Source organism: Clostridium muellerianum (assembly GCF_012926525.1).
Taxonomy (GTDB): domain Bacteria; phylum Bacillota; class Clostridia; order Clostridiales; family Clostridiaceae; genus Clostridium_AM; species Clostridium_AM muellerianum.
Map to the genome: position 1 here is coordinate 1 of NZ_JABBNI010000026.1, position 46,537 is coordinate 46,537.

At 30.2% G+C, this 46,537-nt stretch carries 46 protein-coding genes; 40 read left to right on the top strand and 6 right to left on the bottom strand.

All coding sequences use genetic code 11. The annotated features are described in order from the left end of the window. Window positions 1–307 precede the first annotated feature (307 nt). Window positions 308–952 carry a hypothetical protein gene (locus HBE96_RS14600; RefSeq protein ID WP_169298483.1) on the bottom strand — a complete coding sequence of 215 codons (645 nt, stop codon included), beginning with the start codon at window positions 950–952 and terminating at the stop codon, window positions 308–310. Between the two features lie 263 nt (window positions 953–1,215). Here HBE96_RS14600 and HBE96_RS14605 point away from each other — a divergent pair, with 263 nt between their 5' ends. The 4 genes from HBE96_RS14605 to HBE96_RS14620 all read left to right on the top strand — a co-directional run bounded on the left by HBE96_RS14605 (window position 1,216) and on the right by HBE96_RS14620 (window position 5,721). Continuing rightward, on the top strand, window positions 1,216–1,887 hold the full coding sequence (locus HBE96_RS14605; RefSeq protein ID WP_169298484.1) for a response regulator transcription factor: 672 nt from the start codon (window positions 1,216–1,218) through the stop codon (window positions 1,885–1,887). A gap of 1 nt (window position 1,888) precedes the next feature. Beyond that, complete coding sequence (locus HBE96_RS14610) at window positions 1,889–2,902, top strand: sensor histidine kinase (RefSeq protein ID WP_169298485.1); 1,014 nt, start codon at window positions 1,889–1,891, stop codon at window positions 2,900–2,902. A gap of 115 nt (window positions 2,903–3,017) precedes the next feature. Further along, complete coding sequence (locus tag HBE96_RS14615) at window positions 3,018–3,785, top strand: ABC transporter ATP-binding protein (RefSeq protein WP_169298486.1); 768 nt, start codon at window positions 3,018–3,020, stop codon at window positions 3,783–3,785. Continuing rightward, window positions 3,778–5,721 (top strand): ABC transporter permease, encoded by a 1,944-nt coding sequence (locus HBE96_RS14620; RefSeq protein ID WP_169298487.1) that lies wholly within the window; start codon window positions 3,778–3,780, stop codon window positions 5,719–5,721. Before HBE96_RS14615 ends, HBE96_RS14620 begins: the two co-directional genes overlap by 8 nt. A gap of 933 nt (window positions 5,722–6,654) precedes the next feature. Here HBE96_RS14620 and HBE96_RS14625 read toward each other — a convergent pair. Next, window positions 6,655–6,840, bottom strand: coding sequence for a hypothetical protein (locus HBE96_RS14625; protein ID WP_169298488.1), 186 nt, complete (start codon window positions 6,838–6,840; stop codon window positions 6,655–6,657). Window positions 6,841–7,108: 268 nt separating this feature from the next. On the opposite strand from HBE96_RS14625, the gene HBE96_RS14630 reads away from it, so the two are divergent. Continuing rightward, window positions 7,109–7,867 (top strand): LytR/AlgR family response regulator transcription factor, encoded by a 759-nt coding sequence (locus HBE96_RS14630; protein ID WP_169298489.1) that lies wholly within the window; start codon window positions 7,109–7,111, stop codon window positions 7,865–7,867. Further along, a complete protein-coding gene (locus HBE96_RS14635) occupies window positions 7,860–9,125 on the top strand; it encodes a sensor histidine kinase (RefSeq protein ID WP_169298490.1) in 1,266 nt (421 codons plus the stop codon). Before HBE96_RS14630 ends, HBE96_RS14635 begins: the two co-directional genes overlap by 8 nt. A 9-nt stretch (window positions 9,126–9,134) precedes the next feature. Here the strand turns inward: HBE96_RS14635 and HBE96_RS14640 are convergent, their stop codons facing one another. Continuing rightward, the gene (locus HBE96_RS14640) at window positions 9,135–9,281 is read right to left on the bottom strand and encodes an AgrD family cyclic lactone autoinducer peptide (protein ID WP_169298491.1); all 147 of its coding nucleotides are present in this window, start codon (window positions 9,279–9,281) and stop codon (window positions 9,135–9,137) included. 25 nt (window positions 9,282–9,306) lie between these two features. Next, the gene (locus HBE96_RS14645; protein ID WP_169298492.1) at window positions 9,307–9,870 is read right to left on the bottom strand and encodes an accessory gene regulator B family protein; all 564 of its coding nucleotides are present in this window, start codon (window positions 9,868–9,870) and stop codon (window positions 9,307–9,309) included. 871 nt (window positions 9,871–10,741) lie between these two features. Between HBE96_RS14645 and HBE96_RS14650 the strand changes: the two genes are divergently transcribed. Continuing rightward, a complete protein-coding gene (locus HBE96_RS14650) occupies window positions 10,742–11,719 on the top strand; it encodes a hypothetical protein (RefSeq protein WP_342590188.1) in 978 nt (325 codons plus the stop codon). Window positions 11,720–12,002: 283 nt separating this feature from the next. Then, entirely contained in the window at window positions 12,003–13,793 is a 1,791-nt protein-coding gene (locus HBE96_RS14655) for an aminopeptidase P family N-terminal domain-containing protein (protein ID WP_169298493.1), read from the top strand. Between the two features lie 242 nt (window positions 13,794–14,035). On the opposite strand, the gene HBE96_RS14660 is transcribed toward HBE96_RS14655, so the two are convergent. Then, a complete protein-coding gene (locus HBE96_RS14660; protein WP_169298494.1) occupies window positions 14,036–14,917 on the bottom strand; it encodes a LysR family transcriptional regulator in 882 nt (293 codons plus the stop codon). A 275-nt stretch (window positions 14,918–15,192) separates the two neighbouring features. Here HBE96_RS14660 and HBE96_RS14665 point away from each other — a divergent pair, with 275 nt between their 5' ends. The 32 genes from HBE96_RS14665 (at window position 15,193) to HBE96_RS14805 (ending at window position 45,611) form a co-directional block, all read left to right on the top strand. Further along, window positions 15,193–16,014 carry a nitroreductase family protein gene (locus tag HBE96_RS14665; RefSeq protein WP_169298495.1) on the top strand — a complete coding sequence of 274 codons (822 nt, stop codon included), beginning with the start codon at window positions 15,193–15,195 and terminating at the stop codon, window positions 16,012–16,014. A 352-nt stretch (window positions 16,015–16,366) separates the two neighbouring features. Further along, a complete protein-coding gene (locus tag HBE96_RS14670; RefSeq protein WP_243186954.1) occupies window positions 16,367–16,828 on the top strand; it encodes a peptidylprolyl isomerase in 462 nt (153 codons plus the stop codon). A gap of 104 nt (window positions 16,829–16,932) precedes the next feature. Beyond that, window positions 16,933–18,096 carry a class I SAM-dependent methyltransferase gene (locus HBE96_RS14675; protein ID WP_169298496.1) on the top strand — a complete coding sequence of 388 codons (1,164 nt, stop codon included), beginning with the start codon at window positions 16,933–16,935 and terminating at the stop codon, window positions 18,094–18,096. A gap of 114 nt (window positions 18,097–18,210) precedes the next feature. Next, window positions 18,211–18,771: a Uma2 family endonuclease gene (locus tag HBE96_RS14680; protein WP_342590189.1), complete on the top strand. Its 561-nt coding sequence runs from the start codon at window positions 18,211–18,213 to the stop codon at window positions 18,769–18,771. Window positions 18,772–18,830: 59 nt separating this feature from the next. Then, on the top strand, window positions 18,831–19,379 hold the full coding sequence (locus HBE96_RS26700) for an ABC transporter permease (protein ID WP_342590190.1): 549 nt from the start codon (window positions 18,831–18,833) through the stop codon (window positions 19,377–19,379). Between the two features lie 146 nt (window positions 19,380–19,525). Further along, window positions 19,526–19,735 carry a hypothetical protein gene (locus HBE96_RS26705; protein WP_483416372.1) on the top strand — a complete coding sequence of 70 codons (210 nt, stop codon included), beginning with the start codon at window positions 19,526–19,528 and terminating at the stop codon, window positions 19,733–19,735. A 6-nt stretch (window positions 19,736–19,741) separates the two neighbouring features. Then, entirely contained in the window at window positions 19,742–19,933 is a 192-nt protein-coding gene (locus HBE96_RS26365) for a hypothetical protein (RefSeq protein WP_243186951.1), read from the top strand. A gap of 281 nt (window positions 19,934–20,214) precedes the next feature. Then, window positions 20,215–20,661, top strand: a complete 447-nt coding sequence (locus HBE96_RS14690) for a MarR family winged helix-turn-helix transcriptional regulator (protein WP_169298497.1) — start codon at window positions 20,215–20,217, stop codon at window positions 20,659–20,661. Window positions 20,662–20,796: 135 nt separating this feature from the next. Then, a complete protein-coding gene (locus tag HBE96_RS14695) occupies window positions 20,797–21,972 on the top strand; it encodes an SAM-dependent methyltransferase (RefSeq protein WP_169298498.1) in 1,176 nt (391 codons plus the stop codon). Window positions 21,973–22,063: 91 nt separating this feature from the next. After that, window positions 22,064–22,594 carry a PadR family transcriptional regulator gene (locus tag HBE96_RS14700; RefSeq protein WP_169298499.1) on the top strand — a complete coding sequence of 177 codons (531 nt, stop codon included), beginning with the start codon at window positions 22,064–22,066 and terminating at the stop codon, window positions 22,592–22,594. Window positions 22,595–22,651: 57 nt separating this feature from the next. Beyond that, a complete protein-coding gene (locus HBE96_RS14705) occupies window positions 22,652–23,107 on the top strand; it encodes a DUF2889 domain-containing protein (protein WP_169298500.1) in 456 nt (151 codons plus the stop codon). An 82-nt stretch (window positions 23,108–23,189) separates the two neighbouring features. After that, window positions 23,190–23,681: an AraC family transcriptional regulator gene (locus HBE96_RS14710; protein WP_169298501.1), complete on the top strand. Its 492-nt coding sequence runs from the start codon at window positions 23,190–23,192 to the stop codon at window positions 23,679–23,681. Window positions 23,682–23,743: 62 nt separating this feature from the next. Beyond that, window positions 23,744–25,783, top strand: a complete 2,040-nt coding sequence (locus HBE96_RS14715) for a leucine-rich repeat domain-containing protein (protein WP_169298502.1) — start codon at window positions 23,744–23,746, stop codon at window positions 25,781–25,783. 313 nt (window positions 25,784–26,096) lie between these two features. Beyond that, entirely contained in the window at window positions 26,097–26,228 is a 132-nt protein-coding gene (locus HBE96_RS26710; RefSeq protein ID WP_281064350.1) for a hypothetical protein, read from the top strand. An 8-nt stretch (window positions 26,229–26,236) separates the two neighbouring features. After that, complete coding sequence (locus HBE96_RS14720) at window positions 26,237–26,746, top strand: SMI1/KNR4 family protein (protein ID WP_169298520.1); 510 nt, start codon at window positions 26,237–26,239, stop codon at window positions 26,744–26,746. Between the two features lie 551 nt (window positions 26,747–27,297). Continuing rightward, on the top strand, window positions 27,298–28,059 hold the full coding sequence (locus HBE96_RS14725; protein WP_169298503.1) for a nucleotide-binding protein: 762 nt from the start codon (window positions 27,298–27,300) through the stop codon (window positions 28,057–28,059). Further along, a complete protein-coding gene (locus HBE96_RS14730) occupies window positions 28,056–29,360 on the top strand; it encodes a nitrogenase component 1 (protein ID WP_169298504.1) in 1,305 nt (434 codons plus the stop codon). The genes HBE96_RS14725 and HBE96_RS14730 overlap by 4 nt, the downstream gene beginning before the upstream one ends. Window positions 29,361–29,363: 3 nt before the next feature. Then, entirely contained in the window at window positions 29,364–30,416 is a 1,053-nt protein-coding gene (locus HBE96_RS14735; RefSeq protein WP_169298505.1) for a nitrogenase component 1, read from the top strand. Between the two features lie 6 nt (window positions 30,417–30,422). Beyond that, entirely contained in the window at window positions 30,423–32,777 is a 2,355-nt protein-coding gene (gene hypF, locus HBE96_RS14740; RefSeq protein ID WP_169298506.1) for a carbamoyltransferase HypF, read from the top strand. A gap of 436 nt (window positions 32,778–33,213) precedes the next feature. Then, window positions 33,214–33,420 (top strand): HypC/HybG/HupF family hydrogenase formation chaperone, encoded by a 207-nt coding sequence (locus tag HBE96_RS14745; protein ID WP_032079709.1) that lies wholly within the window; start codon window positions 33,214–33,216, stop codon window positions 33,418–33,420. Next, window positions 33,420–34,478, top strand: a complete 1,059-nt coding sequence (gene hypD / locus HBE96_RS14750; RefSeq protein ID WP_169298507.1) for a hydrogenase formation protein HypD — start codon at window positions 33,420–33,422, stop codon at window positions 34,476–34,478. The genes HBE96_RS14745 and hypD overlap by 1 nt, the downstream gene beginning before the upstream one ends. Then, window positions 34,471–35,475 (top strand): hydrogenase expression/formation protein HypE, encoded by a 1,005-nt coding sequence (gene hypE / locus HBE96_RS14755; protein WP_169298508.1) that lies wholly within the window; start codon window positions 34,471–34,473, stop codon window positions 35,473–35,475. Before hypD ends, hypE begins: the two co-directional genes overlap by 8 nt. A 245-nt stretch (window positions 35,476–35,720) precedes the next feature. Beyond that, window positions 35,721–36,089: a four helix bundle protein gene (locus HBE96_RS14760; protein WP_169298509.1), complete on the top strand. Its 369-nt coding sequence runs from the start codon at window positions 35,721–35,723 to the stop codon at window positions 36,087–36,089. 197 nt (window positions 36,090–36,286) lie between these two features. Further along, window positions 36,287–37,057 (top strand): nucleotide-binding protein, encoded by a 771-nt coding sequence (locus HBE96_RS14765; protein WP_169298510.1) that lies wholly within the window; start codon window positions 36,287–36,289, stop codon window positions 37,055–37,057. Next, window positions 37,048–38,376 (top strand): nitrogenase component 1, encoded by a 1,329-nt coding sequence (locus HBE96_RS14770; protein ID WP_169298511.1) that lies wholly within the window; start codon window positions 37,048–37,050, stop codon window positions 38,374–38,376. The genes HBE96_RS14765 and HBE96_RS14770 overlap by 10 nt, the downstream gene beginning before the upstream one ends. Continuing rightward, window positions 38,373–39,524 (top strand): nitrogenase component 1, encoded by a 1,152-nt coding sequence (locus HBE96_RS14775; RefSeq protein ID WP_169298512.1) that lies wholly within the window; start codon window positions 38,373–38,375, stop codon window positions 39,522–39,524. Before HBE96_RS14770 ends, HBE96_RS14775 begins: the two co-directional genes overlap by 4 nt. A gap of 495 nt (window positions 39,525–40,019) precedes the next feature. Continuing rightward, the gene (locus HBE96_RS26370; protein WP_243186952.1) at window positions 40,020–40,640 is read left to right on the top strand and encodes a sunset domain-containing protein; all 621 of its coding nucleotides are present in this window, start codon (window positions 40,020–40,022) and stop codon (window positions 40,638–40,640) included. 47 nt (window positions 40,641–40,687) lie between these two features. Next, window positions 40,688–40,855 (top strand): transposase family protein, encoded by a 168-nt coding sequence (locus HBE96_RS14785; protein WP_169298513.1) that lies wholly within the window; start codon window positions 40,688–40,690, stop codon window positions 40,853–40,855. A 178-nt stretch (window positions 40,856–41,033) separates the two neighbouring features. After that, window positions 41,034–42,740 carry an AAA family ATPase gene (locus HBE96_RS14790; protein ID WP_169298514.1) on the top strand — a complete coding sequence of 569 codons (1,707 nt, stop codon included), beginning with the start codon at window positions 41,034–41,036 and terminating at the stop codon, window positions 42,738–42,740. A 233-nt stretch (window positions 42,741–42,973) separates the two neighbouring features. After that, on the top strand, window positions 42,974–43,657 hold the full coding sequence (locus HBE96_RS14795) for a hypothetical protein (protein ID WP_243186953.1): 684 nt from the start codon (window positions 42,974–42,976) through the stop codon (window positions 43,655–43,657). A 33-nt stretch (window positions 43,658–43,690) separates the two neighbouring features. Continuing rightward, entirely contained in the window at window positions 43,691–44,227 is a 537-nt protein-coding gene (locus HBE96_RS14800) for a CPBP family glutamic-type intramembrane protease (protein WP_169298515.1), read from the top strand. A 148-nt stretch (window positions 44,228–44,375) separates the two neighbouring features. Continuing rightward, window positions 44,376–45,611 (top strand): mechanosensitive ion channel family protein, encoded by a 1,236-nt coding sequence (locus HBE96_RS14805; RefSeq protein ID WP_169298516.1) that lies wholly within the window; start codon window positions 44,376–44,378, stop codon window positions 45,609–45,611. Between the two features lie 178 nt (window positions 45,612–45,789). Here the strand turns inward: HBE96_RS14805 and HBE96_RS14810 are convergent, their stop codons facing one another. Continuing rightward, entirely contained in the window at window positions 45,790–46,407 is a 618-nt protein-coding gene (locus HBE96_RS14810; RefSeq protein WP_169298517.1) for a HutD family protein, read from the bottom strand. Window positions 46,408–46,537 lie beyond the last annotated feature (130 nt).

Genomic DNA, 46,537 nt, shown 5'->3' on the forward strand with positions numbered 1-46,537 from the left:
AAGTTTTTTGAAAATCCATTTTATAAAACTGTATAAGTGTTTCTATTAATTTTGGATGAAATAACCTATAAATCATGTTTTATCCTCAATATGAAATTTAGATTTTAAAATTGCATAACTGAAGTTAATAATATAAATTCTAAGTAGAAAGGGGGCAAAATTTACGATAGGGGAATATTTATGGTTACGAAAAACTTTCAATGAAAGAATTTTTATAGGTTCGATGACTGGATTATAAAATGCCAACTTTCTAAAGTTGTTATGAAAAATATAATTAGAAAGTTGGCTAGTAGTTATTGTTTACTTTTTAGTCACCCCAAATAGATAACTGTTTTAAGTTTAGAAGATTTTCAAAACCATTGTTGTCTTTAAGCTGAACTTCGCTTAATTCTAAAATTCTAAGGTTAGGCATATTGGTTAAAAAGCCTAAAGAGTATATATCTGAGCATACCGATAAACGTAGTTCCTCTAAATTTCTAAAGTATTTTAGATCTTCACTAAATATTATATTATCTTCTGATTCGTCATCATCATCATCTTCAGAAATATAGTCTTCATCTTCCACTTCAATTAATTCTCCTAAATTAGTTATAGATTTTTCAAATTCAGCAGTTTCTTGTTCTATTTTTTCAGCAGTTTCATATTCAATATCTGCTTCTTCATTGATTAACTCAATATTATAAATATAATCATACTTGTCTATTTTTACTAAGTCATCTAGTTTTTTTGAATTTTCTACATTCCAGTCACAGCAATCACACCATTGATCACCACTATTAGGATGTATAACTCTTTCTGGTGGAGCGTCTAAACTAATCATGCATTCTTCATATGTAGAACTAAGATGTAAATATTTAATTTTATCTAAATCCTCCTGTGAAATCACTTCTTTGCTAAAGTATTTCATTAGGCATTTATTAAGCCAACTTGATTTTAATTTTATAGGTTTCATGTTGTATTCCTCCAATTTTGAATTTTATTACTGGTAATCTTTATCATTATTAGCTTATTATCTTTATTGATTTGTGTCAAGTTAAAAAAGACAAGTATTTAAATTATTTGTAGTTATAGTACAATGTGGATATAATTATAATTGATTATAAATTTTTTAGATATATAGTATTGAAATATTTAAATCGAATAAAACAATGTGAAAATAATAGAAATTTATTGTATAATGAAAAAAGAAATTTATAAAAAAAATGGGAGAAGGGTATGTATAAAATTTTAATTGTTGAAGATGATATGACCATTGCAAAATCAATGAAAAATTGTCTTAGTGGCTGGAATTATGAAACTGAATTTTTAACTAATTTTAAGGATGTTACTGTAGAATTTATTAAGTTTCAGCCACACCTTGTACTTTTGGATATATCACTACCATTTTTCAATGGCTATCATTGGTGCAGCGAAATTCGTAAATTATCAAAGGTTCCTATTATTTTTATTTCTTCTATGTCTGATAGTATGAATATCATTATGGCTGTAAATATGGGCGGTGATGATTTTATTTCTAAACCCTTTGATTTAAATATTCTTGTGGCAAAGGTACAGGCACTCATAAGAAGGACATATTCTTTTGGTGGAACCATGGATATAATTGAGCATAATGGTGTAGTGTTAAACTTAAACAATGCTACTATTGAATATGAAAATAATAAGATTGAGCTTACAAAGAACGAATTTAAGATACTTCAAATTTTACTTGAGAATGTTGGCAAGGCAATTCCAAGGGATGTTATTATGACAAGGCTTTGGGAAAGTGACAGCTACATAGATGATAATACTTTAACTGTTAATGTAACCCGTCTTAGAAAAAAGCTTTCAGATGCTGGTATCTGCGATTTTGTTAAGACAAAAAAAGGCATTGGGTATGTGGTGGAATAATATGGAGGAAAAATCTTTTTTACAGATTCTATTATGGTATATTAGAGGTCATAAAAAAACAATAATAATGGCTAGCATTTTTATTGCAATTTTTGCTGGAGTATTTTCATTATATTCTTTAGAGCTTGAGCCGGTTTTATATGCTTCTTTTTTATCAGCAATTACAGCTATTATCTTTGTTACTTATGATTTTATTAAATGTTATAAAAAGCATAATGAGCTGTGTATTCTTGAAAAAAAGATAAATATAGGGTTAGATGAATTGCCGACAGCTAATAATTTAATTGAAGCTGATTACCAAAATATTTTGCAGGCACTTTACAATCAAAGTACAGATCTGATTTCTAAAATGGATATTAAGCAGACGGAAATGATAGATTATTACACTCTTTGGGCACATCAAATTAAAACACCAATTGCTGCAATGAGATTGATACTGCAAAGTGAGTATACTGAACAAAGCAAGGAATTATTAGAGCAAGTCTTTAAAGTTGAACAATATGTTGAAATGGTGCTAGGTTACTTGAAAATTGATAATAACTCATCGGATTTGGTGCTTAAAGAATATAACTTGCTTAAAATTATAAAACAAGTTATTAGAAAGTATGCACATGTATTCATTAGAAAAAATATAGCACTTGATTTAAAAGAAATGGATTGTACTGTGCTCACAGATGAAAAGTGGCTGGTATTTGTAATTGAACAAATATTATGGAATGCATTAAAATATACAAGCAGCGGGAAAATATCAATATATATGGAGGATACTTCCCAAAAGGTGATTGTCATTGAGGATACAGGAGCAGGTATTGCAGAGGAGGATTTACCAAGAGTATTTGAAAGAGGTTTTACTGGATACAATGGTCGTATGGATAAAAAGGCAACAGGAATTGGTCTTTATCTTTGTAAAAAGATATTAGATAAGCTTTCACATACAATAACCATTACTTCTGAGATTAATGTAGGAACTAAAGTAAAAATCAATGTTTCTTCTGTAAAAACTATAATTGAATAATCAAATGTTACAAAGATGTAAGGTTAAAAGAAGAAATGTAAGCTAAAGTTATGGCTTAGCATTTCTCTTTTTTTTATAATTATAGTATAGTCAAAGTGAACAGAGGAGGAAGAAAATGAAGTTATTAGAAGTAAATAATTTAAAGAAAATATATTCATCAAGATTTGGAGGAAATCAGGTTCAAGCTTTAAGCAATGTAACCTTTTCGGTGGAAAAGGGTGAATATGTAGCAATTATGGGAGAGTCAGGCTCAGGAAAAACCACATTGCTTAATATACTAGCATCTTTAGATAAGCCAACTAGTGGAGAGGTTTTGCTGCAAGGTAAGAATATTGTTGCAATTAAAGAAAGTGAAATCACTGCATTTCGTAGAGAAAATTTAGGCTTTGTATTTCAGGATTTTAATTTGCTTGATACTTTCTCTTTAAAAGACAATATTTTTTTACCACTTGTTTTATCTAGAAAAAACTATAGGGAAATGGAAAAAAGATTGAAGCCTATTGCAGAGAAGTTGGGCATAGAGCAAATACTAGAAAAGTTTCCTTATGAGGTATCAGGAGGACAAAAGCAAAGAGCAGCTGTTGCTAGAGCTTTAATTACAGATCCACAGCTTATTTTAGCAGATGAGCCAACAGGAGCTCTTGATTCAAAATCCACAGATCATCTTTTAAAATTATTTTCAGATATTAATAATGAGGGACAGACAATTTTTATGGTTACCCACAGTACCAAGGCAGCAAGCCATGCAGGAAGGGTGCTTTTTATAAAAGATGGGGAAGTGTTTCATCAGCTTTATAGAGGTTCAATGTCAAAGGAAGAGATGTTTGAAAAAATTTCAAATACACTTACAGTGATTACTACTGGAGGTGCAGCAAATGAGTAAGTTATTTTATCCCAGATTAGCAGTAATAAATATCAAAAAAAATAGTAAGACTTATTTTCCGTTTATACTTACTTGTATATGTACAATTATGATGTTTTATATAATGTATGCAATTTCAATAAATAAAGGACTGGATGGAGTCAGTGGTGCTGCTAGTTTAAAGTCAATTCTCTTTTTAGGAACAATAGTAATAGGAATATTTTCAGCTATATTTCTTTTTTATACAAATAGTTTTCTCATTAAAAGACGTAAAAAAGAAATTGGACTTTATAATGTGCTGGGACTTGAAAAAAAGCATATTGCAAAAATACTATGTTATGAGTGTATTTTTACTTCTGTTATCAGTTTAATCGTTGGACTTATTGGTGGAATCATTTTAAATAAGCTTATGTTTCTTTTGCTTATAAAGATGCTTAATTTTAAAGTGTCCTTTGGATTTTCTGTTTCAATGCCATCTATTATAAAAACCTTAATCGTTTTTTGTAGTATCTTTTTTGCAACCTTATTATCAAATTTATTTCAAATAAAAATATTAAAACCTATTGAACTTTTAAAAGGGTCTGAGCAAGGGGAAAAAGAGCCAAAAACAAAATGGATTATGACTATTATAGGGGTGACAGCTCTTTGCAGCGGATATGGAATAGCTTTAAATGTTAAATCACCACTTGCGGCTTTGACTTTATTTTTTGGTGCAGTTATCTTAGTTATGATAGGAACCTATGCAATCTTTACAGCAGGAAGCATTGCAATATTAAAGTTTCTTAGAAAACAGAAGAACTTTTATTATAAGACAGGGAATTTTATATCTGTTTCTGGCATGATGTACAGAATGAAGCAAAATGCAGTGGGACTTGCAAATATTTGTATCTTAAGCACTGCTGTACTTGTTATGCTTTCAACTACAATTTCTTTATACGTTGGTATAGAAGATTTTTTAAAGCTTCGCTATCCAAGAGATATAGTTATAACGGCTAGAGAAAACAATAAAAATCAAATACAAAGGCTGGATGAGATTTTAAATGTTGAATTAAAGAGTAATAAAATAGATATGAAAGATAAGCTCTATTATTTCGATAATGGTTTAGAAGCTATGAAAAAAGATGGTAAATTTTTATCTGTAAGCAAAAACACTGGGAATTCAAAGGTTTCCATTATAGAGGCTATTCCTATTTCAGATTACAATAGATTAGAAGGAAAGAATATTACTCTTCATGATGATGAAGTAATTCTCTTCTCAAAAGTAAAGGGTTTTGTTGATAATACAATTAATATTGATAACAAAACCTTTAAAGTTAAACAGAGATTGGATAAACCTGTATCTGCTTTAAATAATGCTATGACAGATATGGTAGATACCTATGTAATATTTGTAAATAATATAGATACTGTAGGAAAGAATGGATTCAAGGAATATACAATTGGCTTTAATATTAATAGCACTAATAAGGATATACTATCAATTTCTGATAAATTAAATAAAAAATTTGTGCAAAATAAAATGAAGGCTAATGCTGAAAGTGCTGTATCTGGCAGGGAAGCATTTCTCTCACTATATGGTGGATTGTTTTTCTTAGGCATATTTTTAGGAACATTATTTTTAATGGCAACAGTGCTTATTATTTATTACAAGCAGATATCAGAAGGGTATGAAGATAAGGAACGTTTTCAGATTATGCAGAAAGTTGGAATGGATAAAAAAGAAATAAGGAAGACCATAAGAAGGCAAGTACTAATGGTATTCTTTCTGCCTCTTGTTTTTACAATAATTCATATTGCCTTCGCATTCCCAATAATTACAAAGTTGCTTGCTGTTTTTGGTTTGAGAAATATACACCTATTTATACTTTCAACTATAATGACAATACTTGTTTTTGCAGTAATTTATACAATTGTATTTTCTTTAACTGCCAGAGCATATTATAAAATTGTTGAGTAGATTGTAAATTAACTTTCGCGGTTTAAAAATAATGCGACGCAACTAAGATATTGAAGTGCGGTAGTAGTTTGTATTTTAACTTTTACTACGTGATATATAATAAGTGTTTCATCACTGCTAAATGTTTTTAATTATTCTAAGCTCAAAATTCATGAAAACCTAAGAACTTTGCCAAACTCGGTTCCCTCAAACAAGGCTAAAGTTCTAAGGCTTTCATGAAATTCTCGCTAAGAATAATAAAAAAACAATTTAGCTAATGTGATGAAACACTTATTATATATCCCTACGTAAAAGTTAAAATACAAACTAGTAACTTCAAGCGTGCACATATAATAAAATTGTCATAAGTTATTTTAGTAATTCAAAATTACATTTATCAATACCTTATAACACTTAAAAATTAAGGCGAAGCCTGCAGGTATATTAATATATTAAGTTTAAAATCAGTTATTTTCTATTTTATAAAAGCATCTTGAAAGAGATTTCTCAATTGAATTGTTGAAAACTCTAATACGGAAATACATTAATATTTCAAATGTAGTTAATAATCAACAAATGTACTTTTTTAAAGGCTACGTTCAAAGTATTACTTAAAAACAGATAAAAAATAATATAAATCAAATAGTAAGTATTATGAAAGCTACGCTTTTTTACACCATATATTCAATGCGGAATCCACCTAAAAAGTTATGTCGCACTATGCTCATATTAAATCAAAATTATATGTGCGAAAGTTGAGTTATAATATAGATAGCTTAAGTGCAGGCAGAGATGTCAATAAATTTATTTTAGATAATTTTTAATTATCTATTGATTTATTTCCAAAATTTGTGATATACTTGTTAAGTGAGCGGATTGCGGGATTGTGCAATTTGCTTATGGTTATGAAATTAGAAATAATTGTGTTTAAATGCAATAAGAAGCTTGGCAGAGCTACTTGTTGCGCTCTTTTTTATCAAGATTTAATGTGATTTCAGAGGAAAATCCATCATTTTTTAAGGTTGTTTTTGATTGGAACAAAGCTTTCATTATTTCCTGTTTGTAGCAAAAACCAAGCAGCATAGCAACAACTCCCAGCATTGTAATACATAGAATAGTAATAATAAAATTTAAATTCATAAGATCACACTCCTTTTTTAATATATGGATAGGTGCAATCCGTTCACTTCTTGAATAGATTTTAGAAAATAATATATGTTTATAGCTTAATTGTAGCATATATTCTTTTAGAATATATTGAACATTGCATAAAAGCTCCAATTCTTGTCATTAATTCCAGTAAACATTTAATCCGGTTAAATAATTGTTTGAGTTTAAGGAAGGTATTTCCAAAGAGATATAGAATATTCAATTAAGGACAAATCAATACAAAGGGGTATGATAATATATGTACAATATATTAATTTTAGAAGACGACTGTATTCAGTTGAAAACCCTGTCAGAGATTATAAAACAATCAGGCGACATGTATAAAGTATATGAAGCTACCAATACTACAGAGGCGCTTAAAATAGCCCAGCAAAAGATGATTGATCTTTTCTATGTAGATATTAATTTGAAAAATGAATCAGGTCTTAAGTTTGCTCTCAAAATAAGAAATATAGAAAGATATAGATTAAAATGGATAATATTTGTGACAATTTACAGGGAGTATATGCTTTCAGCTTTTAAGAAAATTCACTGTTATGATTATATAATAAAGCCTTATAATAAAGAAGACATCCAAAGAATAACAAAGCTTTTGCTATCAGATAGCACAGCACAGGTTGCTGTTACGGAAATTAAGGAGAAGTTTATAATTGTTCCTATAAAGAACATTGAAGTAAAAATATTTGTTAATGAAATAATTTTTGTGGAAGTCTTTATTAGAACATCCATAATTCATACTGTAAATGGTTCCTTCACCATAGATTATTTATCCCTTAAGAAATTAAATTCAATGATAAATGATAAGAATATTCTTCAAAGCCATAGGTCCTATTTGGTTAATATAAAATATATCAATAAAATTGAAAAAACTAATAATAAAACTTCTTACAAGATTTATTTTTATAATACTGAAAAAACTGCATTACTAGGAAATAATTATAAGAAATGTATAATGGACAAGTTTAATAATGTTGTAGGCGGAGAAGTAAATGAATGATTATAAAATGTTTATATTAACATTTCTAGAAGTAGGAAGTTTTATGCTGCTTTGGAATGTATTTAATAAAAAATGCGAGAAGAAATTGTATAAAAGTATTTTTATTATATTTTTTACTTCATTAGTGTTTATAATTACAAATTATATTAATATGCCTTTACAGTTTTTTTTAAACTATCTTTTTTTGCTTCTAGCTATTAAGGTGACATTCAAAAAAAGTATGAAACATCTTTTATTAGAGTTCGGCCTGATTATGGTTATTTGTGGTATACTGCAGCTTTTTATAATAATTATGTTTAGATTGTTTATTCCATTCTTTATGATGAAGGATGTGTTTATATATTTACTTGTTGCAAATCTTGTTTGCATACTTTTAAGTTTATGTATTTATAAACATGCATCTTATGAAAAAATAACTATTTTTTTTAGACAGAAGAGTCCTAAAATATACTTCTTTTCTATAAATCTTGTTATATATATGATTATTGCAAAGTGGGTATGTGATTTTAAAAGGTTTGAGTTTTTGGACGATATTATTTTGTATCTTGTGATTCCTGTAGTATTCATCCTGGCAAATTTGTTTTTGTTTGAGTATCAAATGAAAAATAATGAAATAAAGAGATCACTTGAAAATTATAAGAAATATGCCCCTGTAATATCTCAGCTATTGGAAGATGTAAGAAGGAGACAGCACGATTTTAAAAATCATTTGAACACTGTTTATAGTCTTGCTTTGGTATCTGATGAAAAGATTTTAAGGGAAACTATAGTACAATATATAGATTCTCTTGATACTTCCTTGGAGAATATGGAAAAGATACTACAAATAGATAATACAGTAGTAGCGGCTATTATATACAATAAAGTAAATGAGGCTTTAAAAAATAACATTGAATTTAAATACATTATTGAAGGAGATTGTAAGCTCCCTTTTAAAAACTATGAACTTTCAGAGGTTTTAAACAACCTTTTGGATAATGCTTTCGATGCTGTTTTAAATTCAAAAAATGATTTAAAAAAGGTGTTTTTAAATATAGGTTACCTGGAAGAAAATTGTATTATAAAAATTGGGAACACAGGTGAAAGAATAGAGTTTAATGATATTGGAAAGATCTTTAATGCAGGATATACTACTAAAAAAGGAAAAGATCGTGGATATGGATTGTATAATGTAAAAAGAATAGTTGAATCCTATGGAGCTAGAATTCAACTATCTTTTGAAAATAATTGTACTATTTTTAGTATTAAATTGTCATAGATTATACAATTAATTTTCTTTTAAACATTCTGGAACTTCAGGCTCTCCAATAAAAATAAAACAGTTGTATTGTGTTGGAATTACAACTGAAGCTAAAAATAGTGGAAGTGCACACAACATTGTTTTTACTTTGAAACTGTTAAAAAATTTTTTCATAATATCCTCCCTGTATTTTAAAAATTTATAATTTAGGCTTTTTAACCAGCACAAGTAGTACACTTTGTACTAATATAGTGCTGAAGCCGCAGTTAACATAGGTCGTATTTCCTAAAAATAATAAAATAATAGTCCATATAGCTATAAGTAGAGCTGCTGTAAATTTATGCTGCAGCTTTTTTGTGTTGTCTTTTATAGGTCTTACTACGCTACGTATTGGAGCCCTTATTAAAACTGTCACCAAACTGATTAGGCCAATAAGCAAATAACATGCTACTGGCAGTTTAGGTGCTAAAGGTGCTAGTACACTGGTTAATGTAAACAATAAAGTTGTTGCAATTAAACAATTCAAGGTACCTTTTAAGTGTAGTCCTCCAGCAAATAGTCTAGTGGACAGTATTATGAGTAAGGAAAAATAGAAATAATTCTGTTTATGTATTACATTAAAGAACAGTAATAGAAAAACAATTTTGAATCCTTCGCTTAAAAGTACAGTTAAGCCGTACTGTATTCTTGCTCTGTCTTTAGTATTGTTGTAGGCTTCAGTACAAATAAGAGAAGTAATCTGTAAAGCCAATTTATCTATCATTTTTAATACACCACCTAGAAAGTGAAAAACACTATAATTTTAAAACACATTCATTTAAGAAGCTTGTCTATATAATAATGCTATGACATAAATTATGAGTTTAGAACAAATAGAAAATTATATTTTATTAACTCAACTTTCGAAGTTTAAAAATATTGCGACGCAAAGGTGCAGTGGCAGTTTGGATTTTAACTTTTACTCCATGATATATGGTAAGTGTTTCATCACTGCTAAATGTTTTAATTATTCTAAAGCTCGAAATTTTTGAAAGCCTAAGAACTTTGTCAAACTCGGTTCCCTCAAACAAGACTAAAGTTCTAAGGCTTTCAAAAATTTTGAGCTAAGAATAATACTAAAACAATTTAGCTAATGTGATGAAACACTTACCATATATCATTACATAAAAGTTAAAATCCAAACCAGTAGCTTCAAGCGTACGCATATAATTAAATTGTCATAAGTTATTTTAGTAAATCAAAATTACATGTGCGAAAGTTGAGTTATTAACTAAAGTATTTCTTGCTGAAGAATGGGCGCTACTAATAAAATTATTGATAATAGATATGTGAAAAGCTGATTTATATCAGTTATGGTCAATAGCATTATAAGTAGTGTAAACTAACTTAGCTTGTATGTAGTTCAATGCAGCTTTAAATTTTGACTGTTTTGTTAATTATATTAGTTTATAATATTAGTATTTGAAAATTTATTATATAATAATATAGTAAATTATAGATTTGCAAATTTAAATGTTAATTTACTATATGTCCAAAGAGTGTTGAAGATTTATTATTTGAGAATATATATAGGTTAAATGCTAACTTTGGGAACTTATATTATAGTAAACGTAAGATAAAGTATAGGGGGAAAAATGGGAAAATATAAGCAAATTACAAAACGAGGATTAATTTTATCGATGGTAACCTGCTCAATATTTATGTTGGTATATTATATTTCATTTTATGAATTATATACTTTATGTAAGTTTGGAAGAATCAATAATAATATAACTGTATTATTGGGATGTATGGCATTCTTTTTAGTTTGGTTTACAATTCTCATAATTAGAATTGTGAAAAAGCCAGAATTTGTGCCTGAGCAGAGTGTAGATAGATATGAATCATATTCAAGGTATAAAACTATATGGAATTGTGTAGTTGCAATAATTATAATTCTTATAACAAGTTTTTATGGAGTAAAAATATATCATAGTGCAATAAATTATAATGGAAAGCTATCATGGGTTTTAAATGACTTAAAAAATAAAAAAACTGTAAAGTTTGAACTTAATAATATATATGAGAGTGGTGTAGAAGGGATATTTACAGATATTAATAAAAAAGTTGATATGCCTGAAAAATTATATGTTGCAAATGACTTTAGTCTTAACTTTGATTCTAAAGGAAAAATTACAGCATTTGATACATATCTTTATGGAAAAAATGATAAAGGTAAGCTAGAGAGTTATTTAATTAGCTATAATAGCAAAAAGTCAGGGAATATAACTGTATATTTAAAAGGTTATGTAAATGCAAATTATAATGATGATAAACTTTTAGAACCATTAATTAAGACAATGAAAGTAATTCCACTTAAGAAAACAGTGATGAACTGGCCCGAAGAGCAGTATGGTATCCTTTATTCTGGTAAACGAAGCTTTGGATATAATACAAATGGTATTGTTTATATTGATTCCAAGGGAAATACAAATTCAGATGTTAACGCTCATTCTGAAATAATAGGATATACTGTTTCTGTATTTGTGCCACGTAAAGAGAGTAAATATACTCCTGTTAGATATAACCTAACAGAAGATTTAGATAATGTTAAAACATCAGAAAAATCATAAAGTACTTATGGATCTATTTAAAAAATTTAAAAACAAGTCAGGGCTATCACAAAAAATGTGGTAGCCTTAGAGTTTTGGAATTATATTAAAAAGAGTTTATAAAGATAAAACATTAAATACAGAAAACTGCATGCAAATATAAAATAAAGTGACTATTTGAAATATTTAGTAAAAATGATATAATTATCATTAAGAGTATTTTGATTTCAGAATTGAACAAATTGTGCAGGAGGAATACTAACTATAGGAAATAAAAAGCCTATTTTGAAAGGGGATCAATATAATGAAAGTATCTGAAAGAATTACGAAATTAAGAGCTTTAATGGCAGAAAAGAACATTAATATGTATATTGTACCTACTGCTGATTTTCATCAGAGCGAGTATGTAGGTGAACATTTTAAAGCTAGAAAGTACATAACAGGTTTTACAGGTTCTGCAGGAACTGCTGTTATTACAATGGAAAGTGCAGAACTTTGGACAGATGGAAGATATTTTCTTCAAGCAGGAAAACAACTGGAAGGAACAACTGTTGAACTATTTAAAATGGGTGAACCAGATGTTCCAACTATAGAAGAGTATATAGAAAAAACTCTTTCTGAAGGAGAAACACTTGGATTTGATGGTCGTGTTGTTTCTATGATGGAGGGACAGGCCTATGAAAAAATTGTTCAAAAGAAAAATGGATCTATAAAATATGATTGTGATTTAATTGATGATATATGGGAAGATCGTCCTACGCTTTCTGAAAAACCAGCATTTGCTCTTGATATAAAATATACTGGCGAATCTACAGCTTCTAAATTAAAACGTGTTAGAGAATCAATGAAAGCTGCAGGTGCAAACGCACATGTAATTACATCTTTAGATGATATAGCATGGATTTTAAACATCCGTGGAGATGATATCGAGTTCTTTCCTCTAATTTTAAGTTATGTAATAGTTACAATGAATGAGGTACATCTTTTTATAAATGAAAAGAAGTTAAGTGATGAAATAAAAGCAAACCTTACCCAAAATGGTGTAACAGCTTTCCATCCATATAATGATGTATATGAAGAAGCTAAAAAATTCACTACTTCAGATGTATTACTAGTAGATCCATCTAGAATGAATTATGCATTATATAACGATATACCTGAAGCTGTTAAAAAGATAGAAAAAGAAAATCCGTGTGTATTATTTAAAGCTATGAAAAATCCAACAGAAATTAAAAATATTAAAAATGCTCATATTAAAGATGGAATAGCAAGTACAAAATTTATGTACTGGTTAAAACAAAATGTTGGCAGAGAAAAAATTACGGAAATCAGTGCATCTAATAAATTAGAAGAATTACGTGTACAGCAAGGAGGATTTATCCGTCCAAGCTTTGATCCAATATGTGCATTTGGTGAGCATGCTGCTATTGTACATTACACTTCTTCTCCTGAGACCGATGTAGAACTTAAAGAAGGAGCTTTATTTTTGACAGATACAGGAGCTGGCTACTATGAAGGTTCCACTGATATCACAAGAACTATTGCATTTGGAGAAGTACCACAAATAATGAAGGATCACTTTACTATGACACTGCAAAGTAATCTTCGTCTTGCTCATGCAAGATTTCTTTATGGATGTAATGGTATGAATTTAGATATACTTGCACGTGCTCCATTTTGGGACAAAAATTTAAACTTTAATCATGGTACAGGTCATGGTGTTGGATACTTAATGAATATTCACGAAGCGCCAACAGGCTTTAGATGGCAATATCGTCCATATGAAACTCACCGAATTGAAGAAGGCATGGTTATTACTGATGAACCAGGAATATATATTGCAGGTTCTCATGGAGTTAGAATTGAAAATGAACTTCTTACATGCAAAGGCGAGAAAAATGAATATGGTCAATTTATGTACTTTGAGCCAATTACTTATGTGCCTATAGATTTAGATGCAGTAAATCCTGACATTATGAGTATACAGGAAAAAGCATGGTTAAATGAATATCATAAGACAGTATATGATAAAATTGCACCACACTTAGATAAAGAAGAGAAAGAATGGTTAAAAGAATATACTAGAGAAATATAATACCTAAAGTTAAAGGAGAAGTGTCATATATTTTGAATTTTAACGTGATTGTTTGTAGTTTTGTACAATGAGATATAAGTTATAATAAATTGAGAGTTAATGAACTAAGAGTTTATTAACTCTTAATTTATTGCAGCTATATAAGCTTTTGTTATAGAAAATCTTTAGACGTCTGTTTTCAAACTTCAGAAGGATAAAAATTTTTAAGGTTAAAGATTTAAAGTGTGAATATAGAATAAATACTATTTATCAATCAATGATATTACGTAATCTTTAAATTTTGATGCTATAGGAGACATATAGGAATCCTTAAGCCAGCCCATGTAAATAGTTCTATAGCCAATATTTTCCCTTATCTTAATAATAGAAATAGTATTTGTATTAAGAAGCGGAGTGTTAGGAACTATAGTAATGCCAGCACCAGCAGCTACTAAGCCTCCAAGCATGCTAACTTCAGTAGGTTCAATAGAAACTTTAGGAGTATAACCCATAAATTCGGAATAAGAAAGCATAGTATCTTTGGTACCCTGATTAAATACAATGAAAGATTCTTCTTTCAAGTCTTCTAAAGAAACTTCTGTTTGGTTTGAAATGGGGTGATTCTTTGGAACAATCAAAACATATTCTTCTTTTTTTACAGCTACCGATTTGATTTCACTATGTGCATTAATATTATCAATTTTATCATAAAATCCTAAATCTATTTTACCATTTTTTAAATCATTTAAGATGTCAGGTGTAGATTCATGATTAAATTGAAATTTAGTATCAGGGCAGCACCTTAAAAAGTCACTAATGATAAAAGGCATAAAATGAGTTCCAATGCAGTGGGTAGATGAAATAGAAACAATTCCTTTATCAGGATTTGCCATATCTTTTAATTCACGAATTCCTTTTTCAATTTCAAGTAAAGCTATGTTAGTATGTTTTAAAAATGCTTTTCCAAAGGAAGTAAGCTTAATATTTCGGCCATTTCTTTCAAACAAGGGTACATTTAATTCTTCTTCTAATTTAGAGATTGCTTTGCTTAAAGCAGGTTGGGTTACTGACGCTAGGGAAGCAGCGGTGGTAAAGTTTTTAGTTTCGGCTATTTTATTTAAGTATTCTAATTGTTGTAAGTTCATTTGTATACTCCTTATTATATGATTTCAGCTAAAAATAATTAAATTATCAATCTGATGCCAAGAACTTTGTTTATATTTCAAAATAATACAACTATATTATATATAACTTTTGGTTATGTATGTGTGAATAATATTAATTAGACGTAATTAACAATTTGATGGTATAATCCTAATGTAACGTTAAATATATATGTAATGACACAATTTTATTATAAATTTTATTTATATATAAGTCAAAGTATTATATATAAAAGCTTTAAGGAGTGGAGTATTATATGATGAATGTAAATATGGAAAAGTGCATTGGTTGTGGACAATGTGTTAAGGATTGTTTTATAAAAGATATAGAACTAGTTGACGGTAAGGCTAAGATTAATAATGTAAGATGTATAAAATGTGGTCATTGTATTGCTGTATGTCCTAAAGACGCAGTATTTACAGATGAATACAACATGGAAGCTGTGAAAAACTACAATAAAGAGGAATTTTCAGTTAACGCAGATAACTTATTAAACTTTATTAAATTCAGAAGAAGTGTAAGACAATTTAAGAATAAAGAAGTAGAAGAAGATAAGCTTCGTAAAATTATAGAGGCAGGTAGATACACTCAAACTGCCAGCAATATGCAGGATGTGTCTTTTATAGTGGTAAGAGAAAAAATGCAAGAACTAAAAGAGATAACCTTAGAAAGCTTGAAAAAAATAGGAGAAGGGTTACTAGCTAATTTGAATCCACAAACTACGGTATTTAAGAGATATGCAGAAATGTGGATAAAAATGTACGAAGATTTTAAAACAAATCCTGAGGCAAATGATAGATTATTCTTTAATGCTCCAGCGGTAATAATAGTTACAGCTAATTCAGAAGTTAATGGTGCATTAGCCTCTTCAAATATGGAGCTTATGGCTGATGCTTTAGGGCTTGGAACCTTTTTTAGCGGATTTTTGGTAAGAGCAGCACAGGATAATGAAAAAATGATGAATTTCCTTGGGGTTAAAGAAGGTAAGAAAATTGTAACTTGTATGATAATAGGTTATCCAGATGTAAAATATTTTAGAACTGTACCAAGAAAAGAAGCGGATATAAGCTGGAAATAAAATTGATAACGAGATAGGGTAGGTTACCTTATCTCATTAATTTTTTTTTAGGTTACTTATTTTTATCTTGAAATAAGAGCAGCTTGAAACTGAATACATATTTTAGTAAAATGCTTATAGGCTCAATTAAAATAATTTATACTTTAAGGAGGAAAAAGGCATGAAAATCAGTAACATAAAGAAAAGTTTAATGTTTCTTGCTGTGGTTACACTAGCATTATCAGTATTTGGATGTTCAAAAACTCCTAGTACAGATTCAGCCAAACAAAAAGATAATACTAACTCAAATAGTACCATAAGCTCTAACTACAAGAGCAAATACACAGGCAAAAAGCCTGTTGTTACCATTGAAATGGAAGATGGAGCAGTAATTAAGGCAGAGTTATATCCCGATATTGCACCTAGAACTGTAGATAACTTTGTAGATTTAATACAAAAAAATTTTTATAATGGGTTAATATTTCACAGAGTTATTCCTGGATTTATGATACAGGGAGGAGACCCATTAGGAAATGGAACTGGCGGATCAAAAGTTAATATTCCTGGAGAATTTAAAAGTAATGGCTTTAACAATGATCTAAAACATACTAGAGGAGTTCTTTCTATGGCAAGGTCTCAGGACCCAAATTCAGCAAGTTCTCAGTTTTTTATTATGGTAAAAGATGCATCTCACCTTGATGGAGATTATGCAGCTTTTGGAAAAGTTACCCAGGGTATGGAGGAAGTTGATAAAATAGTTAATGTAAAAAGAGATGAAAGTGATAAGCCTTCAACACCTCAAAAAATGAAGAAGGTTACTGTAGAAATAAAGTGAAGATAGTAAGGAAATATGAAAGTGTTATGAGAAAAATAAGCTCAACATTAGAATATAAAAGTTTTGATACAAAAATAGATAACAAAGTGAGTGAAAGATAGGATATGGATGGATTAAAAAAAGCAATTAACGAAATGATAGAAGAAGAAATTGTAAAGATAGTTATTAGCAATAAAATTAATAAAGATGTTAAATATAATAAGATAACCTTTGTTTTAAAAGAAAATAAGGGAAAACAATATTATCAAATAGAAAAATTCACTGATAAGCAGGTTTTTCATGAAAACATTGAAATGGATATGTTAGAAGAAAAACTAATAGAGTATTTGCAGGATAACTATAGGCAGCTTTCTGCCTGGTCCAGTATGCATATCTTTGATTTGAAAATATCTAAGAAAGGTAAGGTATTCTTAGGTAAAAAGAAAAGTGAAAATACAAAAGTAGTAAATAAAAGTCATAACAATGAGAAAAATTATATTCTAAAAGAAGGGATGCTTATAGAACCTTTTATTGATTTAGGAATTTTCACAAAGGAAGGTAAAATTGTTAATTCAAAATATGATAAGTATAAGCAAATAAACAGATTTATAGAAATTATTGATGATGAAATTAAGAAAAGTGATTTTAAAGAGCTTACAATATTGGACTTTGGATGTGGAAAATCCTATTTAACTTTTATATTATACTACTATTTTGTTGAGATTAAGAAAATAAATGTGAATATCATAGGATTAGATCTTAAAGAGGATGTTATTAAAAAGTGTAATGAAATAGCTAAAAAATATAACTATGAAAATTTACACTTTGAAATTGGGGACATAAATGGATTTAAGTATAATAATAAGGTTGATATGGTAATTACACTACATGCCTGTGATACAGCAACGGATTATGCTTTGTACAATGCTATAAAATGGAACACTAAAATGATTTTCTCTGTTCCTTGCTGCCAGCATGAGCTTAACAGTCAGATGAAAGCAGAAAACCTATCCATACTTACAAGGTACGGCATAATACAGGAAAGAGTAGCGGCACTTATGACTGATGCACTTAGAGCTAATTTATTAGAATGCTTGGGTTACAAAACTCAGCTTTTGGAGTTCATAGACATAGCTCATTCACCTAAAAATATACTCATTAGGTCAGTGAAAGGGAATGTTTCTGAGGAGAAGAGAAACAAAGCTTTAGATGAGGTTAAAGATTTAATTAAACAGTTTAATTTTGAACCAACATTGTTTAAGTTATTGAGGGAAGATAATTTAATTTAAACTTCAATTTCAAAATAGTTTGATCTTATGAAATTTTCAGAATCATAATTTTAGTTATATAGTAAATTTTAATGGTATAATATAATATCAGATGAATGATTAGGGGGGAGAGTTGTGTTAATAAATCCTGATAAAATTACATATAGTGAGTTTTTAGAATTGGATAAAAATAGTGAACAACTTATGGAGTTTATAGATGGAGATGTTTATCTTCAGGCTAGTCCTAGTACTGTACATCAAAGAATTTCTAGAAAATTAACAACAATATTTGATTTATATTTTAGTGGCAAGACATGTGAACCTTTCGTGGCTCCTTTTGATATAATTTTACCAGTAAAAACAACAGATAAGAATAAAGTTATACCAGACTTATCAGTTATATGTGATAAATTTGGATTAAATGAAAATAATTATATAGGGGTGCCTACACTTATTATTGAAATTTTATCTCCATCAACTGCATGGATTGATATTAGTAAAAAGTTTCATTTATATCAAACTAATGGAGTAAAGGAATATTGGATAATTTCCCCTAAAAATAATGATATTCAAATATTTAATCTTGATGAAAATGGGTTTTATGGAGAGCCAAGTACATTCTATGGTGATAGTATAGCCGTATCAACAGTTTTTGAAGGATTAAAAGTTTATTTAAAGGATTTATTCATAGCCTAATTCTTATTAAATATATTTATTATAAAATTGATCTTGATTTTGGTGAAGCACATATTGGTATAGTTGATAAAGATAATTCAAATTTGTCAAGAACTGTTGTACAACAGCTTAAAATTAGTCCAGGTCTAAATGTTAATTATTATGCAGATTCAGATACTGAACTTGAAAAAGCAATAAAAGATCGTAGAGTAAATGGAGGTATAATAATACCTAAGCATTTTGAAAAAGATGTAAGTTCGGCAAAGTCACCTAGTGCTCTAATACTAATAGATGGAACTAGTCTTCCTAAAGAAGCCAGTATTTTAGGATACGCTAGTCAGGTTTTAGGTACCATAAATGCCGGTGCTCAAATAAGCGTCCTTCAAGCAAACGGTATGGTTCCATATCAATCCAAACAATCTGTTTTAAACTTTTCTTATGCTGAACGTATACTTTATGAGCCGCAAAGTAGTTATCTTAGATATTTAATTTATACTTTGGTACCTTTAGTTAATCAAGGATTTTTTGTACCAGTGCTTTTAGTACCTGCTTTAATGAAAAAGAAAGAGAAATTTGCAAATATTAAGATACGTTCAAAAGAAGGTGTAAAAGCTGTACTGGTCTTATAGGAAGAATATTACTGTATTCTACCATATGTATTATACTAATTTTCACTTGCTTATGTATTCTTGATAAATTATTCGGTGTACCTCTTCGGGGGGATATATTAATATATATTGTTTTAATGAGTTTATTTTTCATTAACCTTACAGCTATGGGATTAGTTTTTACATCATTTATGGATAACCTAGGCTATTTTATACTGTTTTTTAATTTGATAAATATAGTTATATTTCTAACCTGTGGTGTTATATTCCCAGATTATCTGCTGCCAAGTGGAATGTCTGAGGCTCTCAATAGTTTATGGCCATTCAGGCATATGACTATAGGATTAAAGATGTTAAATTTAAAAGGATTAGGCTAGGACCTTATGCTTCCTTATTTAAAAAATGAGCTTAAGGTTGGCGCATACTGGTTACCAATAGGATTTGCGATGTATTCGGCTAGAATTGCTTTTATTAAATATAAAAATAGCAAAATACCAAAGGAAGGTATTTCAGAACAAGATATAGTGGAAGAAAATATAATACAAGAAGGGGTAGTACAAGAAGATGTAATATAAGTGTAGAATTGTAAAAAAAGTTTAACTTAATCTTCTAACATCATTAATATTTTAATAAATGCTATTTAATGTTATCTTTGCCAAACATTAATTTAGAAAGGATAATTCTAAAAGGTATGCTATAGTTTTATGATTGAAACTATAGCATACCTTTTATACCTATTTATATGGTGAAATTTGGATTATGTTGTAATACTGTTGTTTAAAAATACTTGCATAAACAAGTATTTTGAAATATACTTAAATGGTAGTGCATTACATATTTTGAAAGAGGTGGCTAGTTGGAAACAAAAAACAATTCTGATATACAAAAACTTGGTCAGGTTTTAAGTATGAGTTTTAGGTTAATATCTAATCGTATAAGTTCAAAGTTTAAATCTTGTGGATATGATATAACTCCAGAACAATACACAATACTTACATACTTATATGAGCATGGTGAATTACAGCAAAATCAAATTTCTAAACTTACGAATAAGGATGAACCAAGTGTTTCTCGTATAATTAATAATATGATTAAGAATGATATTGTTAAAAAAGTACAACATCCAAATGATAGAAGAACGAATTTGATTTGTTTAACAGAAAAATCAAAACAAATAAGACAAGCGCTTTATAATGAATCATCTATATTATTAGAAGAAGCATTGAAGGATATTGCTGAATCTGATATTGAAAATTTTTATGGTGTATTGAATCGTATTATAAATAATTTGAATAGAGTCTAATATTTTACTTATAGTAATTTTCTTATTAGGTAATTGGATAATAATATTTTATATAAACTTAATGATATAACTAAGATATTTATCATATTAATTTAAATAGTAATTATATAAATAATGAAATTAGGAGGTAGTATTATGAGTATTGATAAAATATTTTACAAAAATCTATTTAAAAACTTATTTTCAGATACTTGTGAAGTAAGGTTTTGGGATGGAGAAGTAGAAAAGTATGGGGAAGGTGAAAGTAAGTTTACTATAGTTTTTAATGAACACATTTCTAAAGCAGATATAATTAGAGATCCCTTTATTGCATTTGGAGAAGGGTACATGACTAAAAAGTTAGATATAGAAGGAGATGTTCAAAAGGTTATCGAATCTTTGTATAATAATAAAGAAAGTTTTCTAAGTAATGGCAATAAATATATGGGTTTAATTAAGAGAATGTCAAATACTATTAAAAATAGTAGGGAATATATTCAACATCATTATGATATTGGAAATGATTTTTATAAATTATGGCTAGATAGTACAATGACTTATTCTTGTGGTTATTTTAAATCTAATGATGATTCCTTAGAAACAGCTCAAAAAAATAAAGTTAAACATATTCTTAAAAAGTTATGTTTAGAAGAGGGACAAACTTTACTTGATATAGGCTGTGGATGGGGAGAATTAATTATTACTGCAGCAAAACAGTATAAAGTAAAAGCTATGGGAATAACTTTAAGTTCAGAACAATTTGCTAAAGTTAATGAAAGAATAAAAGATGAGGGATTAGAAGATTTAGTTCAAGTTAAACTTACAGACTATAGGGAATTAGAAAATGTAAAATTTGATAGAATAGTTAGTGTGGGCATGGTAGAGCATGTAGGAAAAGAACATATAGGAGAGTACTTCAATGCAGTAAATAATCTATTAAATGAAAAAGGTGTTTCTATGCTTCATTGTATTACAGCTATAGGTGAAGGTGGAACTAATACATGGATAGATAAGCACATTTTCCCAGGGGGATATATACCTTCAGTTAAAGAATTGATTGATAATATGACAGATTATAACTTTTATTTAAATGACGTAGAAAGCCTTCGAAGACATTATGGAAGAACTTTGGAGCATTGGGCAAGAAATTTTGAAAATAAATTGCCTGAAATAAGAAAAACAAAGGATGAAACTTTTATAAGAATGTGGAGATTATATTTAAATGCTTCTGCAGCATCCTTTAATTGTGGTAATATTGATATTCATCAATTTTTATTTGCAAAATGCGTAAATAATGAATTGCCATGGACTAGGGAGTATATGTATAGATAATTTTATCTTGCGTCGCAATATGCTTATATTGTTGACAGTACCAAAAAATGTGATATACTTATAGTCAGTACTGAGTATAAGGAGATTACAAATGAAAATACAATTATATATTCTAGGGCTTCTTATGAGATATGGTTCTCAACATGGATATAGTATAAAACAAATAGTATCAGATAACATAGCAGCTTTTGCTAAAATCAAACTTCCTACAATTTATTATCATTTAGATAAACTTTCTGAAAAAGGCTATATAAATTCTGTTATAGAAAAAGATGGCAATAGGCCTGAAAAAACAGTATATTCTATTACTGATTCAGGAATTGATTATTTTAGTTCTTTGCTTAATAAAATTTTATCTGAAAATTATAGTGTAGAATTTGATTTTGATGGAGTATTATATTTTTCTGACTTTGCTGATAAGGATGCAGTTATTAAAAACTTAAATAGACAAAAAGAGTATATAGAAAATAAGCTGAAAGAATTAGCTAGAACTAAAGATAATACAGTAAGTAAATTGCTACCTGATTACAGAAGTTATTGTATTAGTATATTTAATCATCATATATATCATTTAGAAACTGAATTAAAATGGATAAATGAAACATTAAAGGAACTCTTTTAAGAGTTCCAAAAAAATGTTAATATAGTCAGTACTGAGTATGATTACGGAGGTATATTTATGGAAAAGAGTCTTTATTCAAGAAATTTTGAAGTTAACTATTATGAAGTGGAGGGTAACATTTGGAGAACTATCTCACATTTAAAAGATTATCAGCATGATATTGAAGTAATAGTAGATGTATCTGTACCAGATATGATTATATTAGATGCTAAGGTAGAGTTATTGCGTTATCCAATTAAAGATTGTATTTTAATTAAAGATAAAATGAAAGAATTAATAGGTATTAATGTTATTTCAGAATTCCGCGCTAAATGTGATGAATTGTTTTCTAGTGAAATGGGATGTGGCAATGTTAGAATGCTTCTTGGAATTTCTGTGCCTGGGGTAATCTTTAATTATTTTCCGCATCAAATTAAAATAGGAAATATGACAGAAAATCAATGGTGGGATTTTTGCAAAGAAAAACTTCCTAAGGCATGTATAGCTCACACAATAATGAGCAATAATGCCTAAATACTAAGCAAGAAAATCTAATTTATACAAACAAGAGTAAGAATGATGGTATCAATTATTTATATAATAGAGGAGTAAAACTATGGCTTATAAATTGAAAGAAGTAACAATAAGAACAAATAATTCAGAAGAAGGAATGAAAATAATTAGTGAAGTTTGGGGTGACATTATCAGCGGAAAACTGCCCCTTCTTTTTGATAGTGAGCATATGTTTCAAAAAGGCGTTTCTCCAGTTTCAAAATATAGTAATTATTCTAGTGATGAAAGTAGAGATTATGACCTTACCATAATGGCTGTAAAAGCTGACTTTTTTCAAAAAATAGAAACAGCAGTAAGTAAAGGCTTATATAAAAAATATGATGAAAAAGATGAAAACGGAGAAATAGGTATATGTACAAGAAAGGCATGGGAAAAAGTATGGCGGGAACAAAAATCAGGAGATATAAAGAGAGCTTTTACTAAAGATTATGAGAGTACCGTTCCTGGTGAATATACAAGAGATGGAAAGGCACATTGCTATTTATATATTGCTGTTCAGTGGGGGGAGCACATAGCTTATGACAATTTACTGTGATGTAGATTAATATGACTAAAAAGGTTATAATTATATGTGAAGTAAATATATGGGGGATAAGTATGAAAAGTAAATTTATAATTGGAACAGTTTTTAGTATTTTTTTACTATGTTCACCTAATGTTAAAGCAGCAAACTTTACAGATAATCAAACAGTAGATGCCAATAAGACATGGACAATCAAGTTTAATAATAAAATTCAGTTGGATGATTTAACTAAGCAAAGTATAAGGGTAACTGATAATAGGGGTAATGCAGCAGATGTTAGTCTAAAATTAGGACAAGATGGTAAATCAATTATAGTGTCATCTCCGGAGTATGGATATGTAGGAGGAAAAAGTTATACGTTATATGTTGGAAAAGAAGTACATTCCGTAAGTGGTAGTACATTAGATGATGCGTCCATCTTGAATTTTAAGGTTAAAAGAAAGTCTAGTAGTGGCGGCATAGTAACTTTCAAAGATAAAAACCTAGAACAGAAAATAAGAGATTATGTAGAAAAGGAAAGTGGAGATATTTATCAAAGTGATGTGGAAGATATAACTGAACTGTATATGGAAAACAACCACATCAAAGATCTTAGTGGAATAGAAAATTTAACTAATTTGAAACAGCTTAATTTATGTGGAAATGAAATTAATGATATAAGTAAATTAAAGAATTTAGTTAATTTGCAGTCTATTGATTTAAGTCATAATGAAGTAAGTGATATAAGCTCATTAAAAAACTTGACTAATTTGAAAAAGCTTAGTTTAGGAAATAATAAAATAAGTAATGTAAGTGAATTAAGTAAATTAGTTAATTTACAGGAACTTAATTTAGGATACATTTCATATTATGGATTTGAAATGCCTGATCCTCAGGCAAATTATAATGAGATAAGTGATATAAGTGCGCTAACAAATTTAACAAATTTACAAACACTTAACCTAGGCTATAGTAAAATAAAGAATATAAGTGGTTTAAAAGGGCTAAGTAATTTACAAACACTTAATTTAAGCAGCAACCAAATAAGTAACATAAGCAGTTTAGTAAACGAATTAAAGGTATTAACTAATTTAAGAGAACTTAATTTATCTACTAATGAAATTAATGATATAGGTGAATTAAATAAATTAACTAATTTAAAAACACTTAATTTAAATCATAATAAAATTAGCAATATAAATGCATTGAAAGGTTTAAATAATTTACAAACGCTTGATTTAGGAATCAATCAGATAAGTGATATAAGTGGTGCAGCAAATTCATTAAAAGAGTTAACTAATTTAAATAATCTTAATTTATCCAATAATCAAATCAGTAATATAGATGAATTAAGTAAATTAACTAATTTAAAAACACTTGATTTAAATTATAATAAGATTAGTGATATAAGTGCATTAAAGGGGCTAACTAATTTAGAAATGCTTGGATTAAGTCACAATAAAATAAGTGATATAAGTGTATTTAAAAATTTAACTAACTTACGAGAGCTTATCTTGCTTGAAAATCCAATAAGTAATGAGGATATACAAGCTTTAAAAAATGCTTTACCTAGGTGTGAAATTAATGAAATTAGAGTTAAAAAACCTAATATATATTTGTATCCAGAGAAAACAGAAGAATTATCAGTATCTGTTACTCCTAAAGGTAGAATAACTAAATCAATTCCAGAATATAATGGAGGTTGGAAAGTAACAGTTGACCCAAGTGGAAAAATTAATAATACTTATGATTTCTTATTTTATGAAGCTTCAATTAATCATCAATTTACTTTGGATAAGGGCTGGATTGTAAATAAAGGTAACTTTAATGAAGAAATGAATAATATATTGACTTCCATAGGTTTAAATTCCAAGGAGAAAGCAGATTTTATTGAATACTGGTCAAAAGAATTGAACTGGAAAGGCAGTAGATATGCAGTTTATTATCTTGATCCTAAAGAAATAAATGAAGCAATAAAGTTAAATTTATCTAAGGAGCCGGACTCTATTTTGAGAGCTTACTTTTACTTTGTACCTATTAAAGATAACGAGAATTTAGAAATTAAAAAACCTGAAATAAAACAATTTAAACGTAATGGATTTACTGTTGTAGAATGGGGTGGAATTGGTAAATGAGGTTATATAATCAGTTAGAAAAATGATAAATTAAAAGCAGATATAAAAAAGGCATATGTGATATATATTTAGAACATCACATATGCCCTTTAACATATATAAGGAAATAATTTATTTATCATTACAGATAGTTGATTTTTTATATAAAGTGATGAATGTTAAAAAATATCAAAAATATTAGAAAGTCTATTTTAATGTTTTTGATAATTCTAAATTACTTGTAAAAAGCTGTTATTAGGAATGTATTTATTTAATATGAAATGTTTTATGAGTTTAGTATGGTACTTATTGCATATCTAAAAGGAGGAGAGTTATGTGGAATAATTGGATAATAAGATGGGAAAAGACAATTGAAGCGATTAAATTACTTGGAGGAGAAAGTAATGGAATACATATTGGTAAGCCTGCATCTGAACAGCAGATTGTAAATATTGAAAAAAACTAGGATATAGGATTCCTGAGAGTTTTAGGGATGTACTTCTTAATTTTGCAGGAAGTGTTGACTTTGGATGGGAGTTGAATGATTGCATAGAATTACCTAAAGAGTTTAATGAAATTTTCGCTGGTGAGTGTATATGGAATGTAAATAATTTGATTGATATAGATGAATCTAGAGAAAGTTGGGCAAGAGAATGTTTTTCTAATTTAGAAGATGAATATGATAAAGTTTGGCATAATAAATTGGCATTTATGGATGTGGCAAATGGAGATAAAATTGCAATTGATTTAGAAAGATATCCAGATTATACCCCAGTGGTATACTTAAGTCATGATGATGGCGAAGGCCATGGATATATACTTGGTGAAAGTTTCAAAGATTTTATAGATAGATGGACTCTTATTGGATGCCCTGGTTCGGAGGATTGGCAGATGATGCCCTTTATTGATACACCCATAAGTGGAATTAATCCTAATTCTAAAAATGCATTAGAATGGAGACGCTTAGCAGGATTAAGTTTTTAAGAATCATGATATAGTTGCAGAATAAAAATCAACATTATAATTAGTCTCATAATAAAAAAAGTAATTAATAGAAAAGAGTAAAAATAAATATATAATGTTGTTATATCTATTAATCCAGTAATCAATTTTAGATAACTAGTAAACGGTAACTAAGTGATTGTTAAATTAAAATATTGCTTTTACATAATTTGGTTAAAATTGTTGACAATCCCAGTAATGGATGATAAACTAGAGATATAAAAATTTCAGAAAACGGTTAACTATTAAACGGTTATTTGATATTTTAATTAAAATTTAATATTGTTGTCACTCTGAAGCGAAGGTGTCCTGAGATAAAGAGCGGGCAGTAAAGAAGTAATATTTTGCATTAGTGCATTATTTATATGCTATGACTGAATTTAAGCTCTTCCCAAACCTGGGAGGAGCTTTTTTGCATAAGAAAAGCAGACATCTAAAATTTATGATTTTTGGGAAATTGCTTTTATCTATGTATGATGTGATTGATGTGGATGGCAGCCATGGTATAAATGAAGTTTCATAGGGGGTTAAAAATGCTAAAAATAGCTATATACGGTAAAGGCGGCATTGGAAAGTCTACAATTACTAGCAATTTGTCAGCAGCCTTTGCTAAGCTCGGGAAAAAAGTTATTCAGATAGGATGTGATCCTAAAGCAGATTCTACTATTAATTTGCTTGGAGGAGAAGCATTAATGCCTGTAATGAATTATATGAGGGAATTTGATAAGGACCCAGAAAAAATTGAGGATATTTCAAAAGTAGGTTTTGGAGGAGTACTTTGCATAGAAACAGGGGGGCCTACACCTGGTCTTGGTTGTGCAGGTAGAGGAATTATTACTACATTTAATTTACTGGAGGAATTAGATCTTTTTGAAACATACAAGCCTGATGTTGTACTTTATGATGTTTTAGGTGATGTTGTCTGCGGTGGATTTGCAGCACCTATTCGTGAAGGATATGCTGAAAAAGTACTTATAGTTACTTCAGGGGAAAAAATGGCTCTTTATGCAGCCAATAATATAAATAGTGCAGTTAAAAATTTTGAAGATAGAGGTTATGCAAAGGTGCTTGGTATAGTATTCAATCATAGAAATATTGAAAATGAAGAGGAAAAAGTAAAAGACTTTGCAGATTCAGTTGATCTTCCAATTGTAGGTGATATTCCAAGAAATCAGGATATAAACCGTTTTGAAGAAATGGGAAGAACAGTTATTGAAGGAGATCCCAGTCTCCCAATAAGTCAGCGTTTTTTTAATTTAGCCAGATTATTAATTAAGGATGAGGGAATAAAATGAAAAAAGAGCCATATTATATTACAGCAGAAAATTTAACTGCAGTAGGTAAAGAGAATATTCCTGCAGAGCTTATTTCAAACACTCATTTGATTTACAGTTCACCAGCAACTCTTTCTTTTAATTCACCTGGTGCTCAAGGTTTTGGTGTTAAGCGTGCAGCTCTTGCAATACCAGGGTCAGTTATGCTTTTAGTAGCTCCAGGATGTTGCGGCAGAAATACAACAACATTAAGTGAAGCAGGTGGATATAGTGAAAGAATGTTCTATTTAATAATGGATGAAACTGATATTGTTACTGGAGCTCACTTAAAGAATATTCCACAGGCAGTGGAAGAAATATGTAAATGTACGAAAAATACGCCATCAGTAGTTATGATCTGTATTACATGTGTGGATGCACTCCTGGGAACAGACATGGAGCGTGTTTGCAGAAAGGCTATGGATAGGGTGAATATTCCTGTTCTCCCATGTTATATGTATGCACTTACAAGAGAAGGTCGTAAACCTCCTATGGCACATGTAAGACAGTCTATTTATTCCTTACTTGAACCAATGGAAAAAAGACCGGATACAGTTAATATACTGGGGTACTTTGCTCCACTTATAGAAACTTCAGAACTATATGATTTGCTGCACCATATTGGCATAAAGAAAATAAATGAAATTTCTAGGTTAAAAGACTTCGATGAATATATGCATATGGGAGAAGCAAATTTTAATCTTGTATTAAATCCAGAAGCAAGATTTGCAGCACAGGATATTATGAAACGACTTAATATTCCATCAGTAGAACTTACAAGATTGTATCAGATAGATAAAGTGCAGAATCAATACCGGATTTTCGTAAATGCTCTTGATACTAGCTTTGATGATGAAAAATATTATGAGGAAGCTAAGAAAGCCATAGATGAATTGAAAGCTGCCTATCCACATATAACATTTGCAGTAGGGGAAACGCTTAATGCTAATTCTTTTGAGCTATCTTTAGCACTTTTAAGATATGGTTTCAAGGTAGCTGAAATATATGCTAGCCTCACTTCAGAAGACTTTGTTTATATTAAAAAAATTGCCAAGTTAAGTCCCGAAACTAAGATTTATTCCAATCTTGAACCTACCATGCTTTATTATGATTGCAGCGAAGAAAACATTGATATAACCATTGGCAAGGATGCAGAGTATTATCATCCTCACTGTGTAAATGTACCCTGGAATGAGGATACTCAACCATTTGGATATGCTGGTGTAAAAAAATTATTTAAAGAATTGAAGCATTCATTGGATTGTTCTTTTAAGGAGGCATAGTAGATGAAAGGATTAAGAAAATATATATCACCTTTTGCACCGGATCAGTCTGGTGCGGCGGCTGTTCTTTATAAGTTAGGTGGAATTATAGTTATCTGTGATGCAGGAGGATGTGCTGGTAATGTATGTGGATTTGATGAGCCTAGATGGGCTACAGAAAAAACTGCCACTTTCAGTGCAGGACTTCGTGATATGGATGCTATACTGGGGCGTGATGACAGGCTTGTGGCTAAACTTGCAGATGCTGCTAAAAAATTGCAAGCCAAATTTGCAGCGGTTATTGGAACTCCAGTACCATCAGTTATTGCCACTGATTACAATGCCATAAAGAAAATGGCAGAAAAAAAACTACAAATACCTGTTCTTACCATAGAAACTACTGGTATGGATTTGTACGATGTGGGAGCTGAAAAAGCTTATGTTAAAATGTTTGAGACTTTTGCAAAAGATGGTCTTACAGTAGATAAAGAAACCATTGGTGTAATCGGGACAATTCCACTTGATATGAGTGACTTAAAGGCAGCAGATAAAATAGAATCTACACTAAAAAATAAGGGTTTTAAAAATATCTACTGCTATGGTATGAAAGCAGATTTGTCAGAGGTAGAAGCTGCTGGAAGTGCTGTAAAAAATCTAGTAGTATCTCCTGCAGGATTAAAGACTGCACAGTATTTAAAGGAAAGATTTGGCACACCTTATGAAGTCTTTTATCCACTAGTTTCAGATATATTAAACAGTGAAATGAAAGAACAGTTTAAAAACTTTGAGAATAAAAAGGTTTTAATAATACATCAGCAGGTTATAGCTAATTCTATCAGAAATGAAATAAATAGAAATGTTAATTCAGATATAACAGTTTCTTCCTGGTTCATGCTAAAGGAGGAGCTTAGAGAGGTTCAGGATATTTCTCTTACAGAAGAGGACCAGTTTGTTAAGCTTATAGAAAAAGGAAATTATGATGTAATTGTAGGTGATAATATTTTGAAACGTGCAATACCTAACTTCAAGGGAAGGTATGTGGATGTACCCCATTTTGCAGTTTCAGGAAAGATGTGATGTAAAATGAAAAATTATAAAACTTTACTTATTAGAGTTTATGGTATCGTTCAGGGAGTTGGATTCAGACCTACAGTAAGCCGGCATGCAGATAAAAATCGTATACTTGGAAGTGTGTGCAACAAAGGACCTTACGTAGAAATATGGGCACAGGGTGCAGAAAGTAGATTAGAAGGTTTTGTGTATGATTTAGAACACAATCCTCCAAAGCGTTCATCAATATTAAAAATTGATGTGCATGAAGTGGAGGAATCAAAAGAATTTAAGGACTTTGAAATTATTGAAAGTGAACATGTCCAAGGTGAGATTTTTGTATCTCCAGATATTGCTATTTGTCCAGAATGTATAAAGGAACTTTTTGATAAGAATAACAGACGATATCTTCATCCCTTTATAAACTGTACATGCTGCGGCCCAAGACTCACTATTTTAGATTCCATGCCTTATGATCGTGTACGTACTAGTATGGGTGAATTTCCTATGTGTCCGGAATGTGAATATGAATATACTCATGCCGAAACCAGAAGATATGATGCACAGCCAGTATGTTGTAATGAATGTGGTCCTGAGGTTTATATCATTGGAAGAGATAAGCGAGGAAGAGCTGCAATTACTTATACAAGACAGGTAATACATGATGGAGGCATTGCAGCTATAAAGGGAATTGGAGGTTTTCATCTTTGTTGTGATGCTTCAAATCAGCAAGCTGTAGAGAGGCTTAGAAAATTAAAAACGAGGCCTGCAAAGCCCTTTGCCATTATGATGAAGGATATGGAAACAGTAGAACGCGAATGTGAAGTTACAAAAGTTCAAAAAGAAGTACTTGATGGACATCAGAAACCAATCATACTTTTAAATAGAAAACCAAGTGGAAGAGTGTGTGATGTTGTATCACCTGATAATCCAAAGGTGGGAGTAATGCTGCCATATGCTCCTTTGCAGCTTTTAATATTTACATATGATGATGATATAGTAATGCCGGATTGCCTAGTTATGACAAGTGGTAATACATCAGGTGCACCAATATGTAGAGATGATAATGATGCAATAAAAGAATTATCAAAGTTGAGTGATGTTATTTTATCACACAATAGGATGATTCGTATTCGTGCAGATGATTCAGTTATGGATTTCTTTGAAGAAAAACCTTATATGATAAGGCGTTCCAGAGGATATGCACCGCTGCCCTTTATGGTTTCAAAGGGATTTAAGGGAGAAGTACTTGCAGTGGGTGGTGAACTGAAAAATACTTTTTGTATAGGCAAAAATGATTTGTTTTATCAGTCACCATATATTGGTGACATGGAAGATTTAAGAACAGTAAAAGCTTTAAAAGAATCCATTACGAGATTGGAAACTTTGCTTGAGACGAAGCCAACCGTTGTAGCATGTGACATGCATCCGAAGTATAACACTACTTACGTGGCACAGGAAATTGGACTTCCAATGCTGCAGGTTCAACATCATTATGCACATATCCTATCATGTATGGCTGAAAATGATTATTCTGATCCGGTTATAGGTGTTTCTTTTGATGGAACAGGCTATGGAACGGATGGAACCATTTGGGGAGGGGAGTTATTAAAGGCTACTTATGATGGCTTTGAAAGACTGGGCAGCATAAAACCCTTTGCTCAGATTGGTGGTGATTTGTCAGCTAAAGAAGGATGGCGAATTGCAGTAAGTATGATTTATGGTATATACAAGGATAAGGTTAAAGCTGCTGAAATTGTAAAACAGCTTAAATTGTGTGATGAGAAGAATTGTAGTGTTCAGTTTATGATGGCTGACAATAAAATAAACAGCATAATATCTACAAGTGCAGGGCGTTTGTTTGATGCTGTAAGTGCTGTTTTGAATATTAGAAAACAGTCGTCTTTTGAAGGGGAAGCGTCTATGACCCTTGAATTTAAAGCAGAAGCTTATGAAGAGAAAAATGTGATTCATAATGGTGATGGTAATTTCTGCGAGTTAGATAGTATTGAATTGCCAAAGCTTGTTTATGAAAATTCAGATGGAAAGTTAATTATGGCAGCTGATGTTTTAGTAAAGAAAATCATAGAGGAAACTTTAGTTGGAAAAGATTCAGAGATGCTTGCCTATTTTTTTCATGAAAAGTTGTCAGACATGATTGCAGCTGCATGCGCTTATGCTTCAGAAAAAAGTGGAATCAAAACTATAGCTTTAAGCGGTGGAGTGTATCAGAACCAGTTGTTATTAAAAATGAGTATAGAACGTTTGAGGAAAAAGGGTTTTAGAGTTTTAACCCATAGTTTATTGCCGCCGAATGATGGTGGAATTGCAATAGGGCAGGCAATAGCAGCAATGAAATATGTGAATAAATCGACTTTAGAAGTTTAAAAATATTGCTACACTATTTTTGAGAGGACAAAGAATAGAAAATAGAGGACAGAGGACAAAGGACAGAGGACAGTGAAGGAGGATTTTTCTCCGCTACTCTACGAAAAATCTTTAATTTATATAAACTTTAATTTTGCAAGTAAATCTGCAAATCATTGATACTATTTAATTTCTTTATGAAAAACTTTTTGTACTAAAATATAGCTATATCAATGCTCATATAGATTACTTGTGGAATTCAAGATAAATTAAATATGTTTTGCTTTAGCAAAAAAGATTGAAAATAAATTAGTTTTCTGACGTAAGGAAGAAAACTTACCATCATTGTCCTCTGTCCTCTGTCAATTGTCCTCTGTTTAGAAATCTGTATTGTAGCTTGGTTATATTAAGTAAAATTTGAAGATTGAATAAATAAATTTAAAGAAGGAGAATAGTTATGTGTGTAGGTTTGCCAGCAAAAGTTGTAAAGGTTAAAGAAGGTATGGCAATCATTGATGCTTCAGGGGCAAAAAGAGAAGTGTCTGCAGAGTTAATTGATGAATTGGAACCAGGGGATTATGTTATGGTTCATGCAGGAATTGCCATTGCTAAAATTACAAACGATGATAAGAGTGAAACAGATAAGATCATGGAGGAATTATAATGGCTGAAAATATAAAAAAAACCGCAAAGGAGATTATTGAAGCTTACAGTGGACCTAAGCTTCGTATTATGGAAGTTTGCGGAACTCATACTCATGAAATATTCAGGCTTGGAATAAGAAGTATTCTTCCAAAGAATATTGAACTTATATCGGGACCAGGATGTCCGGTTTGCGTCACCAATGTTGGATTTATTGATGAAGCTATTATGCTGGCTCTTAATCATAATGTCACAATATGTACCTTTGGAGATTTGGTAAGAGTGCCGGGTTCAGAAATGAGCCTTGCAGGAGCCAGGTCAAAGGGCGCTAAAGTTCAAATAGTATATTCGCCTATTGATGCTTATGAGTATGCTAAAGCTAACCTTGATGAGCAGGTAGTATTTTTATCAGTAGGATTTGAAACAACCACGCCTGCCAGCTGTTTGTCAGTGAAAAAAGCCAAGGAAGCAAGACTTGCAAATTTTGCGTTACTTACAGCAAACAAAACTATGCCAGCAGCATACAGAGCTTTGAAAGGTAGCGCAGATGCATTTTTATATCCAGGTCATGTACATGCCATTACAGGTACAAATTTGTGTGAAAGTTTGGTTAATGAAGGCGTTAGCGGAGTGATAACAGGTTTTACTGCAAATGAAATTATGACAGCACTTGCGGTAGTAATCACAAGGCTACAGGAAGGTGGAAGTTTCTTTAAAAATTGTTATCCAAGGGTTGTTACACAGGTGGGAAGTAAAGCAGCGCAAAGCATTGTATCTGAAATTATGGAAGAGTGTGATTCTGAATGGAGGGGTCTTGGCGTTATCAAAAATTCAGGCCTTAAATTGAAAGAAGCTTATAAAGAGTTTGATGCTAGAAATAAATTCAATTTACCAAAAGTCACAGGAAAAAGTAATCCAGCATGCCGCTGCGGTGATGTTCTGCAGGGAAAATGCAAGCCATCAGATTGCAGGGTATTTGGAAAAGGATGTACACCACTGCATCCTGTTGGAGCATGTATGGTATCTAATGAAGGTGCATGTTCAGCATATTATCAGTATGGAGGGAATATAAATGGATAAAATAGTTACACTGGCTCATGGAGCTGGAGGAAAACAAACATCAGAATTAATAGATCAGGTTTTTAAAGCTCATTTTTCCAATCCTGACCTTACAGCAGATGATGCTGCAGTATTGAATGTTAAGGGAGGAAAACTAGCATTTACCACAGATGGATTTATTGTTTCTCCATCAGAGTTTCCAGGTGGAAATATAGGTAAATTAAGCATTTGTGGTACAGTAAATGACTTGTCCTGTATGGGAGCTAAGCCATTGTACTTATCCTGTGCCTTTGTAATTGAAGAAGGTTTTCCAATGGAGAAATTAGAAAAAATTGCAGCAGCTATGGAAAAGACTGCAGATGAAGCAGGAGTTAAAATAGTAGCTGGAGATACAAAGGTAGCTGGAAAGGGACAGGTTGATGGTGTATTTATAACAACAACAGGTATTGGTCAGATTATAGATGGTGTCAATACTTCCGGATTTAATGCAAAACCTGGTGATGCAATTATTGTAACAGGTGATATAGGAAGACATGGATGTACTGTTTTACTTGCACGAAATGAGTTTGGAATTGAAGCGGATGTAGCAAGTGATTGTGCACCATTGTGGGGAACAGTAAAAGCTATGCTTGATGAGTCAAAAGATATTCATGTAATTAGAGATGCTACCCGTGGAGGTGTAGGGACAGTATTATATGAAATTGCAGATCAGAGCAAAGTTGGAATTAGACTGGATTCAAAGAGTATACCAGTAGCAGATGGTGTAAAAGGGGTATGCGGCATGCTTGGACTTGAGCCATTATATCTTGCATGTGAAGGCAGACTTGTTATTTTTGCTCCAAAAGAAGTTGCTCCAAAGCTTGTGGATACATTACATAAAGGGAAGTATTCCAAAGATGCAGCTATTATTGGTGAAGTAACCTGTGATATGGCAGGACGTGTTATTGTAAAAACAGAAATTGGTGCTGAAACATTGCTGCCACCTCCAGGAGGAGAATTGCTTCCAAGAATATGCTAATACAATAACAGTTGAACACTAGTAAATTATAACTCAGCTTTCGAAGTTGTTGTGTAATAGGTCGTATTGTTTTTGAGAGGACAATTGACATAGGACAGAGGACAGTGTGAAGGAGGATTTTTCTCCGCTACACTACGAAAAATCTTTAATTTATAAATCTAGGTTTCACATTTTTTAAAACTGAATAAATTTGTATGAATAAGTCTAATATTTTAGATGAATTGATAAATTTAGGAGGTTAAAGATTGAAAGAAAACTTAACTTATAAAAAATCCTTTGTTTTTGCAAAAGAAATTGTTAACTTATATAAATATTTAGCTGAAGAAAAGAAGGAATACATTATTTCAAAACAGATTTTTAGATCAGGAATAAGTATAGGAGCAAACGTAAAGGAAGGACTAGAAGCTCAAAGCAGAAGAGATTTTTTAAATAAGATGAATGTAGCGCTTAAAGAAGCATCTGAAACAGAGTATTGGTTAGAACTTTTAATTGCTACTAAATATATTGATGCTAGCGTATCAGAGAAATTGATTATTAAATGTAAAGAACTAAATAAAATCTTAAATTCTATTGTTAAAACAACAAAGAAAAATTTAAAAATGATAGATGATTGATACAGCCTAACGGCTTGCGACAAAGTCGCTTAGTCATGAAAAATAATTAAAGGTTTTTCGTAGTGTAACGGAGGAAAAGCAACAATCACTGTCCTCTGTCAATTGTCCTCTGTCCTCTCAAGAGATTTCACATTATTCTTATATTGAGTCAAAATTTTGAGTGTATGAAAGGTGAGTTAGAGTATGGGAGGGGTATTATGATAAAAATTGCAGTATATGGAAAAGGTGGTATTGGAAAATCTACAACAGTTTCTAATATATCAGCTGCACTTGCTGATAAGGGAATAAGGGTTATGCAGATTGGATGTGATCCTAAAGCTGATTCTACAGTTTCACTTCATGATAAAACAAAAGTGAATACGGTGCTTGAACTTGTAAGAACTAATAAAGATGATTTTACCCTGGAGGATATGGTGACCATTGGATACAATGGGGTAATATGTGTGGAGGCAGGTGGCCCTAATCCTGGCTTAGGCTGTGCAGGCAGAGGAATTATAGCAGCTCTTGAAAAGTTAAAAGAAAAAGGTGCCTATGAAGTATATAAACCAGATGTAGTGATATATGACGTACTTGGAGATGTAGTATGTGGAGGATTTTCCATGCCAATGCGTAAGGGTTATGCAGATAAAGTATTTATTATAACCTCAGGTGAAAATATGGCTATTCATGCCGCAGCCAATATTGCCATGGCTATAGATAATTTTAAGAATAGAGGTTATGCAGGTCTTGGAGGTCTTATTCTTAACAGAAGAAATGTGAAAAATGAATATGAAAAAGTAAGTGAACTGGCAGAGGATATTCATTCAGAAATAGTTGGTACTTTGGACATGAGTGAAACTGTTCAGGAAGCAGAGAGTTTGAATAAAACAGTAATAGAAGCATTTCCTCAAAGTGACATGGCAAAACAATATAGAAAGCTTTCCGAGACTATCATGAGGATATGTGGAAAGGAGACATCATGCTTGTAAATGTATCTGGACATGTTGATGAAAAAGGTGCCTGTACTGCAATAAAAGATGCTGCATTTCCTGCACCCTTTATATCCGGACTTGAATATAATGCTCCTTCAAGGGGAGTATGGAATATAGTTCATGTTGGAATGCTTATTCCAAAATCACATCAGATATATATATGTGCAGCAAATTGTTTAAGAGGTGTTGTTCTCACAGCAGCAGAAATGGGCACATTAGATAGATTTTCAACTATAGCTGTACAGGAGAACAATGTGCTGGAAGGTGACATGGAAGAACTTATAATAGAAGGTGTGTCAGATATACTTGAAAAGCTTCCACAAAAACCTCCAGCAGTTTTAATATTTACCGCCTGCATACATCATTTTATGGGATGTGATTTGGAGCTTGTTTATAGTGAACTTAGAAAAAGATATCCCCATGTGGATTTTGCAGATTGTTATATGGACCCAATTATGAGGAAAAGCGGTTTGACGCCAGATCAGAAGATGAGGCGTCAGCTTTATAGTATTCTTGAACCAATGGAGATTAATAAAAAAAGCATTAATATTATAGGTAACAATATTCCTATGGATGAAAGCAGTGAATTAATACGGATTATTCGCGAAAATGGATATGAACTTAAAGATATTACTCTTTGCAAAACTTATGATGAATATCTTAAGATGGCTGAAAGCTGTGTTAATATATCCTGTCTGCCTGTTGCAATACCAGGTGGAGAGTATTTGCAGGAAAAATTAGGACAAAAGCATTTGCATTTGCCTTTATGTTATGGGTTTGATGAAATAACAGAAAATTTAAATACGCTAAATGAATACTTGGGATTACCCAAAGAAGAATATAAACATGAAAAATTAGCAGCTCTAAATGCTTTAAAAGAAGCAAAAGAAGTAATTGGAGATGCAGAGATTTCTATAGATTATACAGCTGTTCCAAGATCTTGTGGATTAGCAAGATTGCTTGTTGAAAATGGATTTAATGTGGAAAGATTATATGTGGATTCATTTACGGAATATGACAAAACAGATTTTAATTGGCTTGTAAAAAACAAACCTGAAATGAAAGTGTATGCTACAGTACATGCAAAGATGCGTTTAGTAGACAGAAAATGTGATGAGAAGAGTCTTGCAATAGGGCAGAAGGCTGCTTATTTTACAGGGAGTGAATACTTTGTAAATATAGTAGAAGGCGGTGGAATGTATGGTTTTGATGGAATTGTCAAATTAGCTGGACTTATGAAAGAAGCTTTTACATTTCCGAAAAATGTACGTACGCTTATACAAATGAAAGGATTGGGGTGTGATTGCTTACTATGAAACAGGCTTCAGCATTTATTTCAACATATACCGCAGATGTGTCAGGTGTTTGTTCCGCACTGTATGAATTAGGCGGAATGACTGTTATGCATGATGCATCAGGGTGTAATTCAACATATACCACTCACGACGAACCACGCTGGTATGATATGGAAAGTATGATTTATATTACAGGACTTTCTGAAATGGAAGCTATTATGGGGGATGATGAAAAATTAATAAATGACATTGTAACAGCTGCCAATGACTTGCATCCTAAATTTATAGCTATTGCAGGTACACCCATTCCAATGATGATGGGTACAGATTTTCCTGCTATTGCAGAAGTAATTGAAAATGAAACTGGAATTTCCACATTTGCTATTGAAACAAATGGAATGCATTCTTATATATGTGGAGCAGGGCAAGCTCTTGCTGAAATAGTAAAACGATTTACACTAGAGGGTATATCCAAGATAACAAAAAGTGTAAATGTACTTGGGGCTACTCCTTTAGATTATTCTGTAAATAGCAGTGTGGATAGCATTAGAAGGCGATTAATTGAAGCAGGTTTTCAGGTTTTATCTGTATGGGCAATGGGGAGCACATTAGAAGAAATGAAACAAGCTGGAGCTGCAGAAGTAAATTTAGTTGTTTCTTCCACTGGACTTTTAGCAGCAAAAGAATTACAGAAAAAGTTTGGAACACCATATGTTGTAGGTGTTCCCATGGCAGATAAGTTTGCAGCTGTAGTAATGAAAGCACTGGATAGAGCAATTACTACAGGAAAATCACAAATTGCATATGATAAGAGAACTGCTCACCATGGTGACACAGTTATTATTGGAGAAAGCATTTATTCAGAATCATTAGCTGCAGCGCTTGCACTTGAAAAGAATATGAAGGTTAATGTTTTATGTCCTTTGGAAACAGAACCTGATTTGCTGTTACAGGGGGATGTTGCAGCAGAAGATGAGGATAGTATTATGACATATTTGAAGAGTGTAAAAACAGTAATTGCAGATTCTATTTATCGAAGTATTATTAAGCCAGGTACTAAATTTATATCACTTCCACATGAAGCTTTTTCAGGAAGACTTTATAGAAAGGGTATTCCGGATTTGGTTGATGATGTGAAGATGTTATTTAGAGGAAAGGAAGTCGAATAACATTTTATAAAATAAGAATGAGGTATGGACTAATGGATAGGAGTTTAGATTTAAGTTTAAGGGAAATAGAATGGTATTTAATTTGAGAAATGTGTTTCGGATTTAAAGTTAAAGAGTTACTAGCTAATAGTGTCAATAGGTGATATTAGTTAGTAGCTCTTTATTTTTGATGGTGTAGATATGTCGATTAGGGAGTATTATTTTACATATAATAACCATAATCTAGAGGAATTTCGGTTTTATTGTAGAAATATATATAATAGTTAAATAATTCTATTTGGATTTATGGATATGGGCCACCATCTAGAGTATACAAAATTTGTTTACTGCTAAATTTCATGGCTTAAAACATTTATAATAAAATGAAGTTATGCTATATGAAAATTAATATGGAGGTGAAAAATATTGATGAAGAACTTGTAGTGTTTATAATCCACCACTATAGAAAAGTATCCTTTAAAGCTTTAACTATTTATTCTATGGTGGATTTAGAATATGATGAATTTTATGAAGGGAATGATATGCATGAAGTTAATAATAAAGTTTATAGTCGCATTAATGATAATAGCATTAATAATAAAAATTTTAGGTTTAGCAATGCTTATAGCGCCAATAATAGGGCTAATTTACTTATTTTCTAATCATGAGAGATTCAAAAGTTATTCAAATCTAAAAAAAGGTGCAATAGCAACGGCATTGTTGGTAATAGCTTTTATTGGAGCAGGGATTACTTTTGGAACTGGTTCTACACATAATAGTCAAGTAGCTACAAGTGTTGATTCTAAACAAAGTGCGGATACATCAGCAAAACAGCAGGAACAACAGAGATTAAAAGAAGAACAAGAAAAGAAAGATACTGAAGAAAAGGTTAAAAAGCAAGCAGAAGAAAATGCAAAAAATACTGCAAAAGATACCGAAACACAGAGTCATTCAAATGACCCAAGTAATTCAAATACATCTTCAGATCATGGTTCAATAAAAGGTAATATAAACTCAAAAGGGGAAAAAATTTATCATGTACCAGGGGGAGCATTTTATGACAAGACTGATGCTGAGGAATGGTTTAATACAGAAGCAGAAGCCCAAGCAGCAGGATACAGAAAATCCAAAAGGTAGGAAAAATAAGTACTATAGCAGAACAAACACATGAATAAATTTCAGATATGATAAGTTTAATGAAAAATATTGAAGATCTAAGACAAAAGAAGAAAATAAAGTATCCAATTAATGAAGTTGTTGGTATGGTACTATTTGTATCTTTAGGAAATGCTAATGAATGGACTGAAATAAAGGTGTTTTGTAATTCGCATGAAGACCAACCAACTGCATAAGTAAAATTATGAAAATATAATCTGAATGTAATTTTACTTATGTAGTTATAAATTTTCATGCGTTTGTTCTGGTTAGATAGAATGATTTTGTTTAAACAAGTTAAATTGTAGGATATAATATTAAATGAAAAACTATTTTTCGATGTTTTAAAGATGAATGTGGAATGGATGTGATAATGTGAATTTTAAACCATTACCAATAGGTGTAGATAATTTTCAAAAATTAATAACTAGAAATTATTATTATGTGGATAAAACATTACTTATAAAAGATTTGTTAGATAATAAAGCGGATGTTAACTTATTTACAAGACCAAGAAGATTTGGAAAGACCTTAAATATGAGTATGCTGCAATATTTTTTTGAGAATAGTGAAAAAGATAATTCTTATTTATTTGAAAACTTAAATATAATGGAGTCAGGTGAAGAATACTTATTACATATGGGTAAGTATCCTGTAATAAATATATCATTAAAATCTGCGAAACAGCCAACCTTTGAATTGGCATTAAAGTGTATTAAAGATGAGCTTGTAGATGAATTTAGACGTCATGATTATATTTTAAAAAGTGATAAATTAAATAAAGAAAAAGAAGAATATGAAAGAATAGAAAGTAAAGAGTCTGGTGAAGAACTTTATGTAACAGCATTAAAATTTTTAGCACAATGTTTGGAGAAGTACCATGATGAAAAAGTAATAATACTTATAGATGAATATGATGTACCTCTTGAAAATGCATTTTTTGAGGGCTTTTATGATAGAATGATTAAATTTATAAGGTCTCTTTTCGAATCAGCATTAAAAACAAATTCATCCTTAGAATTTGCTGTTATAACAGGATGCTTGAGAATTTCAAGAGAAAGCATATTTACAGGTTTGAATAATCTGGAAATTATATCGATATTAAATGAATATTATGATGAATACTTTGGATTTACTCAAAAGGAAGTTAGTAAAATCCTTGAAGATTACGGACTTAGTGAAAAGGAAGAGTTAACTAAGAACTGGTATAATGGATATATTTTTGGTGAGACACAGGTATACAATCCTTGGAGTGTTGTAAAATTTGTGAAAGATTTATACAAAAATAAAAATGTATTTCCATCATCTTATTGGGCAAATACAAGCTCTAACAGTATAGTTAAAAGCTTGATAGAAAGAGCGGACTCTAAAACTAAGCAGGAGATAGAATTATTAATTGAAGGAAAAAGCATAGAAAAACCAGTTCATGAAGATATAACCTATGATGAAATCTATGATACCATGGATAATCTATGGAATTTTATGTTCTTTACTGGATATTTTAAAAAAGTTAATGAAAGAATGGATAATGAAGATAAACGTTATTTAGAGCTTAGTATACCAAATCGAGAAGTTAAATATATTTTTAAAACTAAAATTTTAAAGTGGTTTGATGATAAGGTGAAAGCAAAAGATTTAAGTGTTTTATACACTGCCATATTTGACAAAGACAGTGATACATTTCAAAAGGAATTAAATAAGATTTTAAAAGAAACCATAAGCTTTAATGATGCCTATGAAAATTTTTATCATGGTTTTGTAGTAGGAGTTCTTGCAAATATGCATGATCACATAGTTAAGTTTAACAGAGAAACTGGTAAGGGTAGGTGTGATATTTATATAAAACCTATTTCAATATTTGATACAGCAATAATAATAGAACTTAAGATTTGTGATAGTCCAAAAGATATGTTAAAAAAGTGTGATGAAGCTTTAAAACAAATAGAAAAGAATCAGTACGAGATGGAACTTCAGCAAGAGGGTTATGAGAACATAATAAAGTATGGAATTTCTTTTTATAGAAAGGACTGTATGATTAAAATATCTAGTAATTCAGGGGTTAATGGCCTCAATCTAAAATAGAAGTTATTTACAAGAACTGATATTTAAACTGTAAACTTGTATTTATAAATCAATGATTGCAAGTTTGCAGTTTTTTTATTTTGAGAAGTTATTTTTGAAACTGCTTAAATAGGATTTTTTATATTTCGTTTATTATTTGTCTGAGCATCTTAGAACGCTTGTATGGTATCTCTTCAAGCATCATTAGTATTAATGAATCCTTTAGTTTTCCTATTAAAATATTAGTGTTTATCTTGACTCAAGAAAGTTTTAATAAATATTCAGATAAGACACAAATATTAGCACAACTTCTTTTTATTAATAGAGTGTTTAATTCATATAGTGAAGCAATGATGAAAGTTGAAAAGAAAATGTCTATTCTGATGAAAGAGGCACTGAATATGTTATGGGATTATTTGGAGAACAAATGTGATATCAGTAATTTTGAGGTGTTTTCTAATGGAATTGATGCTGTTACTTTATTTCTCAATACAGGAGAAGAAATAGAAGCAGAGGAAAATCTAAATTTCTGGGAAAGATATTCAGATGAATGGCACGATACTACTAATTCAATATTATTGCTCAATGCTTTTGGTGCATTATTTTTTCAAATACATGAAAAAAGTATAGATTGGTATTCAATAAGTGAGGAATGCCTTTTAGCAGAGATTAATGAAATTGTTGGAAGTTATTTTGAAAATGTTTATACAAATCCAACAGGTGGATATAAATATGATGAGTTAGAACTTAGAATAAGTGAAATTTGTGAAAGTTCTACTTTTGTAAAGATTATGTCATATATAATAAAAGATATGAAAGAAGCAATAAATTCTGAAGAAAAAGGTGTTAATGAAATTACAAGATTAAGAGCTGAATACAAAAATAAGTTTTTATTTTCCAAAATAGAATGTGAAAGATTAGCTGAGTATTTCAAATAGTAATTTTTTTAATAATTTCTAAGGTGGGAAAGTATGAAAAAACTACATGAATATCTAAAAAAGTTATGTATACCTAAGTTTGTTGCAGTGGCGATAATACCTCAATTAATTTTATATTTTATTGTTTATTATACAATAGATGGATGTATTAGAAAGGCTCCTTATGAGGTTATGTATTCTAATAAGCTTTTAAACAGTAGTTTATATGGGGCATATTGGAGTATTATTGAAGCACCATTTAGAGAAACTTTAATTTTTCAAGTAATTATAATACACATAATTTTACTTTATTCAGATTCCAAGAAAAACCAAATAACGGCAGCAGCTCTATCATCTATAATTTTTGGAGGTGTACATTTTTTACAAACAACAGATTTTATTTGGGCATGTTTTTGGGGGATTAGAACAGGTATCTTCGGATTAATATTAAATTATGCTTATATTATGAATTATTATAAATTTAAAAACAAATTTAAAGGAATAGCAACAGGTATACTAGTAGTTTTTCTAATTCATTCAGGTAATAATTTATTAAGTGCTATATTTTTAAAAATTATTAACATAATCTAGTTATAGTTAATATATGGTCACATTAGTGAGGTTTGACTTGAATTCAACAATCCTGTACTATATTGATAAGTTGTCAATTAAATAATATCGATGTATTAATATATAATGTAAATGATGTATTTTGACATAATTAGAAAGGCGGTAAAGTATGGGATTTATAAAAGAAATGCTGATTGATAAAGGAATTAGTGGAGTAATTGCTGGATATTTATCTTTTAGTGTTGAATTAATTTTATTAATTGTCATATGTCTATTAGCAAACTTTATTACAAAAAGAGTTGTTTTAAATATTATATCCAAGGCAGTATATAAAAATAATATTAAGTGGGACGATTTTTTAGTTGAGAGAAAGGTATTTCATAGAATTTCTAATATTGTACCTTTTGTAATAATTTATATTTCAGCACCTTTATTTGGATCTTTTGAAGAAGTGATTCAAAGAATTGCTCGGGCTATTATATTAGTAATTTCTGTTTTGGTGATTAGTGCAATATTAAATGCTATTGATGATGTTTATAAAACTTATGATATTTCAAAAATTCGTCCTATTACGGGGACTCTGCAAATAGTAAAAATTTTAGCATGTATTTTAATAGGAATTGCTTTAGCTGCAACTTTGTCTGGTACTAATCCAATAGCTATATTAAGCGGAATTGGAGTTTTATCTGCTTTGATTTCTATTATATTTAAGGATCTAATTTTAGGTTTTGTTGCTGGAGTACAATTGACTACTAATGATATGATTCGAATAGGAGACTGGGTTGAGATGACAAAGTATGGTGCTAATGGTCATGTTGTTGAAATACACTTAAGTACTATAAAAATTCAAAATTTTGATGCAACTATTGTATCAGTTCCAGCTTATGCCTTTATGTCTGATTCCTTTAAAAACTGGAGGGGAATATCAGAAGCAGGTGGACGTAGAATTATGCGTTCTATTCTAATTGATATCAGCAGTATAAAATTTTGTTCAGAAGAAATGATAGAGCACTTTAAGAAGATTAATTATTTAAAACAGTATATTGCTGCTAAAGAGGAAGAGTTCACGAAACATAATAAGGAAAACAAGCATGATACGAATTTTTTAATTAATGGAAAACATCTTACTAATATTGCCTGTTTCATGGCTTATATAGAAGAGTATTTAAAAAGTGATCCTAGGATCAGTAAAGAACGTACAATTATGGCAAGACAATTAGCTCCAAATGAAAATGGACTACCTATAGAAATTTATGCATTTGCAACTGATATAGATTTAAAAAAATATGAAACGATTCAATCTGATATTTTTGAGCACTTATTTGCAGTGATAAATGAATTCCAATTAAGGGTGTTCCAAAATCCATCGGGATATGATATTAATCAAATTAGTAAAATTCTTTAGTCATATATTCAAGATCTGAATATAAAACCCCCTTGAAATATAAAGTTCAATCAGAATATTTCAAGGGGGTTATTTGTTTTAGTTAATATTTTAAACTATTTATTATAACTTTCTAAAAGAGACTGTAATAGAACAAAAGTATGGGATTTTATGCAAAAGTAATTTAGAGTTAGATAAACTAATTACGATAAATTATACTTACTATTATATCAGTAATTTCTGAAGTATTGTTAGAAAGCATAAATTCATGGGTACAGCTCGAATTTACACAGTTAATTAAAATTAAATCATTTTTAACAGTTTCGAAAATTTTATCATTAATATTAGAGTTAAATCCACCATTTACAGTATAAAAACAAATTGCTGCTAAATCCTTATTTAATGGAATTTTATATTGGAATTTAAGCTGCTTGTTAGGATTAATATTAAGATGAAGTAATTCACCATTATAATTTTCTCTTGTCATTAAATTAAAAACGGAAGCTTTTCCATAGGTTTTAGTATTCCAATCGCCCATAAAGTGGTCCTGCTCAAAGGGATTAAGTAATTTCTTGTACTTATTTTCATGGTCAAGAGTTATTTTTCCTTCTATAACCATGAATTTACGGGAAACTTTTGGTAGAATACTAAAAGTAGATTCTGGTATATCAATTTTAGCAACTCCCAATCTCCATAAGAAGTTTTTACTGGCATAATCAGAATTTAAGGGATATGTGGTAAGTTCTGTAGCCATGCCTCCAGACCAAAATGTTGGCTTATAATTTTCTTGTCTTAGTAATTCTACATTATATTTCATCTGTTATCTTTAGTGAGAGAGTGTATAACAAGTACTAAACTCTCACTAAAACTCACCTCTTTTCTTTTTATACTATTTCACGTGTATAACATGTTAATAACTTTGTTGATAACTATTTTTTGTTATCGTT

Bases quoted from the DNA above. Each gene is read 5' to 3' on its own strand.
- HBE96_RS14785 (WP_169298513.1), top strand. From the start codon at position 40,688: ATGATAAGTTTAATGAAAAATATTGAAGATCTAAGACAAAAGAAGAAA.
- HBE96_RS14635 (WP_169298490.1), top strand. From the start codon at position 7,860: ATGAATGATTATAAAATGTTTATATTAACATTTCTAGAAGTAGGAAGT.
- HBE96_RS26370 (WP_243186952.1), top strand. From the start codon at position 40,020: ATGATGAATTTTATGAAGGGAATGATATGCATGAAGTTAATAATAAAG.
- HBE96_RS14660 (WP_169298494.1), bottom strand. From the start codon at position 14,917: ATGAACTTACAACAATTAGAATACTTAAATAAAATAGCCGAAACTAAA.
- HBE96_RS14730 (WP_169298504.1), top strand. From the start codon at position 28,056: ATGAAAAAAGAGCCATATTATATTACAGCAGAAAATTTAACTGCAGTA.
- HBE96_RS14625 (WP_169298488.1), bottom strand. From the start codon at position 6,840: ATGAATTTAAATTTTATTATTACTATTCTATGTATTACAATGCTGGGA.
- HBE96_RS14655 (WP_169298493.1), top strand. From the start codon at position 12,003: ATGAAAGTATCTGAAAGAATTACGAAATTAAGAGCTTTAATGGCAGAA.
- HBE96_RS14715 (WP_169298502.1), top strand. From the start codon at position 23,744: ATGAAAAGTAAATTTATAATTGGAACAGTTTTTAGTATTTTTTTACTA.
- HBE96_RS14675 (WP_169298496.1), top strand. From the start codon at position 16,933: ATGGATGGATTAAAAAAAGCAATTAACGAAATGATAGAAGAAGAAATT.
- HBE96_RS14700 (WP_169298499.1), top strand. From the start codon at position 22,064: ATGAAAATACAATTATATATTCTAGGGCTTCTTATGAGATATGGTTCT.
- HBE96_RS14775 (WP_169298512.1), top strand. From the start codon at position 38,373: ATGAAACAGGCTTCAGCATTTATTTCAACATATACCGCAGATGTGTCA.
- HBE96_RS14640 (WP_169298491.1), bottom strand. From the start codon at position 9,281: ATGAAAAAATTTTTTAACAGTTTCAAAGTAAAAACAATGTTGTGTGCA.
- HBE96_RS14650 (WP_342590188.1), top strand. From the start codon at position 10,742: ATGGGAAAATATAAGCAAATTACAAAACGAGGATTAATTTTATCGATG.
- HBE96_RS14745 (WP_032079709.1), top strand. From the start codon at position 33,214: ATGTGTGTAGGTTTGCCAGCAAAAGTTGTAAAGGTTAAAGAAGGTATG.
- HBE96_RS26365 (WP_243186951.1), top strand. From the start codon at position 19,742: ATGCTTCCTTATTTAAAAAATGAGCTTAAGGTTGGCGCATACTGGTTA.
- HBE96_RS14645 (WP_169298492.1), bottom strand. From the start codon at position 9,870: ATGATAGATAAATTGGCTTTACAGATTACTTCTCTTATTTGTACTGAA.
- HBE96_RS14630 (WP_169298489.1), top strand. From the start codon at position 7,109: ATGTACAATATATTAATTTTAGAAGACGACTGTATTCAGTTGAAAACC.
- HBE96_RS14605 (WP_169298484.1), top strand. From the start codon at position 1,216: ATGTATAAAATTTTAATTGTTGAAGATGATATGACCATTGCAAAATCA.
- HBE96_RS26705 (WP_483416372.1), top strand. From the start codon at position 19,526: ATGGGATTAGTTTTTACATCATTTATGGATAACCTAGGCTATTTTATA.
- HBE96_RS14765 (WP_169298510.1), top strand. From the start codon at position 36,287: ATGATAAAAATTGCAGTATATGGAAAAGGTGGTATTGGAAAATCTACA.
- HBE96_RS14615 (WP_169298486.1), top strand. From the start codon at position 3,018: ATGAAGTTATTAGAAGTAAATAATTTAAAGAAAATATATTCATCAAGA.
- HBE96_RS14810 (WP_169298517.1), bottom strand. From the start codon at position 46,407: ATGAAATATAATGTAGAATTACTAAGACAAGAAAATTATAAGCCAACA.
- hypD (WP_169298507.1), top strand. From the start codon at position 33,420: ATGGCTGAAAATATAAAAAAAACCGCAAAGGAGATTATTGAAGCTTAC.
- HBE96_RS14735 (WP_169298505.1), top strand. From the start codon at position 29,364: ATGAAAGGATTAAGAAAATATATATCACCTTTTGCACCGGATCAGTCT.
- hypF (WP_169298506.1), top strand. From the start codon at position 30,423: ATGAAAAATTATAAAACTTTACTTATTAGAGTTTATGGTATCGTTCAG.
- HBE96_RS14725 (WP_169298503.1), top strand. From the start codon at position 27,298: ATGCTAAAAATAGCTATATACGGTAAAGGCGGCATTGGAAAGTCTACA.
- HBE96_RS14705 (WP_169298500.1), top strand. From the start codon at position 22,652: ATGGAAAAGAGTCTTTATTCAAGAAATTTTGAAGTTAACTATTATGAA.
- HBE96_RS14610 (WP_169298485.1), top strand. From the start codon at position 1,889: ATGGAGGAAAAATCTTTTTTACAGATTCTATTATGGTATATTAGAGGT.
- HBE96_RS14800 (WP_169298515.1), top strand. From the start codon at position 43,691: ATGAAAAAACTACATGAATATCTAAAAAAGTTATGTATACCTAAGTTT.
- HBE96_RS14665 (WP_169298495.1), top strand. From the start codon at position 15,193: ATGATGAATGTAAATATGGAAAAGTGCATTGGTTGTGGACAATGTGTT.
- HBE96_RS14695 (WP_169298498.1), top strand. From the start codon at position 20,797: ATGAGTATTGATAAAATATTTTACAAAAATCTATTTAAAAACTTATTT.
- HBE96_RS26710 (WP_281064350.1), top strand. From the start codon at position 26,097: ATGTGGAATAATTGGATAATAAGATGGGAAAAGACAATTGAAGCGATT.
- HBE96_RS14710 (WP_169298501.1), top strand. From the start codon at position 23,190: ATGGCTTATAAATTGAAAGAAGTAACAATAAGAACAAATAATTCAGAA.
- HBE96_RS14620 (WP_169298487.1), top strand. From the start codon at position 3,778: ATGAGTAAGTTATTTTATCCCAGATTAGCAGTAATAAATATCAAAAAA.
- HBE96_RS14805 (WP_169298516.1), top strand. From the start codon at position 44,376: ATGGGATTTATAAAAGAAATGCTGATTGATAAAGGAATTAGTGGAGTA.
- HBE96_RS14670 (WP_243186954.1), top strand. From the start codon at position 16,367: ATGGAAGATGGAGCAGTAATTAAGGCAGAGTTATATCCCGATATTGCA.
- hypE (WP_169298508.1), top strand. From the start codon at position 34,471: ATGGATAAAATAGTTACACTGGCTCATGGAGCTGGAGGAAAACAAACA.
- HBE96_RS14770 (WP_169298511.1), top strand. From the start codon at position 37,048: ATGCTTGTAAATGTATCTGGACATGTTGATGAAAAAGGTGCCTGTACT.
- HBE96_RS14600 (WP_169298483.1), bottom strand. From the start codon at position 952: ATGAAACCTATAAAATTAAAATCAAGTTGGCTTAATAAATGCCTAATG.